The sequence below is a fragment of the Streptomyces sp. NPDC002788 genome, assembly GCF_053592115.1.
Genome location: NZ_JBSFVB010000014.1, coordinates 1 through 57,410 on the forward strand (window position 1 = coordinate 1; position 57,410 = coordinate 57,410).

Here is a 57,410-nt window from a genome sequence, read left to right on the forward strand (position 1 = left end):
CCGTGGCACGCAGGGTGTGCACACCCCAATAGGCCTCGGCGGGGACATCACGGTCGCCGAGCAGATCGTGCTCGATGCGGGTGACGGCGGTCATGGGGCTGGGCCCTCTCTCGGGAGGCATGGTGGGGGCCTTCCGCGCCGCTGCGCGGAAGGCCCCGTGGTGTCACCGGTGTCGTACCTGCTCAGAACAGGCGGTCCTTCGCCTTGTAATAGGCGCCGCCGAACGGCAGAAACCAGGGCGTGCCGTTGTAGAAGGGGACGGGGACCTTGGGGAAGCCGAAGCCGCGCATCGGGTTGGCCTCCGGCTTGCCGTCCATCATCTCGGCGACCGCGCGGCCCATGTAGGTGGCCATCTGGACACCGTGGCCGCAGTAACCCATGGAGTAGTACAGGCCGTTGGCTTCACCCGCGTGCGGAATGCGGTCCCAGGAGAAGCCGACCATGCCGCCCCACACGTAGTCGATGCGCACCCCCGCCAACTGCGGGAAGATCTCGGTCATCTCCCGCTTGAGGATGTCACCGCTCTTGATGTCGGAGGCCGGGTTGGAAGGGGCGAAGCGGGCCCGGCCGCCGAAGGCGAGACGGTTGTCCGGGGTGAGGCGGACGTAGTGGCCGACGTTCTTGTGGGCGACCAGCAGGCGGCCGTTCGGGATGAGTTCCTTGGCGCGCGCCTCCCCCAGGGGCTCGGTGACGATGATGAAGCTGCCGACGTTGATCAGCCGCTTGCGGAACCACGGCATCGACTTGTCGGTGTAGGCGTCCGTCGCCGCCATGACCTGCTTGGCACGGATGGTGCCGTGCATGGTCTCCACCACGAAGCCGCCGCCGGGGAGGCGGGTGAGGCCGGTGGCCGCGTTGCGCTCGTGGATCTCGGCGCCGGCCCGCTCGGCGGCCTCTGCCAGACCGCCGACGAACTTGCCCACGTGCAGGCCCGCGCTGAGCGGGTCGAGCAGGGCACCGTGGTAGTAGTCCGTGCCGAGCTCGGCCCGCAGTTCGCTCTTGCTCAGGACGAGCGTCTCGTGGCCGAAGTTGTCGGCCAGGTCGCGCTGCTTGGCCCGCAGGCCCTCGAAGTGCCCGGGCTTGCAGACCGCTCCGAGGCGCCCGGAGCGGTTGAAGTCACAGTCGATGTTCTCGGTGCGTGTGAGCTCCTCGACGACGTCGACCGCGTCGCGGAAGGCGTCGTACAGCTCGCGGGCGCGCTCCTGACCGTAGCGCTTGCGGGCTTCGGCGGGGCTGATGGTGATGCCCTGGGTGCACATGCTGCCGTTGCGCCCGGAGGCGCCCGAGCCGACCTTGTCCTTCTCGACGAGGACGACCCGGGCACCCTTGCGGGCGGTGTGGTAGGCGGTGGACAGGCCGGTGAGGCCGCCGCCGATGACCACCACGTCCGCCTCGTCGGGCAGGTCCTTGCCGGAACGGTCGGGCAGGGCGGGAGCGGTGTCGAGCCAGTAGGGGATCTGCTTCATGGCGTGCGTCCTCTGTGTTCTCTGTCCTGTGTCGCCGTGTCGCCGTGCTGTCAGCAGCCGAGCAGCTTCGGCAGGCCCGTCATGTCGGGCAGTTCGTCGTAGGGCTGGTAGTCGGCGCTGCCGGGGTGGCCGTAGCGGTTGATCCACACCCGGCGCTTCAGGCCGAGGTCACGGGTGGGGATGTGGTCGTACTCCCAGCCCTGGGCGGTGTGGATGACCTGGGACGGTTCGACGCCTATGGTCTTGAAGGCGTGCTCGAAGGTCTGCCGGTCGGGCTTGTAGGCGCCGGCCTGCTGGGCGGTGATGACGTAGTCGAACTCCACGCCGATGTTCTCGACGTTGCGCGCGATCAGGTTGTCGTCGGTGTTGGAGATGATGGCGATCTCGTACTTGGTCTTGAGGGCGCGCAGGGCGTCCGGGACCTCCGGGAAGGGGCCGAAGGTGGGGACGGCCTCGACGAGGGCGTCGCCGTCGGACTCGCGGTACTCCAGGCCGTGCAGGCGCATGGCGTTGCGCAGGCTGGAGTGCAGGATCTCGTGGTAGGGGCGGTAGGCCTCCAGGACGGCCTGGAAGCGCATGACGCGGAAGTCGTCGAGGAACTCGTCGACGTCCAGGTTGTCCAGGTCCAGCCGGCCGGAGTCGGCAAGGATCTTCAGGGTGGTGGGGCCGAGCTGGAAGTCGACCAGGGTGCCATAGGCGTCGAAGGTGACGATCTCTCGCATGGTGTCCAGCCTCAATTCGCGGTTTGAAAGGGACTCGGGGGCTTGAAAGGGATTCGGGATTCGGCGGCTTCAGACGACGCGTTCGCCAGGGGTGACGATCGCGTCCAGGGCGGCGAGGTCTGCCGCGTCGGGAATCCAGTCGGCCGCCGCCGCGTTGGCGGTGACCTGTGCGGGGGTCATGGCGCCGCAGATGACCGAGCCGACCGCGGGCAGTGCGGCCAGTCCGCCGACGGCGACCTGGAGGAGGGTCAGGCCGCGCTCGGCGGCGTACGCGGTGAGCGCCTCGACCTTGTCGAGGGCCGCGTCGGTGAGCCAGCCCTGCCGCCAGGACAGCCGGCTGCCGGGCGGGGGCTGCTCACCGCGCCGGTACTTGCCGCTGAGCAGGCCGTTGGCCAGCGGGTAGTACGGCAGGAGACCCATGCCGTGGCGCAGGCAGGCCGGGATCAGGTCGTTCTCCACGCTGCGGTCGAGCAGGTGGTAGCGGGCCTGGGTGCTGACGAAGGCGTCGGTGAGCTGCTCGGCTGGGAGGTTGGAGCAGCCGATGTGCCCGATCTTGCCTTCGTCGACCAGCTCACGGAGCGCGGCGACGGTCTCCTCCAGCGGGGTGACGCCGTCCGGCTCGTGGTACTGGTACAGGTCAATCCGGTCGGTGCCGAGCCGGCGCAGCGAAGCCTCGACTGCGTACCGGATGTAGGCGCGGGCGCCGCGTCGGCCGTACAGGTCGGCCTCGGGGCCCATCTCCATGCCGAACTTGGTGGCGAGGACGACATCGTCACGGCGGCCCTTGAGCGCGGCGCCGAGGAGGCGTTCGCCGTCGCCGCGCGCACCGCCGCTCTCGCCGAACCCGCCGTACATGTCGGCGGTGTCGAACAGGGTGATCCCGGCGTCGAGGGCCGCGTGGACGACGGCGTTCGTGCCGTCCTCGTCGAGGCGGGAGCCGAAGTTGTTGCCGCCGACGCCGACGACGGAGACGGTCGGACCGCGTTCGCCCAGGGTGCGGTACCTCATGACCGGCTCCCGAACCCGATGCAGACGTTCTTGGTCTGTGTGTAGCTCGCCAGCGCTTCGAGGCCCTTCTCTCGGCCCCAGCCGCTGTGCTTGTAACCGCCGAAGGGCAGCTCGACCCCGGTGCCGACACCGGTGGCGTTGACGTAGACCTGTCCGGCCCGAATGCCTTCGGCCAGGCGCATCGCCTTGTCGATGTCGCGAGTCCAGACGTAGGAGGACAGGCCGTACGGGCTGTCATTGGCGATCTCGAGGGCGTCGTCGGTGTCGTCGAACTCGATGACGGTGACGACGGGGCCGAAGATCTCCTCGCGCGCGCAGCGGGCCTGGTTGGTCAGCCCGGTGAGGACGGTCGGCTCGATGTAGTAGCCGTCGGCCAGGGCCGGGTCGGACGGTGCGCCTCCCCCGGCCCGCGCCACGGCGCCTTCCTGCCGGGCGAGTTCCAGGTACCCGAGGACCCGGTCGCGCTGCCGGGCGGCGACCAGCGGGCCGATGTCCGGGTCCGTGAGACCCGGCCCGACGCGCAGGCCCGCGATCTTCTCGACGAGCCGGTCCAGGAACTCCTCGGCACCGCGCTGGAGCAGCAGCCGGGTGCCCGCCGAGCACATCTGCCCGGCGTTGCTGAACGACGCCCCCAGGACCGCCTTCAGCGCCAGGTCGAAGTCGGCGTCCGCGAAGACGACGAACGGCGACTTGCCACCGAGCTCGGTCACGGAGGGCACCACGTTGGCGGCGGCCGCCTGGGCGACCTTGATGCCGGTCGGCACCGAGCCGGTGAAGGTGACCTGGTCGATGCCGGGGTGCCCGGCGAGGGCGGCGCCGGTCTCGCCGTCACCGGGCACGACGTTCAGCACGCCCGGCGGCAGCCCGCACTCCAGCGCGATACGGCCGATCTCCAGCGGGGTGAGCGGTGCCTCCGGGGAGGGCTTGAGCACCACCGTGCAACCCGCGGCCAGTGCGGGTGCCGAACCCCGCGCCGTGTTCTGGAGCGGGTAGTTGAACGGGATGATCTGGCCGGAGACCCCGATCGGCTCGCGGACGGTGTAGTCGATCAGGCCCGGGCCGAGGGGGATCGTGGTGCCGCCGAGCTTGTCGGCGATGCCCGCGTAGAACTCGAAGTAGCGGGCGGCGGACTCGACATCGGCCTTCGCCTGGCTGAGCGGCTTGCCGACGTCCTGGCACTCCAGACGCGCCAGCCACTCGCCCTCGCGCCGGATCGCATCCGCGATGCGGTGGAGGAGCCGGCCGCGGTCCGCGGCGCGCATCCGGGACCACTCGGGTGCCGTGAAGGCCGCGCGGGCCGCGGCCACCGCCCGGTCCACGTCGGCCGGGCCGGCGTGGGAGACCTCGGCGAGGGCCGTCCCCTCCGACGGGTCGAAGACCGTGAGTCTCCGGCCGTCGGCGGCGGGAATCTGCTTGCCGTCGATCAGCAGCAGCCCGGTCAGCGGGAGTTCGCCGCTCATGGCTGGATCTCCCCCTGCACCTCACCGAAGATGACCACCTCGTCGCCGGGCCGCACGGTGCGGATGCGGCGCACCCAGAGCACGATGCCGTCCTGCGGGGCGCGGACCTCCTCCAGCGTGTTGCCGTAGTGGTCCACGACGTGGGCGATCAGGTCGCCTTCCTTGCAGTTCTCCCCCGGCTCGGCGTGCGCGACGAAGAAGCCGCCGGCGTCCGAGCGGGCGAAGGTGCCGGAGACGGTCGTGTAGCTGTCGCGCAGCTCCACCTCGCCGTCGATCATGCGGAGTTGCCGCAGGATGTTGCGGATCGACTGGACGTGCACGGCCACGTTCTGCTCGCGGTAGGTGGCGCCGCCGACCTCGATGGTGATCGCGGGCTTGCCGGCCGCGAGGGTGGGGTGGCGGACCGTGCCGCCCCACTTGCCGCCCTTCCAGACGAGCTCGTGCCCGGCCGCGAGGGCGAGGTCCGTGGCCAGGTCCTCGTAGCCGCCCTGGAGGATCACGAGCGGTGCGATCTCGCCGAACGTGCCGCCCGTGTGCAGGTCGACGAGGGCGTCGATGGCGGGGACGACCTGCTCGACGAAGGTGGCGGCCAGGCGCAGCGAGTACGATCCGTCCGCGTCACCCGGGAAGATCCGGTTGAGGTTGAGGTAGTCCAGGCCGCTGGTGCGGGCCGCCGCCTCGAAGGCGGGGGTGTTCATGCAGGGGATGCCGACGATGGTGCCGCGCAGGCCGGCCGGGTCGATCGCGGCGAGGACGCGGCGGATGGCCTCCTGGCCGTCGTACTCGTCGCCGTGGACACCGGCGTCCACGCACAGGACCGGGCCGTCCTCGGTGCCGTTGATGACAATGAGCGGGATGCCGAGCTCCACGCCGTAGGTGCTGGTGCCGACCGGGATCAGACCCTGGGCGCGCTCGCCTGGGGCGACGGTCAGCGGACCGATGGAGTACATGTCGTTCCTTTCAATACGCGAATGCGTGGATCACAGGCGGGCGGAGGCCTCGTCGAGGGTGTCCGCGATGATGTCGGCGATACGGTCCAGGAGGTCGCGGTCGCTGATCAGCGGGGGCGCGATCTGGACCAGTGGGGCGAGGCGGTTGTAGACGCGGGCGAGCAGCCCGGCCTCGCGCAGCCGGCGCGGGATGAGGTCGGCGACGAGCGTGGCGCGGGCGGTGTCGCTGAAGCCGCCGCCGTCGAGGTTGCCGACGAGTTCGAGGGCGTAGAAGAATCCGGCGCCGCGCACGTCACCCACGATCGGCAGCTCGCCCAGGGACGCCATGCGCTGGGCCAGGTGGCCCTGGTGGCCGCGGACGTTCTCCAGGATCCGGTCCCGCTCCATGATGTCCAGGCTGCGCAGGGCGATGGCCGCGCTCAGAGGGTGGCCGCTGAAGGTGTAGCCGTGGTTGAGGACCTCGCCGGGCCGGTTGATCACTTCGGCAACGCCGTGCGAGACCAGGGTCGCGCCCATCGGGGCGTAGCCGGCGGTGATGCCCTTGGCCACGGTGATGACGTCCGGCCGGGCGCCGTAGCACTCGCCGCCGAACCACTCGCCGAGCCGACCGAAGGCGGTGATGACCTCATCGGCGACCAGCAGGAAGCCGTACCGGTCGGCCAGCGCCCGCAGCCCCTGCCAGTAGCCCTCGGGCGGGGTGATGCAGCCGCCTCGGTTCTGCACCGGCTCGGCGATGAGCATGGCGACGCTCTCCGGTCCCGCGGCGAGGACCGTGGCCTCCACGTCGGCGAGCAGGTGCTCGGTGAAGGCCGCCTCGTCGAGGGACTGTTCCAGGGCGGTCCGGTTGGTGTTGGCGACGAAGTGGGTCTCCACGGCGGGCGGCCCGTACGGCTCGGTGAGGCCGGGGTCGTCCGTGAAGGACAGCGCCCCGAGCGTCAGCCCGTGGTAGGCGCCGCGCCGGGAGATGGCCTTGGTCCGGCCCGTTTCGCCGCGCAGGGTGTGGTACCTGCGGGCGATCTTCCAGGCGGTCTCCACCGCCTCGGCGCCGCCGCCGCTGAAGAAGACGTGCTCGATGCCGTCGGGGGCCAGGGCGGCGAGACGCTCCGCGAGAGCCAGGCCGGTGGGATGTGCGGACTCCGACCACAGAGGGCTGTAGCAGAGTTCACGCAGCTGCTTCTGGGCCGCTTCGGCGATCTCGTCGGCGTAGGAGTAGCCGATCTGGCAGCAGTACAGCCCGGAGAGGCCGTCGATGTAGCGGTTGCCGGCCGCGTCGTCGACGTACGGTCCCTCGCCGTGGCGTACGACGAAGAGTTCCTTGCCCGGTTTCGCGAGCGACCCGTTGGCGGTCATGTTCAACAGCAGGTGCCGCTGAGCGGTGGCGGCGGTCAGCTGAGCGGTGTCGGTGGTCATACCGTCTCGCCTCCGGGATTGGCGACCCCTGCCGTGTTCTCGACCGACAGCAGGGAGCCCTGCCGGCCGGAGCCGAGCCAGCGCACCACGGCCACCAGGCCGAGGGCGAGGATCGCGAAGGCGGTGAGGAGCGCGCTGATCGCGGTCACGCTGGGGTCGATGTCGAAGGTCAGGGAGTTGTAGATCTGCACCGGCAGGGTGACGGTGTCGACCGAGGACAGGAACTGGGAGATGTAGAACTCGTCGAAGCTGGTGATGAAGGAGAAGATCGCTGCCGCGATCATTCCGGGGGCGGCCAGGGGGAAGGTGATCCTGCGGGCGATGGTCAGCCGGTTCGCGCCCATGCTGGCTGCGGCGTCCTCGAGGCGTTCGTCGATCCCGCGCAGGGTCGCGATCAGGATCAGGATCGCGATCGGTGAGGCCAGCACGGTGTGCCCCAGGGCGATCGCCAGCGGGCTGCCCAGCATCGAGGCGGGCTCGAAGAGCAGGAACAGGCCGAGGGCGGTGACGATCTGCGGGATGAGCAGCGGTCCGAGGACCAGGGCGTAGACCGCGGAGCGCAGCGGGAGTTCGCTGCGGGTCAGGGCGGTCGCCGCGGTCACAGCGATGATCAGCGAGAACACGGTGCTGAGGCAGGCCACCAGCGCGCTTGTCGACATCGCGGCCGGCCACTTGCTGCCGTCGGCGAACAGCGACGTGTACCAGTTGAGCGTCCAGGCTTCCGGCGGGAACGAGCCGAAGGCGTTGCTGCTGAAGGAGGTGACGAGGATGACGACGATCGGCAGGGCCAGGAACAGCAGGATCACGGTGGCGACGGCGGTCAGGGCGATCCGCCCGGCGAGGGTGCTGCGCAGCTCCATCATGACGTGCTCCTCTTCTTACGGCTGGCGCCGAGGGAGGTGACGAGCTTGACCAGCAGCAGTCCGGCGAAGGTCATCAGCAGCAGGACGACGCCCTCGGCGGCCGCCCCGTTCCACTGGTTCTGCTTCATCACCTGCTGGTTGATGAGGGAGGCGATCATCGTCTGGTCGGGACCGCCCATCAGGGCCGGGGTGATGTAGTAGCCCAGCGAGAGGATGAAGCTGAGCAGTCCGGCGCTGACCAGTCCGGGGGCGACCAGCGGCAGGTAGACCCGGCGGAAGATCGTCACGCGCCCGGCGCCCATGCTGGCCGCTGCGGCCAGGAGCCTTCGGTCCACACCGCGCATCACGCCGTACAGCAGCAGCACGGTGTAGGGCAGCATCACGGAGGTGGTGCCGATGACCACACCCAGCTCGTTGTAGAGCAGCTGGAACGGTGCACCCGGCGCCCACACCAGGCTCTCGTTCACCAGGCCCTTGTCGCCGAGCATGATGATCCACCCGTAGGTGCGGACCAGGGCGCTGATGAAGTGCGGGACGACCACGATCAGCATGGCCACTCCGGCCCACAGGGGCTTGAGCCGGGAGATCGCGTTCGCCAGAACGAACCCGAAGACCAGACTGAACAGCGCCGTCTCCGCCGAGATCCGCACCGTGGTGAACAGCACGGAGAGGTTGACGCCCGTCAGCGCCTCGACGTACCAGTGCAGGGTGAGCGATCCGTCGGTGTTCTTCAGGCTGAGGAAGAGCGTGCTGAAGATCGGGTAGACGAACAGCGCCAGCAGGTACACGACGACGGGCAGCGCGTACAGGATCCCGACCCTGGTCCTGCGGGAGGCCAGGAGCTTGCGCGGGCGGGCGGGGGCGTTGGTGGTGAGGGTGGCGGCCATGGCTCACCCGCCCTGTTCGGTGGGGAAGAGGTTGACGTCGTGGGGATCGATGGCGATCCCGACGCGCTCGCCGGCGACGGGGCCCCGTCCGGCCGGTACCTCCAGGCGCAGCAGCGGGGCGTCGCCGCCGGCGATGCGCACCCCGGCGCGGACCAGGGTGCCGACGTAGGTGGCGGTCTCGACCGTGCCGGTACAGAAACCGTCGTCGGGGGCACAGGCCCGCAGCCGGCCCGGCTGGACGGCGGCCTTGACCGGGGCACCGGTGGCCACATCGTGGCGCCGCGCCGTCAGCAGACTCCCGCACTGGTCGAGGCGGACCAGGGTGTGCTCGTCGGTGTGCTGCTCCACGCGGCCGGGCAGGAAGTTGGCCGCGCCGAGGAAGTCCGCCACGAACGGCGTCCTCGGCCGCTCGAACAGCTCCCGGGGCGTGTCGAACTGCTCGATCAGGCCGTTGCGCATCACCGCGATGCGGTCGGACAGGACCAGTGCTTCTTCCTGATCGTGCGTCACGTAGATGACGGTCAGGCCGAGTTCCTGCTGAATGGTCTTGATCTCGACCTGCAGCTGGTCGCGCAGCTTCTTGTCCAGGGCGCCCAGCGGCTCGTCCATGAGGATGACCGGCGGTCGGTAGACCAGCGCCCGGCACAGCGCGACCCGCTGCTGCTGACCGCCGGACAGCTCACGCGGCTTGCGGCCGCCGAAGCGGGACAGGCCGGCGATCTCCAGCGTCTCCCCGACCCGCCTGCGGATCTCGCTCTTCGGCACGCCGCGCAGGGTGAGCGGGAAGGCGACGTTCTCGTGCACGGTCATGTGCGGGAAGAGCAGGTACTGCTGGAAGACGAAGCCGAGGTTGCGTTTCTGCGGGGCGAGCCGGGTGACGTCACGGCCTCCGACGGTGATGGTGCCGGAGTCCGGCTCGCAGAAACCGGCGATCATCATCAGGGTTGTGGTCTTGCCCGACCCGGAGGCGCCGAGGAAGGTGACGAACTCCCCCGCCGCGATCTCCATGGATGCCTCGTCGACCGCGACGACGTCCCCGTACGTCTTGCGCAGGGCCGCTACCGACAGCGCTTTGCCGGTCGCGGTGACCGGCGTGACGCCGACGACCTCCACAGACGGTACGGCTACCTTGAAATCAACCACGAGCCCACTCCAACCAACGCTTGCTGACGGCCTCTTCGTTCTTCAGCCACCAGTCGATGTCCGCGTCGAAGCCCTTGTCGTAGTACTGCGGCGCACCGGCGAGCGCGTTGCGCTCCTCCTTGGTGAGCTTCTCGTAGGCGACCGGGGACACCGGGTTCGACGGGAAGGCCTTGGCCAGGGCAGCCTGCGACTCCGGACGCAACGAGAAGTCCATGAGCCGGTAGGCGGCGTCGACGTGGGCCGCGCCCTTGGCGATGGCGTAGCCCTGGAACTGACGGCGCATGCCGTTGAGCTGCCTCTCGACCGGGACGCCCTGCTTCTGCAGATCGGCGAGCCGGCCGTCCCAGACGGTGGACATCGTCACTTCCTGGCGGCTGAGCAGCACACCGGGCAGCGGGCCGCTGTCCCAGAACTTCTTGATGTCGGGCCGGAGCCGGGTCAGCGCCTTGAAGGCACGGTCCACATCCAGCGGATACAGCTTGTCCATCGGGACGCCGTCGGCCAGCAGCGCGAACTCCAACTCGGGCAGGTCGCCGTCCGGGTTGCACATCGAGCGGCCGCCCTGGAACGCCTTGGTGTCCCAGAAGTCCGCCCACGACTGAGGCCTCTTGCCGCCGAAGGCATCGGTGCGATACCCCATGCACGCGCCGTAGAAGCTGTTGGCGACGGCATGGTCGGTGATCTGGCTCTGGGGGATCTTCGCGGCCTTCAGGCTCTTGATCCGGTCGAGGTCCAGGGTCTCCAGGGCGTCCTGGGTCACGTACTTGGCGTGGGACATCATCGCGTTGTTGATGAGGTCGGCCTGGGGGCGGCCCTGCTTGATCTGAGCGAGCAGCGGAGCGTCGTCCATGTTGACGACCTGGACCTTGATGCCGGTCTCCTGGGTGAACGGCGTGTAGATCGCCTTCTGGAGGGCCGCGCCGAAGGAACCGCCGCTGTCGCGGACGATCACCGTCTTGCCGCCGCCCTTGCCGCCACCGGCCGAGGCGCGGCTGGTGCCGGTGCCGCAGGCAGAAAGGGAGGGGAGAGCGGCGAGGGCGGCCAGGCCGCCGGCTCCGCGTAGGAGCGCTCTGCGACCGATCATGGGATTACTCATGACAAATCTCCTGATATTGGCGCGTGGGAACCAGCTGAGCAGGGGGTTGGGGGGAGATCGGGGTGGGTGGCGGGCTCGACGGCCCGTCAGCCGTGCGGAGCGGCGATGGCGGAGAGCTCCGTGCCGGGGCGGACGGTGAGCCCGTCCATGTCGTAGATGATCTTTCCGGTGGCGGGGGCGGCGACCTTGTGTTCGGTGCCGTCGACCGGGTCGATGACGCGGCCGATGGTCTGTCCCTCGGTCACCTCGTCTCCGGTGATCGCGTCCGGATACCACAGGCCGGTGGCCGGGGAGACGACGTCGCCCGTCCAGACCCAGTCGCGCGGCTGCGCGATCACCGGGGCGACGTGCTGCGGGGCCTCGATGACACCGAGGTGGTGCAGCAGCCGGTACAGGCCGTCGAGGAGTCTGCGCACGGTGGCGGAGTCCCGGTCGCCGAGTTGCCCGGTCTCGATGAGGATGGCGGGGATACCCTGCCGGTTTGCCGCGGCGTGGCTGTTGCCGCCGTCCGGGCTGGTGCCGAAGATGACCCGCTCGTATCCGACGGCGTGGGCCATTCCCTTGATCTTCGCGTCCAGCTCGGCGTCGGAGGTCAGGCGGTAGCCGACGAAGTCGAGCAGACGCTGGTCGATGCCGCCGCTGTGCAGGTCCGCGTAGGCGTCGGCGCCGTTGATCACGTACTCGAACAGCCAGGCCGCCATCCGGTCGGTGGGACCGCCGTCCTTGTCGCCGGGGAAGACGCGGTTGATGTTGACGCCGTCCAGCGGGGAGATGTTGAGCCTGCCGCCGTAGACGGCCGGGGGGTTGGCCACGGGGCAGATCACCACCTGGCCGGCGATGTCGTCCGGTTCCAGCAGCCCGGCCAGGCGGGTGGCGGCGTCAGTCCCGATGAACTCGCCGCCGTGAACGCCGCCGGTGATCACGACCCTGGGGCCGGGGCGGGAGCCGTTGACGAGGATCAGGGGGACCTCCACCGTCGTGGGGCCGATGTCGGCGGGAATGCTCCCGCGGGTCTTCTGGCCGGGCTCCGCCCGCAGCGGGCCGATGGTCAGTGTCATGCGTCCTACCTCGTTCGGGCTCAGGCCGCCGCGCGGCCGAGCGTGCTGATGAAATCGATCGGCTGGGTGGTGCGGCCCTCCAGGGCGAGGTCCGCGGCGATGTCACCCATGGCGGGCGAGAGTTTGAAGCCCTGGCCGGAGAAGCCGGCCAGCAGGATGATGTCGTCGCATCCAGGCAGGGGACCGACCAGCGGGCGGGTGCTGTCGGTGTAGCCCTCCATGAAGACGGCGAGCCGCACCGGGTCGGGGTTCAGGCCGGGCAGGTGGCGCCGCACCGCCTTGGTGAAGGTCTTCAGCTCCTCCGGTGCGACGGTCCGGTCGAGCCGGTTCGGGTCGTCCACGGGCCGGTGGTGGGCCTGGGACAGGCCGAGCTTGACGGACAGGCCGTCGGGGGACGGGATGCCGTAGAAGGAGATGTCACCCCGGCGGATGAAGCCGGGGCGCTCGGCACCGGCCCGCTGGTCCTCGTCGGGCAGGAACCAGGCACTGATCGCGCGGTAGACGCTCACCTCCCACGGCAGGTCCGGCAGCAGGTCGCCCGCCCAGGGGCCCGGGGTGACCACCGCGGCGTCGAAGCGCTCGACGTCCCCCTCCGTACGGATCTCCACCCCTCCGCCGACAGCGGGAACGACCTCGCGCACCGGGGTGTAGCGGCGGATCCGGGCGCCGAGCTCCTCGGCGCGGCGGGCCGCGGTCTGGACCGTCAGCTCGGGCCGGACGAACCCCGCACGGCGGTCGAGGACCACCAGGTCGCCGTCGTCGACCCGGAACTGCGGGAAACGCTTGGCCATCGCGTCGGCGTCGATCACCTCGTGGTCGACGCCGTGCTCGGCGATGACGTCCATGCCCGTGCGCATCTCGGGGTCGTCGGCCGGCCCCATGAACAGGCATCCCGTCAGCCGGCGCAGCTCCCGGCCGGTCTCCGCCTGCAACTGCTGCCAGAGGGTGTCGGCGTGCCGGACGAGCGGCACGTAGCGGCCGTCGTCGGTCTGCACGCTGCGGAAGACCCGGGTCTCACCGCCGGCGGCACCGCGGTCGTGACCTGGGGCGAAGCGGTCGTAGGCGACGACCTCGGCGCCCCGGGCCGCCAGCCGCCAGGCGGCCTGACTGCCCACCGTGCCCGTACCGACGACCGCGACGCGTCTCCTCGTGGCCATGTGGTTCTCCCTGCGGATGTGCCGGATGGTGGTCGGGTGCGGGTCAGGCCGCGGTGCGGCCCACGGTCGACACGAAGTCGATGGGCTGCGAGGAGGAGCCCTCCAGCGCCAGGTCGGCGGCGATGTCACCGAAGGCCGGGGAGAGCTTGAAGCCGTGGCCGGAGAACCCGGCGAGCAGGACCACGTTCTCGTTGCCGGCCCCGGGCAGCGGACCGACCAGCGGGCGGCTGCTTCCCGTGTAGCCCTCCATGAAGACGGAGAGGCGGGTCGGGTCGGGGTGCAGGTCCGGCAAGTGGCGGCCGATCAGCTCGGTGAAGATCTCCAGCTCCTCCGGCTGGACGCTGCGGTCCAGCGCGTTGGGATCGCCGGCCGGGCGGTGCAGCTCCTTGCTGAGCCCGATCTTGACGGAGACGCCGTCCGGGGAGGGCAGGCCGTAGCAGTGGGTGGGGGAGGTACGAATGAACGCGGGACGCTCCTCGCCGAACCAGGCATCGGTGGTGGGCACGTACCAGGCGCTGATCAGGCGGCGGATCTCTACGTCCCACGGCAGGTCGGGCAGCAGGTCGTTGACCCACGGTCCGACGGTGACGACGACCGCGTCGAAGCGCTCACTGCCGGAGTCGGTGCGGACCTCCACACCGCCGTTCACCGGTGTGATCTCCCGTACCGTCGTGTAGCGGTGGATCCGGGCGCCCAGCTGCTCCGCGCGGCGGGCGGCGGTCTGGACCGTCAGCTCCGGACGGATGAACCCGGCGCGGCGGTCGAGCACGACGGAGTCGCCGTCCTCGAGCCGGTATTGGGGGAAACGCTTCGCCATGGCCTCGGCGTCGAGCACGTCGTGGTCGAGGCCGTACTCGGCGATGGATTCCAGGACCGTGGCCATCTGCCGTTCCTCGGTGGGCCCCATCAGCAGACATCCGGTCAGGCGGCGCAGCTCGCGGCCGGTCTCCTGCTGAAGCTGCTCCCACAGGGCGTCGGCATGCTTGAGGAGCGGGACGTACCGGGAGTCCTCGAAGTGCGCGCTGCGGAAGATGCGGGACTCGCCGCCGGCGGCACTGCGGTCGTGGCCGGGGGCGAAGCGGTCATAGGCGACGACCTCCGCGCCACGGGCCGCCAGCCGCCAGGCGGCCTGACTGCCCATCGTTCCCACGCCTACGACTGCGACCCGCTTCTTGGCAGCTGACACGGGGCTTTCCTTTCGTATCGCAGGGGCGCATGCTGAGCCCCTGCGTGAGGCTGTTCGATTCGAGGTGGTTCGGGCGGAGGGAGCAGCGGGTCCTGCGGGGGACCTCGGCCCATGTACGCCCTGTCTCGGAGTTCCGGCTGCGTCCTCGGGATCTCCCGGCGAGCCGTGCCACATTGTGGAATGCTGTGCTAGTATCTGGCACAGAGAATGACAGCGGCTCCTGAGGGAGTCAAGAGGGTGTCCGCAAGTAATTCTGAGGATTAACAGGGGGAAATCGGATGGAAATGAAGAGCGTCACCAGGTCGCTGCGCATCCTGGAGGCGGTCGCCCAGCATCAGCCGGTCACCGTCGGGGAATTGACGAAGATCTTCGGCCTCCCGAAGTCGACCGTGCAGCGCACCCTGGTCACGCTGGCCGAGGCCGGCTGGCTGCGGGCCAACCGCAAGGACACCACCCGCTGGGAGATCGGCGCCCGCGTGCTGGCCGTGCGACCCGCCGCCCTCCAGGGGTCGAGCCTGTTCGCCGCCGCACGCGAGCCCATGGTCCGCCTGCGAGACACGGTGAACGAGACGATCCACCTGTCGGTACCGGACGCGCTGCAGTGCATGGTCGTCGTGGACCGCGTGGACTGCAGTCACGCCGTACGGACGTTCCACACCGTCGGCGACACCTCACCCCTGCACGCCACCGCGACCGGGCGCGCCGTCCTGGCCCATCTGCCGAAGCAGGACGTCGAGGAGATCATCACGCAGGGACTGGAGCGCTACAGCGACACGACGCCCACCGACCCGGACGAACTGCGCGCCGAGCTGGACCGGATCCGCATCGACGGATACGCGGTCAACCGCAACCAGTACCGGCCGGACGTCTGCGCGATCGCCGCGCCCATCCTCGACGAGGAGGGCACACCACTGGCCACCGTGGCCATCTCCATGCCCGACTCGCGCTACGACACGGACCGGCTGCCCGAGTGGGGCCGTCTGGTCGCCGACACCGCCGCGGAGATCAGCGGGCGCCGCCTGGGCGCCTGAACGAGAGCCCGGCATCGGCAAGGGCCGGTTCGCACGCATCAGCGTGGGGGCCGGCCCCTTTCTCGTGTTCGGACGACAGCCGCCACCCTGCGCCCGGCCGGGGGAGGGCCGGGCGCAGGGGGCTGCCCCGCGGGGGCAGGCGCGGTCAGGGCGCTGCCACCGTCCATCACCGCGGGGCGGATTCCGCACGCGTGCCGTATTGTGGAACGCCGTGCTAGAATCCGGCACGATCATGCCCGTGACTCCAGGAAGGAGTCAAGAGGTGAGACCGGCGAACGAGAAATGACGGGACCCTGATGGAAATGAAGAGCGTGACCAGGTCGCTGCGCATCCTGGAGGCGGTCGCCCATCACCAGCCCGTGACGGTGGGCGAGTTGACGAAGCTCTTCGGCCTGCCCAAGTCGACGGTGCAGCGCACGCTGGTCAGCCTGAACGAGGCGGGATGGCTCCGGGCGAACCGCCAGGACACCACGCGCTGGGAGATCGGCGCGCGGGTGCTCGCCGTACGGCCGGCGGCGCTTCAGGGATCGAGCCTTCGCGGCGGCGAGGGAGCCCATGATCCGGCTGCGGGACGCGCTCAATGAGACGATCCACCTGTCGGTGCCGGACGCGTTGCAGTGCATGGTCGTCGTCGACCGGGTGGACTGCGCTCACGCGGTGCGGACGTACTACGCGATCGGCGACACCTCTCCCCTGCACGCCACCGCCACCGGGCGCGCGATCCTGGCCCATCTGCCGCACACCGACGTGAACGAACTGGTCGCGCACAGGCTGGAGCGCTACAGCGACGCGACGATGGTCGACCCGGCCGAGCTGCGCGCCGAGCTGGAGCGGGTGCGCACGGACGGTTATGCCCTCAACCGCAACCAGTACCGCCCCGATGTCTGCGCGATCGCCGCACCGGTCCTCGACGAGGACGGCACGCCCCTCGCCTCCGTGGCCGTCTCCATGCCTGACTCCCGCTACGACGCGGACCGGCTGCCCGAGTGGGGTCGCATGGTCGCCGACGCCGCCGCGCAGATCACCGACCGCCGGCTGGGCGGATAGCGCGATGCCCCCTGGTGCCGGCCGGCACCAGGGGGCATGACTCGGCGGGAATCGGGCGCGTTGCCGACCGGGCCGCGCGTCGGGCTGGGAGGCCGTCAGCGCACGGGCACCGCGAGGTACTGGTACTCCAGGAACTCGTCGATCCCGACCCGGCCGCCCTCGCGGCCCAGGCCGGACTGCTTGACCCCGCCGAACGGCGCGGCCGGGTTGGAGACGAGGCCGGTGTTCAGGCCCACCATGCCCACCTCCAGTCCCTCGCTGACCCGCAGCCCACGGTCCAGACCCTGGGTGAAGACGTAACCGACCAGACCCCACGGCGTGTCGTTGGCCCGGCGCAGGACCTCGTCCTCGTCGTCGAAGGTGAGGATCGCGGCGACCGGGCCGAAGATCTCCGTGTCCATCAGGCGACTGTCGGGGTCGACGTCGGCGAGCACGGTCGGCGGGTAGAAGCAGCCGGGGCCTTCCGGCGTACGGCCGCCGACGAGCACCCGGGCGCCGCGCTCGACGGCGTCGGCGACGAGCTCCGAGACCTTGGCACGTCCGGCGGCGTCGATCAGCGGGCCGACGTCGACACCGTCCCGGGTGCCGGGGCCCACGACGAGCGCGCCCATCCGCTCGGCGAGCCGCCGGCCGAACTCGTCGGCCACCGACCGGTGCACGAAGAAGCGGTTGGCGGCGGTGCAGGCCTCGCCCATGTTGCGCATCTTGGCGACCATCGCGCCGTCCACGGCGACGTCCAGGTCGGCGTCGTCGAAGACGATGAACGGCGCGTTGCCGCCCAGCTCCATCGAGGTGCGTACGACGGTGTCGGCGCACTGGGCGAGCAGCAGCCGGCCGACGCCCGTGGAGCCGGTGAAGGACAGCTTGCGGATCCGGCCGCCGCGCAGGAGCGGTTCGCAGACCTCTCCTGCGCGGGAGGTGGTGACGACGTTCAGCACGCCGTCCGGCAGACCGGCCTCCCTGAGGATTCCGGCCAGGGCGAGGCTGGACAGCGGGGTCTGCGGGGCGGGCTTGAGGATCATCGTGCAGCCCGCCGCGATGGCCGGGCCGATCTTGCGGGTGCCCATGGCCAGCGGGAAGTTCCACGGGGTGATCAGCAGGCAGGGGCCGACCGGGCGGCGGGAGAGCAGCATGCGGTTGCGGCCGTCGGGCAGCGTGCCACAGCCGCCGTCGATGCGGACGGCTTCCTCGGAGAACCAGCGGAAGAACTCGGCGGCGTACGCCACCTCTCCCCTGGCCTCGGCGAGCGGCTTGCCCATCTCGGACGTCATCAGGTGGGCGAGCTCGTCGGTGCGCTCGAGGATGAGCTCGTAGGCGCGGCGCAGGATCTCGCTGCGGGCCCGGGGTGCGGTGCGCGCCCATTCGGCCTGGGCCTGGACGGCGGCTTCCTCGGCGATCCGGGCGTCCTTGGGGCCCGCGTCGGCGACGTGGCAGAGGATCTCGCCGGTCGCGGGGTCGTCGACGGGCATGGTGGCGCCGTCCGCGGCGTCCACCCAGGCACCGCCGATGAACAACTGGGTCAGTACCTCGGTCATGATGTCTCTCCTGTGGGATCGGCGGCGGGGTCGAGGAGTTCCGCGAGGTGCAGGGCGCGGATGTCCCGGTCACCGGCGAGGTGGTCGATCTGGGTGGCGCAGCTGAAGCCGTCTGCCACGACGGTGCGTCCGTCGAGGTTGTCGATCCGCGGTTTGAGGGCGAGACCGGCGACGGCCATGGAGGTGTCGTAGTGCTCTGCCTCGAAGCCGAAGTTGCCGGCGAGGCCGCAGCAGCCCTCGGCCTCGTCGACGCCGCGCACGCCGAGCCGGCGCAGCAGGTCGGCGGGGCGGCGGCCCTTGAAGGTGGCGTACTCGTGGCAGTGGGTCTGGAGCACCACGTTCTCCGGCAGCGGCCGCGGGTTCCAGTCCTGGTCGGCGAGGTCGGTGAGGGCCCCGGTGAAGGTGTGGACCCGGTCGGCGACGCGCCGGGCGGCCTCGGTGCCGAGGAGTTCGGGGACGTCGCGTTTGAGGGCGGCGGCACAGCTGGGCTCGGCCACGATGATCGGCCGGTCGTCGCCGTTGTCGAGGGTGGCGACCGTGCGGGCCATGATCCTGCGGGCGACGTTCAGCTGGCCGGTGCTGACCCAGGTCAGCCCGCAGCACAGGCCGTCCTGGGGCGTGCAGGGGACGCCGGCATCGGACAGGACGCGGCCGGCGGCTCCGGCGACCTCGGGGCGGAAGGCGCGGGTGAAGCTGTCCACGAACAGCACGGCCTTCGCCGGCTCTGCGGTGCCGGGCGCGCGCAGGGTCCTGCGCAGGGTGCGGCGGGAGGCGAAGGCAGGGATTTTGCGCTTCGTCGTGACGCCGCCGAGTCGGGCGAGCAGCCGCCCCACCGGCCCGCGCAGCAGCGCGTTGATCGGCCGGGCGGCGTATCCGGCGAGGGCTGAGGTCTTGGGCAGCCAGCCGAGTGAGTAGTGGGAACGGGGGCGCGGGCGGCCCTTGTAGTGCTGGTGGAGGAACTCCGCCTTGTAGGTGGCCATGTCGACGCCGACCGGGCAGTCACTGGAACAGGCCTTGCACGACAGACACAGATCGAGGGCGTCCTTGACCTCGGTCGAACGCCAGCCGTCCCGGACGGCCTCGCCGCGCACCATCTCCTGCAGCATCCGGGCCCGCCCGCGGGTGGAGTCGTTCTCCTCGCCCGTGGCCCGGTAGCTCGGGCACATCACCCCGCCCGCGTCACTGCGGCAACGGCCGACACCGACGCAGCGGCGCACGGCGCCGGCGAAACCGTCCTCGTCGTGGGGGAAGCCGAACGTCGTGTCCAGCAGCGGGAGTTCACGCAGCGCGAGGTCGGCGTCCAGCGGGGCCGGATCGACGATCACGCCGGGGTTGAGCAGCCCGTCGGGGTCGAAGGTCTTCTTGAACGCAGCGAACGCGGCGATCATGCGGTGGCTGTACATGACCTGGAGCAGCTCGCTGCGCGCCCGCCCGTCGCCGTGCTCACCCGACAGCGTGCCGCCGTGCTCGACCACCAGCGCGGCCGCCTCGGTCAGGAACCGGCGCATGACCGCCCGGCCGGCCTCGGTGGCCAGGTCGAAGTCGATCCGCACATGCACACATCCCGCGCCGAAGTGCCCGTAGAGCACGCCGGTCAGGCCGTGGGTGGTCAGCAGTTTGCGGAAGTCGCGCAGGTAGGCGGCCAGGTTCTCGGGCGCGACGGCCGCGTCCTCCCAGCCGGGCCAGGATTCCCCGCCGTCCACGAGCCGGGCGGCCAGCCCGGCCCCGTCCTCTCGCACCCGCCACAGCGAACGCCGCTCGGCCGGGCTCTTCACGACCCGGCCGCCGGTCATCCGCCCCCGGGCCTTGAGAGCCTCGAGCAGCTCAGCGGCCCTGGCGTTCACCGCAGCCTGGTCGGCGCCTTCCAGCTCGACGTACAGCCAGGCCCTCCCCTCGGGCAGCCCAGTCACCGAATCCGCACCACGGCGGGCGCGCATGGTGGCGACGATCGCCTCGTCCATGCCCTCCACGGCGCTGGGCGACCAGCGCAGGATCTCCGGCACGTCCTCGGCCGCCTCGACCACATCCTCGTAGCCGAGCGTCAGCAGCGTGGATGCCTGTGCGGTCGCCACCAGGCGGACCGTCGCGGCGGTGACGACCGCACAGGTGCCCTCGGTGCCCACCAGGGCACGAACCAGATCGAACCCGTTCTCCGGCAGCAGGTGATGCAGCTGGAAGCCGGAGACCTGACGCGGGATCCGGCCCAGCTCGGTGCGGATCAGCGCCAGATTGTCCCCGACCAACCGCCTGAGGCCGGATTCGAGCCGGGCGACGCGCCGCACGGCCTCCGCGTCGCCCGGCTCGGCGGCACGCAGCCCGGAGTGGTCGGCGACGGCCCGCACGCCGTCGGCCGTCACGATCTCCAGGGCCTCGACGTGGCCGCTGGTCCGCCCGTCCCGCACCGACCGGTTGCCGCACGCGTCGTTGCCGATCATGCCGCCGAGGGTGCAGCGGCTGTGCGAGGACGGGTCGGGGCCGAAGTCGAGCCCGTGCAGGGCGGTCGCGCCGCGCAGCGCGTCGAGAACGACACCGGCCTCGACGCGCGCGGTCCGTGCCTCCGGGTCGATGTCCAGGATCCGGTTCATGTGCCGGGAGAAGTCCAGGACCACCCCCGGCCCGACCGCGTTCCCGGCCATGCTCGTGCCCCCGCCCCGGGCCGTGACCGGCACGCCCGCCTCCTGGCAGGCCCGCAGCACCGCGACCACGTCGTCGGCGGTGCGAGGGAAAGCCACCGCCCGGGGCAGCAGGCGGTAGTTGGAGGCGTCGTAGGCGTAGGGCCCCGTGGCCCCAGGGCCGGTCTCCACTCGCAGGCCGGGCGCGAGCTCGGCGATGCGGGCCGTCAGACCCGCCAGGTCGCGGGTGGCGGTGGTCATCGTTGCGACGCTCCCGAGGTGCCGGCCTCGACGGCGTTCGCCCAGGCCTGGAGGCCCTCGTCCACGCCCGCCTCGTCGATGACGAGCGCCGGGATCATGCGGACGACCTGGTTCCAGGCGCCGCACAGCAGCAGGAGCAGGCCCTCGTCGACGGCGGCCTTCTGTACGCGGGCGGCGGTCTCGGGGTCGGGGCTGCCGTCCTCGGTGACGAACTCGGTGGCGAGCATGAGGCCGAGGCCGCGGACATCGCCGATGCCCGGGGTCCGGTCGGCCACCGCCTCCAGTCCCTGGCGCAGCCGCTTGCCCATCGCCTCGGCGTTCTCGACGAGCTTCTCGTCGCGTACGACGTCGAGGGTCGCGCAGGCCGCGGCGCAGGCGACGGCGTTGGCACCGTACGTGCCGCCCTGCGATCCGGGCCATGCCTTGGCCATCAGCTCCTCGGAGGCGGCGATGCCGGAGATCGGGAAGCCGCTGGCGAGGCCCTTGGCGGTGATGAGAATGTCGGGCGTGACGCCAAAGTGGTCGTGTCCCCAGAAGCGTCCGGTGCGGCCCACGCCGGTCTGCACCTCGTCGAAGATCAGCAGGATGCCGTGCCGGTCCGCCCGCTCGCGCAGTCCTTCCATGAAGGCGCTGTTCGCGGGGACGTAGCCGCCCTCGCCGAGCACGGGCTCGACGATGACCGCGGCCGTGTCGGCGGGCGACGAGATCGTCTGGAGGGTGTAGTCGAGCTCCCGCAGGGCGAAGCGGGTGGCGGTCTCCTCGTCCCATCCGTAGCGGAAGGCCGTCGGGAACGGGGTGACGACCACGCCGCTCATCAGCGGGGAGAAACCAGACCGGAAGCGGACGCCGGAGGTCGTCATGGAGGCGGCGGCGACCGTGCGGCCGTGGAAACCACCGTGGCAGACGATCACGTTGGGACGGCCGGTGGCCTGACGGGCCAGGCGCAGTGCCGCCTCGACGGCCTCGCTGCCGGAGTTGGTGAAGAACAGGCTGTCCAGGCCGGCCGGCAGCATCTCGCCCAGCTTCTCGACGAGCCGGCGCAGCGGCTGGTGCATGACGGTCGTGTACTGGCCGTGGATCAGCGAGCCCACCTGCTCCTGCGCCGCCGCCACGACCTTGGGGTGGCAGTGCCCGGTGCTGGTGACGCCGATACCGGCGGTGAAGTCGAGGTAGCGGCGGCCGTCCACACCGTAGAGGTGGACGCCCTCGCCCCGGGCCGCGACCACGGGCGTGGCCTGGCGAAGGTGCGGCGACAGTGCGGTCATGTTCGTCTCCCGGCCTCGGTGTTCGTCTCTGCTGCGGCCTCCCGAGCATGTCCGCGGACCAGGGGTGCGCCAATGTGCGATCTGTCCGGCCGGGACACGACATCCGGACGATGTGTCAGCCCTCTCGGGACATGCCGGCCCCTCGCTCACGGACCCCTCTTACGCTGGTCAGCGCCGCTTGGCACTCCCGGGCTGGGCCCGTGCTCGGCAGGGACCCCATGGAAACACTGTGAGCGACAACCACTCCGCCGGCCGTGGGCCTACCCGTGCGCTCACCGTGGCCGATGTCCTGGCCCTTCCGGTCCTGGCCGCGGGAAAACCCAGGTCGTGACCGGCGTGCCCCACCTGGACCGGCCGGTCAGAAGGTCGGCTCGGGCGCCTCCGGGCGCAACGGCAGCATGTGCACCCAGGGCATCACCATCAGCCCCGCCGAAGCCCGCAGGCGCTACGGTCAGGAGCGCGCCCGCGAGCTGTACGACACCTTCCGCGAGGCGGTCGACGTCGTCGAGGAGATCACGCGGACAGAGAAGATCGACTGCGATTTCCACCGCGCCGGACGCCTCGCCGTCGCCGCCAAGCCGCGGCGCTTCGAGGCGATGCGGGCCAAACAGCGCGACCTGGCCGAGAACTTCGGGCACGAGACACAGCTCCTCACCCGCGGCGAGCTGAAGTCGGAGCTCGGCTCGGACTTCTACCACGGCGCCCTGCTCGGCCCGGACAGCGCCGCCCTCCACGTCGGCAAGTTCATCGGCGGTCTGGCAGAAGCCGCCGAGCGCGCCGGCGCCGAGATCCACGAGCGCAACGCGGCGACCAGCCTCACCCGCCTGCCGGGCGGCGGCTTCGTGGTCGAGACCCTCAACGGCACCATCCGTGCCGAGCAGGTCATGGCGGCCACCGACGCCTACACCGACAAGTCGTTGCCCTGGTTCCGCAAGCGGCTGAACAACGTCGGCAGCTTCATCATCGTCACCGAACCGCTCGGCGAGGCGCGCGCCAAGGCGCTGATCCCGAACGCCCGCCTGGTGGTCGACTCCAAGAACATCGGCCACTACATCCGCCTCACCCCCGACCACCGTCTCGCCTTCGGCGGCCGGGCAGCATTCACCCCCTCCAACCCGGCCTCCGACGTCAAGAGCGGAGAGATCCTGAAACGGGACATGACCGCGAGCTTCCCGCAGCTGGCGGGGGTGCGGATCGACTACCTGTGGGGCGGCCGGTTCGGCTTCTGCTGGGACCGCCTCCCGCACGCGGGCGAGGCCAACGGCCTGTACTGCTCCATGGGTTACTGCGGCCACGGTGTCCAGATGGCCACCTACACGGGCCGGGCGGTCGCCGAGACGACGGACGGCAAGCCGGAGGCCAACCCCCTACGCGGCCTGGGCTTCCCCAAGGTCCCGGTCCCCTTCTATGATCACGACGTCACACAGACCCTAGCCTAGGGCCTTGTCGCATCCCGAGGTCACGGAAATCTCCCAGACCCGCTGGACGCAGACCGTCGTGCCGGGACCGCCGGGATCCGGTTCGAAGCGGTTGGCTCTGCAACGACCATCCGGCTGCGCGAAGTACGCCTGGTGCGATGACGTGACCGCCGTCATCTTGAGCGCGCGAGCGCACGGTGTGGGCGGCGGCGGAGGCCCCGAGCCCGCCGCCGGGTGGAAGGCGTTGCAGGGCACCGTGGCGGTCCGCCTCCGCCAGTCAGTTCCGCGCTGCCGTTCCGAAATGGAGGTGTTCGCCGGAGCGAAGGTGTTCCCTCAGCCACTGCTCGGTGTTGCTCACGTGGAGCAGCGCGGCGGCCTGACTGAGGGCGGCGTCACGGGTGGACAGCGCGTTGAAGATCGCCTCGTGCTCGGCGAGGGTGCGGCCCGCGGCCTTGTCGTCTACCAGACCGCGCCAGATGCGGGCGCGCAGGGTCCGGCCGGAGATCCCTTCCAAGAGGGTGAGGAGAGTCTCGTTGCCCGTGGCCGAGACGACGGCGCGGTGGAAGGCGGCGTCGTGGGCGTTGAGCTGTTCGACGTCGTCGTGGGCCTCGCGCATGGCGTCCAGGTGCCGCTTCACTTCGGCCAGTTGGGCATCGGAGATCCGGGTCGCGGCAAGGGCCGTGGCGATCGGTTCGAGGAGCCGCCGTACCTCCATGAGGTCCCGCAGGGCGACCGAGTCGCCCTGCAGCAGTTCCACCGCGCCGCCGAGCCCCTCCAGCAGCAGGCTCGGCTGGAGGCTGGTCACATACGTACCGTCGCCCCGCCGGACCTCCAGGACCCGTGCGACGGCCAGCGCCTTGACCGCTTCGCGGGCGAGGTTGCGGGACAGGCCCAGCTCAGCGGCCAGGTCCGGCTCCGGTGGGAGCTTCGAGCCCGGCGGCAGGGCACCGGTCCGGATCAGCTCACGAATCCGCTCGATGGCCTTGTCCGTCAGAGACACCGCTCGTCCCTCCCCCACCCTGCCCCGTGAGTACGTCCGACCTGATCAGCCCCTGTGTGCGGAGATCGTCCCAGAGGCCGTCCGGGACCTGCCGATCATGGAGTTCCACGTTTCGTCCGACCCGTTCCGGGGTCCGCATGCCGCGGGTGACGTCGATGATACTGGGATGCGTGCGCGGAAAGGCGATCGCGGCGGCGGGCACAGCGGTCCCGTGCCTCGCCCGGACCTCGGCGATCGACCGAGCGCGGGCGAGCATCGCCGACTGGTTCATTTCGACGCCGATCGCACCCGGTCACGCAACACGATGGCCCCCTTCCGCGTCAGGGATGTGTCCATGTCGAGCTCGATCAACAGCCGCCGGTTCGTGGCCTCCACGACCGGCGTGGCCGCGGCGGCCGTTGCCGGAGATGTGAAATCGGCGTGTGGTCGTACGGCGGACGCCGCGTCGCCTGGCGCGTTCCGAGCCCGTGGCCAGCAGGACGCCGGGGGCCCATCGGCAGGCACCCAAATGTGTTACTCCGGAGCCGGCCCCTCTGCGACCGGCTCCGGCGAGGCGTGGGCGCTGAAAGCTGGCCGCGTCGACCTGGACTCTTGCCGTGCTCGCCCCCGGGGCGCAAGGATCGAAGCGCTTCGACACAGCTATCCGTTTCGACGGACCGATATAGCCCAGTCAGAATCTAAGTCTGTCGTTGTAGAGGCCCTTGTTCAGCACAAAAATGGTCAGTTAGCTTTGGGCCTGGGAGTGAAGCGCTTCGACATTCCCAGCAGGAAGGCCGCCACCATGACTCATGGGCTCTGCGCACGAACCACTGACCGTTCACCTCGTCCGTCGTCCTGCTCCGCGTCACCCCCACGACCCCCGGCGCTCCCTGAACCACCCCACGCCCGCATCACGCATCGACGAGAGGACCTATCGGGTGCCCCCTCTGCGCCAGCCGGACGGACGCTTCACCAACCCCGTGCTCTCCGGCTTCCACCCCGACCCCAGCGTCTGCCGCGTCGGCGGCGACTACTACCTGGCCTGCTCCAGCTTCGAGTACTTCCCCGGGGTTCCCCTCTTCCACAGCCGTGACCTGGTGCACTGGACGCAGATCGGCAACGTCCTGGACCGGCCTGAGCAACTGCGTCTGCCCGCCTCCATGCCGTCCTCCGGCGGGATCTACGCCCCCACCCTGCGCCACCACGACGGCCGCTTCTGGCTGATCGTCACCAACTGCAGCGAGGGCGGCGGCAACCTGATCGTCACGGCCACCGATCCCGCCGGACCGTGGTCGGACCCCATCTGGGCGCCGGGTGTCCCCGGCATCGATCCCGACCTGGTCTGGGACGAGGACGGCACCTGCTGGTGCACGGTCGCCGGGGTCTCGCAAGTCCGTCTCGACCCGTCCACCGGGCAGACGTCTGGGACACCGCACAGGCTCTGGTCCGGCGGGCCCGGCGCCAAGGCCCCGGAGGCGCCGCACCTGTACCGGATCGGCGACTACTGGTACCTGCTCATCGCCGAGGGCGGCACCGAGCGCGGCCACGGCGTCTCGATCGCCCGCGGCCGTACGCCCGCCGGCCCGTTCCAACCGTGCCCGGCCAACCCGATCCTCACCCATCGCGGCACCGACCACCCCGTCCAGAACACCGGGCACGCCGACCTGGTCCAAGGCCCGGACGGCTCCTGGTGGATGGTGCTGCTCGGCGTCCGTCCGGGCGGCGGCACGCCGGGCTGGCACGTGCTCGGCCGCGAGACGTTCCTGGCACCCGTGACCTGGGTGGACGACTGGCCGGTCGTCGGCGAGGTCGCCCTGGACCTGCCCGAGCTCCCGTGGCCGCTCTTCCCCAGCCCCGTCGAGGAGCTCCGGGACGACTTCGAGGACGCCGAACTGCGACCGTCCTGGATCTCCCTGCGCGACCGGCCCGCCGAACACTGCACCACCAAGGAGCGCCCCGGATGGCTGACGCTCCGCGCGCGGGGCGGCTCCCTGGACGAGCCCGACGTGGTGTTCACCGGCCGGCGCCAACAGCATCTGTCGTGCCGGGCGCGCACTCTGGTCGATGCCGCGGAGGGAAGCGGCGGCCTCGCCGTGCGGCTCGACGAGCGGCACCACTACGCGATCGAGGTGTCCGGCACGCGGGTGCGGGTGGTCGCGCGCGTCGGCTCCCTGCGCACGGTCGTGGCCGAACAGCCCGTGCCCGCCGGGCCGGTGGTCCTCGCCGTCACGATCACGGAACCGCCGTCTCCGCACGGACCGTGCACCGGACCCGACGTCGTCTCCCTCGGCTTCGAGCAGCCCGACGGCATGTTCACCGAGCTCGCGACCCTCGACGGCCGCTACCTGTCGACCGAGGTCGCCGGCGGCTTCACGGGCCGGGTCATCGGCATGTACGCCGCGGCAGGCACCGTCCACTTCGACTGGTTCGACTACGAGCCCCTCGACGGCTGAACCAGGCCCTCCCTCCGCTGACAGGGACACAGGACGCTCCGCCGTGTGGCGACGCGGGAAAGGCACGATCATCCTCACCACCGCGTTCCTGAAGGCACTGCGTGACGGCGAACCGGCGACGCTCACCCTCCCCTGTCCACAGCGGCGCCGAACTGAAGTACAAGGTCACGAAGTCCGGTGACTCAGTCACCGGTACCGCTGTGAAGGAATCCTGACCGACCGGCCCGCGCCCTGGTTGCCCGCCTCCCCGGCAACCAGGGCGTGGGCGTCTCTGCGCGGCGCCTCCGCCAGGGCCGGCTCGGTGGTGGCTGTGCGATTTAGGCCAGCGGCCGATGAACAGTGGTCAAGCCACCTGGAGACCTGGCCGGCACACCGGCCGGCTCGACTGCTGAGCCGCGCCATGACACGGGATCTGAGCCGCCCCCGACGTCGAGGTCGCCTCGCTGACCACCACGCACTGAGGGCGAGGTCGACCGCGCCTGAGGAAGGGCGGGGACCGGCCTCGGCCCCGTCGTCGAGTCAGCCGCCGCCGAGGGCCAGGTCGTTGGTGTTGAAGTCGAGCCGCCGGACGACGAGGTGATCTCAGAGCCGAACCGGACGTCGCCGATGGTCTCGTTGCCGGGCATCCAGCCCTTGGTTACGCGATCCGGTTGAGGATCGGCTTGACGTCCAAGGTGCCGGAGTTGGAGGCGGACGTCCGAAGGAAAGAGAACACCTGGTTCGACCCATCGGTGCCCCTCGTAGACGTTCCAGTTGTGGCCGCCGAGCGTGACGTTGTCCCGTCAGGTGCCGATCGGCCACGGGCATCGCTCACGCTCGGCAGGCCCACCTGTCACTTCGGTGCACTACCCGTGACGGCACAGTGGGTGCCGTTGAGGGTGTAGGAGCTGGGCGGGGCGGTGTTGCCCGTGTGGCCGGCCTGGAAGCCGATGTCCACGGACGCGCCGGGTGCGATGGTGGCGTTGTGGGAGACGTTCCTTGCCGTCACCCGGCCGGAGGCGGGCGAGTACTCCGCGTTCCAGTGGGAGGTGATGGTCTGCCCGCCGGGCAGGGTGAACGCCAAGGACCAGCCGTCGATCGCGGTGGTGCCGGTGTTGGTGAGGGAGATGTTCGAGGTCAGGCCGCTGTTCCAGGCGCTGACGGTGTGGGGGTGACCCGGCAGCCGGCGGTCCCCGGCGGCGGGTTGGAGGTCTGGAACTGCGTGAAGAACTTCCACACCTCTCCCGGCACCCAGGTGCGGGAGCCGCTGTCACCTGCGGCCCCGTCCTGCGGAGCGGGGATGTGTCCTTCGTCGAACGCGGCCCAGGCGACCGGATACCCGGCCGAGCACCCCGAGTAGGTGGTGACGCGGTGCGTCAGGCTGCCCGGCGCCGGCTCGGGCGGGTTCTGCGGGGTGCAGCCGTTGTTCCTGACGAACCGGTCCCGCATCGCCCGTCCGGCGGAGATGCCGAGCACGCTGTCCCTGAGGCCGTGCACCCCCAGGTAGGCGATGGGCTGGGTGCCGCCGCTGCATCCGCTGAGCTGTCCGCCGCCCAGGACCGCGACGGCGCGGAAGACCGTCGCCCGGGAGCACGCGAGCGAGTAGGACATGGCGCCGCCGTAGCTGAATCCCAGGGCGAAGCGCTGTGCCGTGTCGACGCACAGGTCCGCCTCGATCCGCCTGATCATGTCGTCGACGAAGGTGATGTCCTCCCCGCCGGCGTTGGCCCAACCGTTGTTGAGGCCCTGGGGTGCGACGAAGACGGCGCTGTTGCCGGCCAGTCGCTGGAGCCCGTAGTAGGACCAGGTTCCCGTTTCCACGGTGCGGCCCGTGGCGACATCGATGGAGGTGCCGCCCAGCCAGTGGAACCCGAAGACCAGCCGGTGGCCACGGTTGCGGTCGTAGCCGTCCGGGATGCGCAGGATGAAGCTCCGGTTCTTTCCGCCGCTTTGGATCGTGTGCGTACCGCTCGTCAGAGCGGGGGCCTTGCCGCATCCAGGGGTCACGGCAGCGGTGCCGAAGGTTGCGGCAGCCGTGGCGGAGGCCCTGAGCGGCGTGTTCGCGCGGTGGTCACCGCCCAGCGCCGTGCCGCTCAGGGTCAGGACGAGCAGCACCGCGAACACGGAGGGCCATAAGTGGAATTTCGAGCTCTTCGTCATGCAACTCCCCTTCTTCTGTTGGAGCGTCGCCTTGGCCGACCGGAGCGGGGTGTCACGCGCGGGTCCACCTCTGGTTGGCCTGGCCGTTACAGGTCCACAGGACCAGCGGCGTTCCGTTGGCGGTGCCGGCCCGGTCGACGTCGAGGCACAGCCCGGCGTGGGCGTTGCGGATCGATCCGTCGGAGCCGACGGTCCACTTCTGGTTGTTCAGGCCCTTGCTGTGGATGTAGTCCCCGAGCGCCTTCGTCCCGCTCGGGAACTTGGCCGGATCGGCCCGCAGGTTGCCTGCCGCGTCGCGCTGCGGGTCGAACCAGCAGTCGTCGACCACCACGTACCGGTAGCCGGCGTCCCGCATGCCCGAGGACACCATCGCGTCGGCGGCCTGGCGTACCTGGGCCTCGGTGATCCCGCATCCGAAGCTGTTCCAGCTGTTCCACCCCGACGGCGGGGTGAGCGCCGGGCTGCCGGGCGCGGCCGAGGCGGCGGAGTGAGCGGAGGCCGTCACGGCCGCGGTGACCGTCAGCGCGGCGGCCGCGAGGAGGTGGAGCAGTCGTCTGCCTGATCGCCTGGGCACCGTGGGCTCCTCTCGGCAGGCCGACAAGACAGCGGATGACTGATGCACCACCGGGCAGTCATGCCATGGACATGCCGGGCATGTCTCGTTGGAAATTTCGATCTACTTTCGGATCGCCGACCTCTCGGACATTAGGGAGCCTCCCACACCTGTCAACTCCGCCAGCCGTTCAAAATTTCCATCACACCGCCCGTGCGGGCACACAAGAGAGCGAAACATTTCGGTGCTCCTCACGAATCATGCGAGACGTATTGACGGGAGCTCTCAACCACCTACCATCCAGAATGCTCACCAGTCGATTACGGTTCGCAATCTCGAACACCTGTGGGATCCCCCCTCCGGAGTGCACCACCCACAGAGGGAACGACACATGTATATGTCATGCGCGCGTCAATCCGTGAGCCGCCGCCGGGCGCTGGCCGCCGGCACCGGCCTGGTCACCGCTCAACCACGCCACACAGGCGCTCGGCGGCCCGGTCCGCGTCACGCCGTTCGAACTGCCCACGCCCTGAACGACGGCATGGATCGCACCACCCAACCCCCCAACCCGAGGAGAACCATGAACCCGCTGAAACGGCTCGGCCGTCGCCGAGCCTCCGTCTTAGGCCTGCTGGCCACGGCCGCTCTGGTGATGCCCGGGACGACCGCGACCGGCGCACCCGACGGCGTCCAGGCCAGCACGCTGGGCGCCCAAGCGGCCCAGTCCGGACGGTACTTCGGAACCGCCGTGGCCGCCGGACGGCTCGGCGACGGGACTTACACACGCATCTTGGACCGCGAGTTCAACTCGGTCACAGCCGAGAACGAGATGAAGTGGGACGCGACCGAGCGGTCCCGCGGACAGTTCACCTTCGGCGCCGCCGACCAGATCGTCAACCGCGCGGCGGCCCGAGGGCAGCGTGTGCGGGGCCACACGCTGGTGTGGCACTCCCAACTCCCCGGCTGGGTCAGCTCCATCAGGGACGCGAACACGCTGCGCAGCGTGATGAACAACCACATCACCACCGTGGCGAACCGCTACAAGGGCCGGATCCACTCCTGGGACGTGGTCAACGAGGCCTTCGCCGACGGCGGCAGCGGCCAGCTGCGCAGCTCGGTCTTCCGGGACGTGCTGGGCAACGGCTTCATCGAGCAGGCGTTCCGCACGGCGCGGTCGGCCGACCCGGCGGCCAAGCTCTGCTACAACGACTACAACATCGAGGACTGGAACGCCGCGAAGACCCAGGGTGTCTACCGCATGGTGCGCGACTTCAAGGCGCGCGGCGTGCCCATCGACTGCGTCGGCCTCCAGGCCCACTTCGGCGCCGGCGGCCCGCCCGCCAGCTTCCAGACGACGCTGTCGAGCTTCGCCGCCCTCGGTGTGGACGTCCAGATCACCGAACTCGACATCGCGCAGGCGCCGCCGTCTGCGTACGCCAACACGGTGCGGGCCTGTATGAACGTGGCGCGCTGCACCGGCATCACCGTGTGGGGCATTCGCGACAGCGACTCCTGGCGCAGTGGGGAGAACCCCCTGCTGTTCGACCGCAACGGCAACAAGAAGCCGGCCTACGCGTCAGCGCTCACCGCAATGGGCGGTACCCCCGCAGCGCGGAAGGCCGACACGCGTTCGGCCCGGTCCGCCGCCGCGCTGCCGTCCCGGTTCTCCTGGAACTCCAGCGGCCCGCTGATCTCACCGAAGTCGGACGCCACCCACAACATCGCCGGGATCAAGGATCCGACGGTCGTCCGGTACAACGGCAAGTACCACGTGTTCGCCAGTACCGCGAGCTCCTCCGGATACAACCTGGTGTACCTGAACTTCAGTGACTGGTCGCAGGCCGGCTCGGCCACACACCACTATCTGGACCGCAGCGCCATCGGGAAGGGGTACCGGGCCGCGCCGCAGGTCTTCTACTACGCGCCGCAACGCCTGTGGTACCTCGTGTACCAGACGGGCAACGCGTCCTACTCCACCAATCCCGACATCAGCAATCCGAACGGGTGGAGCGCACCGCGCAACTTCTACTCGTCGATGCCGGACATCATCAGGCAGAACATCGGCAACGGCCACTGGGTCGACATGTGGGTGATCTGCGACAGTGCCAACTGCTATCTGTTCTCCTCCGACGACAACGGGCACCTGTACCGCTCCCGGACGACTGTTGGCCAGTTCCCGAACGGCTTCACCAACACCGTCATCGCGGCCCAGGACTCCAAGTACGCCCTGTTCGAGGCGAGCAACGTGTACAAGGTGCAGGGCTCCAACCAGTACCTGCTCCTGGTCGAGGCCATCGGATCGGACGGCCGGCGCTACTTCCGCTCCTGGACGACGAGCAACCTCGCCGGCTCCTGGACGCAACTGGCCGCATCCGAGAGCAATCCCTTCGCCAGGTCGAACAACGTCACCTTCCCCTCGGGAGCCTGGACCAGGGACATCAGCCACGGTGAGATGATCCGTGCCGGTTACGACCAGACTCTGACCATCCCGGCCTGCCGGCTCCAGTACCTCTACCAAGGCATGAACCCCAGCTCGGGCGGCGACTACAACCTCCTCCCCTGGCGGCTGGGCCTGCTCACCCAGACCAACTCCACCTGCTGACAGCGTGGGCCCCGCCGCTCGTTCGGGGCCCACGCCCACATGCCCCTGCCGGTCAGAGGGGCGTGAACAACCGCGGCCGGCTGCTGCCGGGCGTCAGTACATGCCCTCGCCTGAGGGCGTGACGGAGGAGCGGCAGTCAGCCGTGACGGTCCCTCACCGTCATGGTCGTCAGTTCAGGCCCGTCAGGCGCTTGAGCGGGTGACCAGGCGCGTGGGCAGGATCAACGGGGTGGGGTCGTGTCCGTTGATGAGCGTGACGAGCATGCGCGCCATCTCCCGTCCGAGAGCCGTTATGGGCTGATGGACGGTGGTGAGTGGCGGATCCGCGACCTGGACGACGGTCAGGTCGCCGAAGCCCACCACGGCGACGTCGGCGAGGACCGTCCGGCCGGCCGCGCGCAACGTGCGCAGCACCCCCGCCGCCATGTTGTCGTTGGCAGCGAACACCCCGTTCAAGTCGGGACCGCTTCCAGAGGGAGCGCTCCCAAGATCAGGTCGTAACACCGCTCTCGCTCAGGTGGCACGCTCGGGACCAGAGCGTGCGACGTACCCCTGCCAGGAAATCGAGGTTCAATCATGCGCCGCAGACTCCACGCCTTGGCCACAGCGCTCCTCGCTCTGCCGCTGGCGCTCGCCGCCGCACCGTCCGCCCACGCCGCTGACCCGACCACCATGACCAGTGGGTTCTACGTGGACCCCGACTCCAGCGCGAAAAGGTGGGCCACCGCCAACCCCGGCGACGGCCGAGCCGCCGCCATCAACGCCTCCATCGCCGGCACCCCGATGGCCCGATGGTTCGGCTCCTGGAGCGGCACCATCGGCACCGCCACGGGTGGGTACGTGGGAGCGGCGGACCGCATGGACAAGCTCCCCCTCCTCGTCGCCTACAACATCTACAACCGCGACTACTGCGGCGGGCACTCCGCTGGAGGCGCCGCCTCGCCGTCCGCCTACGCCCACTGGATCGCCCAGTTCGCCGGCGGGATCGCCAACCGTCCTGCCGTCGTCATCCTCGAACCGGACTCCCTCGGGGACTACGGCTGCATGACCCAGGCGCAGATCGACGAACGCGAGGGCATGCTCACCGGCGCCCTCGCCCAGTTCAGCCGTCAGGCCCCCAACACCTGGGTCTACCTGGACGCCGGCAATCCGCGCTGGGCCGACGCGGCGACCATGGCCCGGCGCCTCCACGAAGCCGGCCTCCGACAGGCCCACGGCTTCTCGCTCAACATCTCCAACTACATCACCACCGCCGAGAACACCGCCTACGGCAACGCCCTCAACCGTGAACTGAGCTCCCGCTACGGCTACACCAAGCCGTTCGTCGTGGACACCAGCCGCAATGGCAACGGCTCCAACGGCCAGTGGTGCAACCCCTCAGGCCGCCGCATCGGCACCCCCACCCAGCTGGGCGGAGGCGCCGAGATGCTCTTGTGGATCAAGGTTCCGGGCGAGTCCGACGGCAACTGCGGCGTCGGAGGCGGCTCCTCTGCCGGGCAGTTCCTCCCCGAGGTCGCCTACAAGATGATCTACGGCTACTGATCCGGGACTCCCGTGGCCTGGTACGCCCTGCCCCACGACCGGGCCACGGCACCGCCCGCCACACCCCGGCCGAGTCCGCCGCCCGCCTCTTGCGCACAGGCGGTCGGCAGTCGGCCGGACCGTGGGCATTCCCGCGTCCAGCACCGAGCAGGAGCAGTCATGCGTCACGTATGCATACGGCACCCTGCTACGACCCTCGCGGCCACCGTCACCGCGGCCCTCACCGCGATGCCGGCTCAGGCCGCGCTCGCGCACGACGGCACCATCCCGGCCATGGAGCTGTACGTCGCCCCGCGCAGCGAGGCCGCGAAGCGGGCTCACATGGACTTCGGGAACATCATGAACATGGCCCTGCGCGCCCTGGCCGCAGGCCGAGTGGTTTACCGAAGCACGCCCGACCAGGACCCGAAGGGTACGGCCCCCGGACCCCAACGACGGCCGCATGCTCGACGCGCCCCGGTGCGCCAGACCTGCGTGCCAGGAACGCCCCCAGCGCGATGCGTTAGGCGGCTTCCATCAGGTCACCGTCCCGGCGCTCACCCCACGGCCGCTTCGCCGGCTGGCGGGCTCTCGCAGCCGACCCCGCATCGAACGAACATCGGCGAGGCCGGACACGCCGACACCCCGGGCCGTCATAGGCCGTCGGCCGGGGTGCGGAGCGGCCTCGTCGAGGTCGGACGATCAGTGGCCGGCGACGACGCCGGACAGTTCGTTCGTGCTCTTCGGCAGGGTCACGGACGTGATCTTCTTGCCCGATTCGATGTCGATGGCGTGCAGTTGGCGCTTGCCCGGTTCGGAGACGTACGCGGTGTGGTCGCGGACGAAGAGGGTGGGCCGGGGCTGCTGCCAGTCCAGCGGCTCCTGCCACTTGTCCACGACGGGGATCTTCTTGTCCACCTTGCCCGTTTCCGGGTCGATGACGTGGAGGGTGCCGTTGGTGCCCAGGAGGAGTGCTTCGCCGTTGGGTCCGCGGCCGAGTGAGCGGAAGGAGTAGCTGGTGCCCAGGTCGACGAGGCGCAGTTTCCCGGTCTCGGTGTTGATGAGGGAGATGCGGGTCGGCCGCTCCAGTTCGGCCTCCGGGTCGGTCTTGTAGTCGCCCAGGAGGATGGGTGACGCGTCGCTGCCACTCTGGTTGCCGATGCGGCCGTAGTCGTCGGGGGCATCGACCTTGGTGAACTTGCCATCCTTGTAGATCAGGATGCCGTCCTCGCAGCCGATGCCGATGGCCTCGCCCTTGGCCGCGGCCTCGCCGTGGACGCCGGGGCACTTCTCGTTGCGCTTGATCTCCTTGTTGTTCTTGTCCAGGACGAGGGCGCCGGTGCGCTTCTCCTCGGTGCCGAGGGTGCTGAGGAGTTCGCCGTTGCTCAGTTCGATGGCGACGCCGTGGTGCGGCTCGGCGGAGGTGTAGGTGCGGCCTTGCGGCTTCTTGCCGCCGTCGAGGTCGTCGGGGTCGAAGACGTTGACCTCGCCGGTGCCGTCGGTGAACAGGACCGTCTTGTCGGCGTGCCGTACGACGTGTCCGGGCTTGGCGCCCTTGTACTCGATGCCGGTGAAGGTCTGTTCGGTGGCGTTCAGGACGCGGAAACCGGCATCGGTGGAGACGATGACGTGGGAGTCGTCGCCGGCGGGGTTGAGGCGGTTGAAGCCGGGCAGCTCGATCGTGTCGGCCAGCTTCAGGCTCTCGCCGTCCAGGACGTACAGTCCTCCGTCGAACGTGGCGACCAGCGGGTCCTTGACCGCTACGGCCTTGGTGCTCGGTGCGCTCTTGGCCTCCGTGTCGGACGAGGACGTGTCCTCCCCTCCGCAGGCCGTCAGGACCGCGGAGGCCGCCAGGGCAAGGGCCGTGCCCGTGATGGCTCTGGTGCGTATCGGCTTGTTCACCGGTGTGTTCCTTTCTGTGCCGCGCGGGCGCGGGCAGTGAGTGCGGGTGTGCTTGAGCGGCCGGTCGGCCTGTGTCGTCAGGGGTGTTGGTCAGGCGCCGGTCAGGCCGTCGGTCATGGCGGTGGTGTTGGCGCGCATCATCTGCAGGTAGGTGCCGGCGCCCTTGTCCTTCTCGGTCAGCGATTCGGAGTAGAGCTCGACGACGCGCACGTGTCCGCCCATCTCCGTACGCAGCACCTCGGCCAGCCGCTTGGGCTGGGAGGAGTCCGCGAACACGGTCTGTACGCCCGCCTTCCGCATCGCCTGGGTGAGTGAGCGCAGGTCGGAGGAGCTGGGCGAGGCCAGCGTCGTACCGCTCGGGATGACCGCGCCCACCACCCGGAAGTCGAAGCGCTCGGCGAGGTAGCCGAAGACGTGGTGGTTGGTCACCAACGCGCGCCGCTTCTCCGGTATGCGGTCGAAGGACCTCTCCATCCAGGTGGCGAGGCCGGCGAGTTGGTCGTCGTAGCGGTCGGCGTTGTCGCGGACCGTCTTCTCGTCCACGCCGTCCACGTGCTCGACCACCTGGTCGGCGATCAGGCCGGCGGCCTTGCGGACGCGGTCGGGGTCGGTCCAGAAGTGCGGATCGGGCTGCCCGGCGTCCTCCTCGGGTCCGCCGTCGTCGTGGGCCTGGAAAGTGAGCGGGTCCACCGCCTTGCCGGCCTCGAAGGTGGTCACCCCTGCCTCGCGGGCAGCCTCCACGTGCCGCAATACGTTCTCCTCCAGCCCCAACCCGTTGAAGATCACCAGGTCGGCCCGCTCCAACTCAGCGGCCTGCACGGCCGACAGACCGAAGGAATGCGGGTCGGCGCTCGGCTTCATCAGCACCGTCACTTCGGCCTCGTCGCCGACGATCTCCTGGGTGATGTCGCCCAGGATGTTGGTCGTCACGATCACCCGGGGCTGGTCGCCGCCGGTCGTACAGGCGGCGCCGGCACCGGCTGGGGCGAGGATGAGCAGGACCGGCAGGAAGGTTCGAAGCGGGCGCGACCCCCGCGTCTGTCTCGTCATCGTCCGGTCTCCACCATCAGGACCGGCTTGATGTCCAGGTCGAAGGTGCGCGCGATGCGCAGGTTGTCGTTGTAGTCGATCTCGTACACGCGTTTGCCTTGGGGGTCGTTGAGGTAGGCGCGGCTGCGGTCGACCTCGATGACCGGTCCCGCGCTCTGGTCGGTGGCGGCCTCCGGCGCGCCCGTCACCAGCGGCTTTGTCTTCGAAAGCTGCTCGCCGGTGGAGATGTCGTAGCCGTGCAGCGATCCGTCGGACTGGAGCACGATCAAGGGAGAGCCCTCGCCCGCCGTGTTGGCCGCGATGACGGGACCGGTCTTCACCCGTGTCCACGTGCGCTCGGTGACGTCCAGAACCCACACGGCCCGCTCCCCGGCCGAAGCCGTGAGCGTGTCGCTGCCGGGCCGGTACCGGAAGGCCGTAGCGCGATCCTTGTCGGGTACGTCGTCGCCGTAGGGGATTTTCCGGGCTGTGAACGCGCCGTCGATCTCACGGACGAGCAGGGCACCGTCGGCGCAGCCCAGGACGACTCCGCGCCGGGTGACGGCATCGCCCCGCGGGTCCTCGCACGCCGCGTCCGGCGACGCGACGCGCTTGCCCTCGCGGTCGTACACCGCCAGCTGCGCGGCGTCCTGCCCCTTGTCGGTGAGGCTGAGCAGGTGCTCCGCGTACGGCACGACAACGCCCGCCTGTGTGCCGGGAAGCGTGCGGGGCGAGCCGACCTTGCCCATCTCCAGTTCGGCCCGACGGTAGATCCTGGCGCGGCCGTCCTCGTCGGTCACCGTGGTCACGGCGGCGTCGCTGCGGACGCGAGCGCCGGGCCCTCCGGGCAGCCGGCCCACGTCACGTATGGCCGCGCGGTAGTAGTGGACGTGGTCGCCGTGATCCACCATCCAGGCGCCGCCGTCGAGGACGCGCGTGCCGCCTGGGGTGTGGAAGTAGCCGAACCGACCGTCCGTGGTGAGTCCGCTGGTGCCCGTCCTCCGGGACACCTCCTGCGCCTTGCCGGTGATCAGGTCGAGTACCCGGGTGTCTCCGGTGGCCGGGTCGTTGAGCAGCAGCCGCGATTGCTGCTCCGCCTTCTCCTGTGCCCCCTCGACGTACCCGTGCGGAGCGGAGGCCGAGGCGCTGGACTTCGGAGCGGACGCGGCGTCGTTCTGACCGGCGCAGCCCGTGGTGAACAGGGACACGGCCAGGAGCGCGGCAAGCACCCAAAGAGTGACGTTACTTCGGACGAGCAAGGGAATCGCCTCAGGTTGTTTTCAGTCGGTTGCCGCGGCGTGCACGCCGACGAAGCGCGCACGGCGGTGGTCGCGGAGACCGGATGCCAGGTGGGAGAGGAAGAACTGGGCCACCGCGAGGGCCGAGACGGTCGCGCCGGCCGCGGTGCTCAGATGCCAGGACAACAGCAGACCGCAGAAGGTGGCGGTGATGCCGAGCAGCGCCGCGAGGGCCATGACGCCCCGCACGCTGCGCGCCCAGGGCAACGCGGCCGCCGGCGGAGCGATGAGCAGGCCCAGCACCAGCAGCGTCCCCACGATGTGGAAGGAGGCGACGATGGCCAGCGCCAGCAGGCCGAGCAACACGGCGTGAGCGAGGCGGGGGCGCAGGCCGAGCGTTCGAGCCTTACGCGGGTCGAAGGCCAAGGCGAGGAAGGCCCGGTGGCCGAGGACCGAGACGACCAGTGCCAGCAGCAGCGCCACGCCCAGCAACACCAGGTCCTGCTCACGGACGGCGAGGACGTCACCGAAGAGGAACCCGGTCAGGTCGACCGCGAAGGACTGCGAGCGCGACACGATGATGACGCCGAGGGACAGCATCCCCACGAAGAGCAGGCCGATACCGGTGTCCTGGGACAGCCTCGGAGTGCGGCCGAGGGCGGTGACACCGGCGGTCATGACGACCGCGCTCAGCACCGCCCCGACCAGCAGGTTGCCACCGAGCAGCGCGGCGAGCGCGACTCCGGGCAGCAGCCCGTGGGACATGGCGTCACCCAGGAAGGCCATCCCCCTGAGCACTACCCAGGTACCGGCCAGTGCGCAGATCACCGACACCAGCATCCCGCCCCACAAGGCCCGCTGCACAAAGGTCACCTCGAAGGGACCCGTCAACCACTCCATGGGATGGACATTACAATGAAAATCATGTTCAAGAAATCCCTCTCTTTCACCCAAGCCGAGGGCGAAACGTCCCGCGTCCGCTTCACCGAGCTCTCCGCCGGTTACCCGGGCCGACCCGTCCTCCATCAACTGGACGCGGAGATACCAGCGTTGGCCACCACCGCGCTCGTCGGCCCGAACGGAAGCGGGAAGTCGACCCTGCTCGGAGTCCTGGCCGGTGTGATCCAACCCACCTCAGGCGAACTCCACCACCACGGCGACCGGCCACCGGCGTTCGTCCCGCAGCGCGGCGCCGTCGGGGACGCACTGCCGCTGACGGTCAGGCAGACGGTGGAGATGGGGCGCTGGGGCGAACGCGGGCCGTGGCGCAGACTGACCCGACGGGACCGCATGACCGTGGGCATGGCCATGGAGAGGCTCGGTATCAGCGACCTCGCCACCCGCCAACTCGGAGAGCTGTCCGGCGGACAGAGGCAACGCGCCCTGATCGCCCAAGGACTCGCCCAGGAATCGGACCTGCTCCTCCTTGACGAACCGACCACGGGACTCGACCCCGAGGCGAGGCAGCGGATCAGCGCGCTGCTGACCGAGCTGGTCGCTGACGGAGTGACCGTCGTCCACGCCACCCACGACCTCGAAGCCGCACGCTCCGCGGACGCCTGCCTCCTCCTCCATAACGGCCGCCTGGCAGGACAGGGGCGCCCCGAACAACTCCTCACCGCATCAACGCTCGCCCGCATCTGGCAACCGGCGTGAGGCGACCGCCCAGTCCTGTCTCGTGGAGACGGCACTCGTGTACCGCCGCCGCAGGCTTGGCCCGGCTCGGGGGCTCTCGCACGTCGATGGGTCCAGGCTGACGGGAGAGCCGACGCAAACTTCCAGCGCTGTCCCGCAGTCCCGCATGGAGTCGGTCCCGAAGTACGGGGAACCGGTGGTCCCCGGCAGGCACTAACGGGCCGCTTGAAACGTACGCCGGTAAGTCTGGGGTGAAACCCCGATCGCCGCGTGCAGATGCTGGCGCAGGGAGGCGCCCGTGGCGAAGCCCACCGGCCCGCGATCTGGTCGAGCGACAGGTCGCTGGACTCCAACAGGTCCCGGGCCCGGGCGACGCGCTGCCGGATCAGTCAGCGGCCGGGGCTGAGGTCAACCTCATCGTTGAAGCGTCGGACGAAGGTGCGCCGACTCATCCGGGCACGGGCGGCGGGGTCGGCCGACGTCAGCGGTTCATCGAGGCGTTCGAGGGCCCAGGCGCGGGTGGCGGCCGTGCTGGCGGCCCCGCTCTGCGGGACCGGCTGTTCGATGTCCTGCGCCTGACCGCCGTTGCGGAACGGCGGCACCACGCAGCGGCCGGCGACCGTATTGGCGAGTCGGCTGCCGTGATCCTTGCGCACGATATGCAGGCATACATCGACGCCGGAGGCGGCTCCGGCCGAGGTCAGGACGGGGGTCGTCGTCGACGAAGAGCACATCCGGGTCCAGGGCGACGTGCGGGAACATGGGCTTTTGGTCAGCACCAAACCAGCACGGGAGTCAGCACCCCACCTCCAAATCATGCCCGAACGGTGCAACTCGGACAGCGCTCTCGCGGGCTCGATCGGGGCTCTCGTAGGGGCGTCGGCGACGCGGTCATGGTGGTCACACGCACCTCCGTACGCAGAACTATGGTGCCCCACCACATACGCCTCTGACCTGCACGTTCCTACGGTATGGCGACACGAACACGTCCCCGCCAACCGCCAGGAAGTGGTGCCGATGCCCTCCCCCGCAACCGCTCCCCCACCCCCCGCCAGCCTCAAGCGCATCGTCGCCGCCAGCCTCATCGGCACCACCATCGAGTGGTACGACTTCTTCCTCTACGGCTCCGCCGCCGCGCTGGTGTTCAACCGGCTGTTCTTCCCGGACTCCGACCCGCTCGTGGGCACGCTGCTGTCCTTCCTCACGTACGCCGTCGGATTCGCCGCCCGGCCGCTGGGCGCGCTGGTGTTCGGGCACTACGGTGACCGGCTCGGGCGGAAGAAGCTGCTGGTGCTGAGCCTGCTGCTGATGGGCGGGGCGACCTTCGCGATCGGACTGCTGCCGACGCACGCCACCATGGGAACGGCCGCGCCGGTCCTGCTCACCGTGCTCCGCCTGGTACAGGGTTTCGCGCTGGGCGGCGAATGGGGCGGAGCCGTCCTGCTCGTGTCGGAGCACGGCGACGCGCGGCGGCGCGGTTTCTGGGCCTCGTGGCCGCAGACCGGGGCCCCGGCGGGGCAGTTGCTCGCCACCGGCGTGCTGTCGCTGCTGACCGCCGTGCTGTCGGACGCCGCCTTCGGCAGCTGGGGCTGGCGGATCCCGTTCCTGCTCTCCGGTGTGCTGGTGATCGTCGGTTTGTGGATTCGTCTGTCTGTCGATGAATCGCCCGTGTTCAAGCAGGCGTTGGCGCAGGCGGAGGCCCGCAAGGCGGTGCGGAGCGCGGAGGCGGAGAAGCTGCCGCTCGTCGCCGTGCTGCGGTACCACTGGCGTGACGTGCTGGTCGCGATGGGGGCGCGCATGGCGGAGAACATCAGCTACTACGTGATCACCGCGTTCATCCTCGTCTACGCCACCACCTCGGCCGGCGTCTCCAAGCAGACCGCCCTCAACGCGGTGCTGATCGCCTCGGCCGTGCACTTCGCGGTCATCCCGGCGTGGGGAGCGCTCTCGGACCGGATCGGCCGACGGCCGGTGTATCTGGTGGGCGCGGTCGGAGTAGGGCTGTGGATGTTCCCGTTCTTCTCACTGATCGACACCGGCGGTTTCGGCAGCCTGCTCCTCGCCGTCACGGTGGGTCTGGTGCTGCACGGAGCGATGTACGCGCCCCAGGCCGCGTTCTTCTCCGAGATGTTCGCGACGCGGATGCGTTACTCCGGCGCGTCCATCGGCGCCCAGTTCGCCTCGGTCGCGGCGGGGGCGCCCGCGCCCCTGATCGCCACCGCGCTGCTGTCGGAGTACGGCAGCTCCACGCCGATCTCCCTGTACGTCATCGCCGCCGCCGTCCTCACCGTCGTCGCGGTGGCGGCGGCGAAGGAGACCCGCCACCGGGACCTGGCCGATGTCGCCCCTCCCTCCGATGCCTCCGCCGCCCGGACTGCGGCCGAGGCGGAGGACGCCCGGACCGTCTGAGGCGCCCTGAACCGGCCCCCGTACGTCCGTGCGTTCGGGGGTCACTGCCGTTCCGGTTCCGCCAACCGGTGCAGGCGCAGGGCGAGCTGGATCTCCAGGACGCGGGCCGGGCTCTGCCAGTCGTCGCCGAGGAGGCGGCCGACGCGCTCCAGGCGCTGGGCGACGGTGTTCACATGGACGTGCAGGTCGTCCTTGGTGCGGGCGGGGCTCATGCCGCAGGCGAAGTACGCGTCGAGGGTGCGCAGCAGTTCGGTGCCGCGCCGGCGGTCGTACGCGACGACCTGGCCGATGGTGCGGTCGACGAAGCCCGGAATGTCCCGGTCGCCGGCCAGGAGCAGCCCGAGGAAGCCGAAGTCCTCGGCGGCGGCCCCGCCCCCGGAGCGGCCGAGGAGCCTCAGGGCGTCGAGGCAGCGTCGGGCCTCCGCGTAGGCGGTGGCCACGGCGTCGGGGTGGGTGGCGAGGTCCTCGGCGGGCGCGGAGGCGCCGACGGTGACCGGTGCGTGGACCGCCGAGCCCAGCTGGCGGGCGGCGCGGCGGGCAAGACCGGTGGCGGTGTCGCCGGGGTCGAGGGGCAGCAGCAGGACCGTGCCGCCGTCCCGTGCGGCGGCGAGGCCGTGCCGGGTCGCGGCGAGGTGGGAGGCCGCGGCGGCCAGTCGTCTGCGGGCGTCCGCCTCCTGGTCGGCGCCTGCCGCGGCGTCCTCAAGGCGCGCTGCCAGCACCACGTGCGCGGCGTCGAGGTCGGCGTGGAGCCGGGCGGCGCGCTCCCGGAGCAGACGCGGGCCGCGGTCACGGGCGTCCAGCAGGTCGTCCAGTAGTTCGCCGCGCACGCGCTGCTCGGCATCGGCGGCGGATCTGCGGGCCAGGAGCAGCAAGGAGGTGACCATGGCGGCACGCTCCAGGGTTCGCTGGTCGACGGGGTCGAGCCCCGGGTGGCCGCGCAGCACGAGCGCGCCGAGCAGTTCGCCGCCGGCGGCGACGGCGGCGATCCAGTCCTCCTCGTCCCGCACCGCGTGGCCCTCCGCGCGGGACGCCTCCAGGGCCTTGGCCGGCGCCGCGGCGGCCTCGGCGAACTCGACCGTGCCCTCGAGGATCTCGGAGACGGCGGCGGCCACGTCGTCCACTCCGCCGCCGCGCAGCACGAGTTCGGCGAGCCGGTCGTGCACGTCGGAGGCTCGTTCGATGACGCCGCTGCGGTCGCGGATGATCTCGTTGGCCCGCTCCAGGCCGGCGAGGGCGGACCGCGTCTCGGCGAGCAGGTTGGCGGTGTCGATGGCGGCCGCGGCCAGGGCGGCGAAGGAGCCGAGCAGGGCGATCTGTTCCCGCTCGAAGACCCGGGCGCGCCGGTCCGCGGCGAACAGCACGCCGATGACGTGGTGCCCGAGCGTCAGCGGCACGCCGAGGATGGCCACGAGCCCCTCGTCCCGCACGCCCGCGTCGATGGTGAGGGTGTGCTGGAAGCGGTCGTCCTTGAGGTAGTCGTCGGTGACGTAGGGGCGCGCGGTCTGTGCGACCAGCCCGCCGAGGCCTTCGCCCATGCCGAGCCGCAGCTGCTGGAACCGGGCCGCGACCGAGCCCTCGGTGACCCGCATGTAGGTGTCGCCCCGCTCCGGGTCGTTCAGGCTGAGGTAGGCGACGTCCGTGCCCAGCAGCGACCGGGCGCGCTGCACGATCGCCTGGAGTACGGCGTCCAGGTCGCGCAGCCCGGCGAGGTCGTGGGCGGTCTCGAACAGTGCGGACAGCTCGGCCTCGCGCCGGCGTCGTCCCTCCAGCTCCGCGCGCACGCGCAGGGCGAGCGGCTTGGCGTGCCCCAGCGCGGCGATCCACTCCGCGGGGCGGCCCTCCGCGCGCGCGAGCAGCTCGGGCTGCTCGTAGGCGTCGGCGGAGGCGCCCCGGGCCAGGAGTTCGAGGAACGGCGTCTCGGCCCGCTCCCCAGGTGCCTCGGCACGGGCCGGCGGCACTGCGGCGGTGCCGGCGGGGCTCTGGGCCGGCTGCACGTGATCGCTGGACATGCCCACAGGATTCACCATGACCAGGCCGTCCCGTCAGCCCTGTGGACAACTTCCGGGCGACGGGTTTTGGCCCTCAGTGGGCGGTCCAGCCGCCGTCGAGCACGAGCGAGGTACCCGTCACGAAGGACGTCTGCGGACCGCACAGATACGCCACGGCCTCGGCGACCTCCTCCGGCTCGATCAGCCGCTTGACGGCACTGTCCTGCAGCAGCACCTCGGACAGCACGCGCTCCTCGGGTATTCCGTGCGCCCGCGCCTGGTCGGCGAGCTGCTGCTCGACCAGTGGGGTGCGCACATAGGCGGGGTTCACACAGTTCGAGGTGACACCGTGGGGGGCGCCTTCGAGAGCGGTGGTCTTGGACAGCCCCTCCAGCCCGTGTTTGGCGGCCACATAGGCCGACTTGTAGGCCGAGGCGCGCAATCCGTGGACGGACGACACGTTCACGATGCGGCCCCACCCCTGCCCGTACATGTGGGGCAGGGCACCGCGGATGAGCCGGAACGGTGCCTCCAGCATCACGGTGAGCACCGTGTGGAAGACGTCGGGCGGGAAGTCCTCGATGGGGCGCACGAGTTGGAGCCCGGCGTTGTTGACGAGGACATCGGTGCCCGCGGCGGCGAGTTCGGCGGCGTCCAGGTCGGTGAGGTCGAGGACGTGCGGTTCGACGGTGCCCGCGAGGTCGCGGCCCTGCTCGGCGAGCTCCCCCAGGCCCGCGGCGTCCCGGTCGACGGCTCTCACCTTGGCCCCGGCGGCCGCGAGCCGCAGCGCGCAGGCACGGCCGATGCCGCCGGCGGCGCCGGTGACGAGCGCGGTGCGTCCGCCCATGTCGGGCGGGGAGGCGTGGGGAACCGGAAGGGCACGGGGCACGGTCATGCCTCGACCCTAGGCAGCGCCCGCGCCCCACCCCATGTGGTCACGCCCCATACTTCACCCCGTGACCGTGGGGTCGAACCATGTGGGGCCGTCCGACAGGGCCTGCTTGATCCGGAGCAGGCCGAACTCGTTCAGCTCGGGCAGGGCGTCGATGTCGAACCAGGCCACGTCGAGGGACTCGTCGTCGTTGACCCGGGCGTCGCCGCCGACGGCACGGCATCGGAAGGTGATGTCCATGTACTGGCACGTGTCGCCGTTCTCGTACGTGACGGGTGCCAAAGCCTGGACGAGGACGACCCGTTCGGCGACACAGCGCACGGCCGTCTCCTCGTAGACCTCCCGCACGGCGCAGGCAGCGGGCTGTTCCCCCGGGTCCGGGATGCCGCCGAGCACGGACCATGTGCGGGTGTCGGCCCGGCGGTTGAGCAGCACCCTGCCCTCGTCGTCGAAGACGAGGGCGGTGACGCCGGGCAGCCAGAGCAACTGGTGACCAGCCGAGGCGCGGATGGCGCGGATGAAGTCGGGAGTAGCCATGCCCTTGACCCTAAGGGGTCCTTGCACTATGCCCGCCCGGGTCGCGCGGCCTGGCACCGCGCGACCTGATCGGACGCTCGTAGTGCAAGGACCCCTAAGTGGCCGGTCACGCCACCCCGGCCGGTTTCAGGCTGCGTGCTGCCGGCGTACGGCTACACGTCACCGGAGCGTCGCCGGCGCGGACCAGCGCCGACCGCCCAGCCGAGTCCGCCGGCCGCGACCAGCACGAGGGCGATCTCCGGCAGCACGCCGAGCCGCGTGGCGGGCGTCAGCGAGGACCGCAGCGGCACCTTCTGCACCAGCGAGTCGGGCACGAACATGCCGGTCTTCTGCGTGATCCTCCCGTCCGGCATGATGAAGGCGCTGACGCCGCTGGTCACCGGCACCGCCACGGTCCGGCTGTGCTCGACCGCGCGGACGCGGGACATGGCGAGCTGCTGGTAGGTCATCTCGCTGCGGTCGAAGGTGGCGTTGTTGCTCGGCACGGAGATCATCTGGGCGCCGTCGGTGACCTCGGAGCGCACGGTCCAGTCGAAGGCGGCCTCGTAGCAGGTGACGAGGCCGACCTTGGCGCCGTCCATGGTGAACACGCCCGGCTTGGTGCCCCGGCTGAAGTCCTGGCGGACCATCGCCGTCCAGTTCTCGTTGATCGCCCCGATGAGCGAGCGCAGCGGGAGGTACTCGCCGAACGGCTGGATCTGGCGCTTGTCGTAGGTGTCGACGGGGCCCTTCGCCGGATCCCACAGGATCTGCTCGTTGTAGAGCTTGCCGTCCCGTTCGACGACGCCGCCGACCGAGATGGGCACGCCGATGGCCTTGGCCGCCGTGTCGATCACGGCGCGGGCGTCGGGGTTGGCGAAGGGGTCGATGTCGGAGGAGTTCTCCGGCCACAGCACGAAGTCGGGCCTCGCGACCTTGCCGGCCTTGACCTCCGCGGCCAGGCGTTCGGTCTCGCGCGCGTGGTAGTCCAGGACAGCCCGCCGCTGGGAGTTGAAGTCGAGGCCCGCCCGCGGCACATTGCCCTGGACCACGCCGACGGTGACGCTGCCGTCCTCGGCCGTGTCGCTGACCAGCGGCCGGGCGGCGACGGCTGCCACGACCGGGACGGCCAGGCTCAGCAGACCCACTGCCGCCGCGGTCCTGCGCACCGTGCCGGTGCGCCGCCACACCACGGCCAGGCGGACGGCTTCGTACAGCCCGAAGCCGCACAGCACGACCGCGAAGCCGAGCACCGGGGTGCCGCCCACCGCGGCGAGCGGCAGGAACACACCGTCCGCCTGCCCGAACGCGATCTTCCCCCAGGGGAAGCCCTCGAACGGCACGCGCGCGCGTGCCGCCTCGCCGGCGATCCACACAGCGGCCGCCCACACCGGCCACCCGGGCAGCTTCGAAACGGCGGCGACACCCGCGCCGACCAGCGCGACGAAGATCGCTTCGATCGCGACCAGGGCGAGCCAGGGACCGGGACCGACCTCCACCCCGGTCCATACCAGCAGCGGCAGCAGGAAGCCGAGCCCGAAGAGGTAGCCGAGGCCCAGCCCCGCCTTCCATCCGCGGCCGCGCAGCACCCAGCCGAAGATCGCGAAGGCCGGCAGGGCCAGCCACCACAGGGTGCGGGGCGGGAAGCTGACGTAGAGGAGCAGGCCGGAGAGCGCGGCTGCGGCGGCCGGGAGGAGGCGCACGAGCCGCCGGGCCCCGGTCCGCGCCTCGGGCGCGATCCGCGGCTCCAGCTGGTCCGACTCGCCGACGGAGGTTGCGGTGACGGTCACTCCCGGAGTGTACGGCGCGTGACCTTGAGGCCGACAGCACCGGCCCACGGGACGGCCGCGGCATCGCCCTGCTGAGCCCGTCGGCGCGGTCCGAGGGGGCCGCCCTGCCGACACGCCCTCCGGAGGCCGACGGCACAGTCCGGAGGTCGGCCCACGATCACATACCAGCCCGCCGTAGGGAGGCCGACGGTGACCACGGTCGGCAGCACCCACCACACGACGGCCCGGCAGCACACCGCCCGGCCGAACCGACGGCACCTCCCGCCCCACCGCTGCGCAGCCCGCGCCGTCGCCCTTGTTCATTTCGTCACGGCACATCCCCAAACCGCCCACCAGCCGTTACGGTGTGCCGAAGCCTCAGTCGTACGGCCCGCAGTGGCCTGTGCGATCGAGGTCTTCACAGGTCGGGGGCTATGGGACGCCGGGGGGCGTGGCGGGGTGGGTTCCAGTGGGATGACGTCCGTGTCCGGTCCGGACACGGACGGTGAGAGACGGATCGCGGCGGACGCGGCGGGCGTGGTGGTGCTGGGCGCCTGCGCCGGCTGGTCCCTGGTCACGGCGGCCGCGCACGACGGCCGGCCCGAGGGCGTGCTCCTGGCGGTGCTGGCCGTGGCGGCCGGGTACGCAGCCGGGCGGATCAGCGGGGCGCTGCTGCCGGTCGGCGCGCCCTGTGCCGGGGCTCTGGCGGGAATCGCGCTGACCCTGGCCGTGCCGCACCTCGCTCCGGGCCCGCAGATCGGCGCGCCCCTGGGGCATGCCGGGGGCACCGCCGCCGTCCTGTCCCTGTCGACCGGGGCCGCGTGCTGCGCGGCCTGGGCATCTTCCCGTCAGGCCGTGCGGTTCGCCCTGCGGCTGCTGGCGGCAGGGACCGCGGTGCTGGCGGCCGCGCTCGGTTCGACCACCGGCTGCGTGACCTGTGTCGCGGTGCTGCTGTGCTCGCTGGCCGTCGGCCGTACCTCCCGCCGCGGCGCCGGCCTGGCCGTGCTGGCCTCGGTCGCCGTCCTGGTGACCGGTCTGACGTGGGCGGTCGCCGCACGGGCCGTACCGACCTGGTCGAGCACAATCCTCGAGGAGCGGCTCACGCCGCACCGTGTGGAGCTGTGGCAGGACGCGTGGCAGCTGCTGGGCGATGATCCCGCCCTGGGTGCCGGTCCCGGCCGCTTCGGGGAGCTGAGCGTGACGTCCGCCCAGTCCCTGCTGTCCGACGGCAGGCCCCACTCGGCGCCTCTGCAGCAGGCGGCCGAGCAGGGCATCGTGGGCGTGGCCCTGCTGGCGGCGGCGTTCGGCTGGGTCCTCTTCGCGCTGTGGCGCGGTCCGCGTCCGACACCGGTGGCGCTCACCGCGGGCGCGGCCCTGACGGCACTGGCCACGATCGCCGCGCTCGGGAACGCGCTGAGCTTCACCGCTGTGTCCGCGGGGGCGGGCCTGCTGGCGGGCACGGCCTCGGCACGCCCGCTCCCCGACGAACCGGCGCACCAGGCTCAGGACCCGCACGCGCGGGGCGCGGGGCGCACGCCTGCCAGGTAGCTCTCCGGCCCCGCCGCTCTCCAGCCCGCAACCTCGCCTGCCCGGTAGCCGGCTCAGTGCGCGGCAGCACCAGGCTTGGTGGGCCGCAGCCGCGCCTCGATCACCCGTACGGCCGCCTCGGCGTCGTCCACGGTGATCGTGAACGTGTGACCGTCCCACAGCTCCAGGACGACGCCCTCACCCTGGCGTACGACCACCGCCGTGCCCTTCTCGGGCCGCCACCGGTACCCCCAGCCGCCCCAGTGGCGCGGCGTGACGTGCGAGGTGTACTTGGCGCCCGCCACATGGGAGAGCGGGATACGGCGGCGCGGCAGGCCCATGTGGCCGCAGCGCACCTCGAGGTGCTCCTCGTCGACCCGCAGGGCGACGTGCACGAAGGCGAGCGTCCCGAAGAGGACCAGCAGCCCCGCGGCGATGCACCCGACGACGGCCATGACGAGCGGGGCGATCCCGGACTTCCACGCGGAGTCCACGGCCAGCGCGATGCCCAGCGCCATGCAGGCGGCACCGGCGAGCGCCAGCAGCCACTGGACCCGGTTGGTCGCACGACCGGTCCAGACGTCGGGGTGCTGAAGGGGGGCGTTCTCGCCGGAGCGGTGGTCCCTCATGTCTACGAGGTTACTCAGGTTTCGTTGCGCTGGTACCTCGTGGCGGAGCGTGACTGGGCCGGCCGGGCGTCAGGGGCTGATCCACCGCACGGGCGACGGCCGGTGCCCGGTGGGGGGCGGTCAGCGGGCGGGCGTGACCGCCTGCAGCAGGCGCCCTTCGTCGTACGCCAGGGCGGGCGCGGGCAGCGTGCCCTCGCGTCCGCTCAGCAGCACGGTGAGGGTGCCGTGGGGCGTGGCCCCCGGCGCGGGCTGCTCGCCGAGCCGGCGCAGGGCCTGGGCGGCCACGGCGCCCGCGGAGCCGTGCAGCACCAGGGGCGGGCGGCCGGGGCGCTGGACGGCGGTCCGGATGCGCTCGGCGACCAGTTCGTAGTGGGTGCAGCCCAGGACGACGGTGGTGACGCCGTCGGGGGTGAGGGCGGCGGCCGCGGCCACGGCGGCGTCGATCGCGGCCTCGTCCGCGTGTTCCACGGCCTCGGCGAGACCACGGCAGGGCACCTCGGTGACGGGCACCCCGTCGGCGAAGTCCCTGATCAGGTTCCGCTGGTACGGGCTGCCGGTGGTGGCCGGGGTGGCCCAGATGGCGAGGTGGCCGCCGCCGGCCGCGGCCGGCTTGATCGCCGGGACGGTGCCGATGACCGGAAGCTCCGGTTCGAGGCGGGCGCGCAGGGCGGTGAGGGCGTGCACGGTCGCGGTGTTGCAGCCGACGATCAGGGCGTCCGGGCGGCGCGCGGCGGCAGCCTCGGCCACGGCCAGGGCACGCCGGGTCAGGTCTTCCGGGGTCCGCGGGCCCCACGGCATGCCCTCGGGGTCCAGGGACAGCACGAGATCGGCGTCGGGGCGCAGCCGCCGCACCGCGGCGGTGGCCGCCAGCAGACCGATTCCGGAGTCCATGAGCGCGATCTTCACCCGATCACGATAGACGATGAGCCGCCTCGGGCCGTTCCTGTGGGGCAGACTGCGCGCGTGAGCGCCATTGTGTGGACTGCCGCCGGATCACTGCTCGCCTGGCTGTGGCTGCTGCTCTGCCAGGGCTTCTTCTGGCGCACCGATGTGCGGCTGCCACCGCGGCGGGAGCCGGACGCCTGGCCGTCCGTGTGCGTCGTGGTCCCGGCCCGCGACGAGGCGGCCGTGCTGCCCGACGCGCTGCCGTCGCTGCTTCTGCAGGACTATCCGGGACGGGCGGAGATCTTCCTCGTCGACGACGGCAGCACGGACGGCACCGGTGAGCTGGCGCGTGAACTGGCGCAACGGCACGGCGGGCGGCCACTGACCGTCTGCTCCCCGGGCGAGCCGCCCGCGGGCTGGACCGGCAAGCTGTGGGCGGTGCGCCACGGCATCGGGCTGGCACGCGCGCGTGACCCCGAGTACCTGCTGCTCACCGATGCCGACATCGCGCACGCGCCGGACAGTCTGCGCGAGCTCGTGGCGGCGGCCCGTTCCGGCGGGTTCGACGTGGTGTCGCAGATGGCCCGGCTGCGGGTGGAGAGCACGTGGGAACGGCTCGTCGTACCGGCCTTCGTCTACTTCTTCGCACAGCTCTACCCCTTCCGCCGGATCGGCGGGGAGGGAACCCGGACGGCTGCGGCGGCCGGTGGCTGCGTCCTGCTGCGGGCGGACACCGCCGAGCGGGCGCGGATCCCGGACGCCATCCGGCACGCCGTGATCGACGACGTGGCCCTCGCACGTGCCGTCAAGGGGGCGGGCGGCCGCGTCTGGCTGGGGCTCGCCGACCGGGTGGACAGCGTGCGCCCGTACCCGCGGCTGCACGACCTGTGGCGGATGGTGTCACGCAGCGCGTACGCCCAACTGCGGCACCACCCCTTGCTGCTCGCGGGGACGGTCGCCGGACTGGCGCTGGTGTATCTGGTGCCGCCCGTGGCCGTCGTGGCGGGCCTCGCCGCGGGCAGTGCGGTGGCAGCGGTCACCGGCGGTCTCGCGTGGCTCGTCATGGCGGGGACTTACGTGCCGATGCTCCGCTACCACCGGCAGCCGCTGGGGCTTGCTCCCCTGCTGCCGTTCACCGCGTTCCTCTATCTCCTCATGACGGTCGATTCGGCGGTGCAGCACTACCGGGGACGTGGTGCGGCCTGGAAGGGCCGCACCTACGCGCGCCCGGACGCCGTACCCGACGAGGGCTGACTGCAGGGGCGGGGGTCACTTCCTGCCGGGGGTCCAGTTCATGCCCCACCCGTAGGCGTGGTCGACGGTCCGCTGCGGGCTCACTCCGCGCTCGGGCACCAGGTAGCGCGCCTCCCGCTGGACGACCAGGTCTCCGCCCGTGTTGGTGATCAACGCCAGCGCGCACACGAGCGAGGGGACCGTGCACTCGTCGAGGGAGAACTCGATCGGCGCCCCGTGCTGCGGCCGGAGCGTGACCGTCGCGTTCAGGTCGGCGAAGGAGCGGGCGCCCTCGTAGACGGTGACGAAGACGAGGACGCGCCGGAAGAGATGCCTGTGGTCGAGATTGACGGTGAGGTTCTCACCGGCCGCCACCGCGCCGGTGCGGTCGTCGCCGTCGAGGTGGATGTACGGGGGCCGGTGCAGCGCTCCGAAGCTGTTGCCGAGGGCCTGTACGACGCCCTTGCTGCCGTCGGTGAGTTCGTACAGCGCGCACAGGTCGAGGTCGAGGTCGGCGTGCGCCGCGCTCGGGCGACCGAACTTACTGCTCCACCCCGAGAACTGCTTGCGCACCTCCCAGTTGAGGTTCACATGCAGCGCGCCGGAGGTGCCGCCCTGCTTGGTGAGCGAGACGGACGGGGACGCCTTGGTGAGCGTGACCTTGGTGAGGCGGACGGGCGCGGGTGGCGCGGCAGGCGGGGGCGTGGCCGCCGGCTGTGTCGTCACCGAGGGCGCCGGAGCGGCGGCGGGCGGGGTCGGCTGCTGCGGCTCGTCCACCGTGATGCCGTAGTCGGTGGCCAGGCCTTCGAGTCCGCTGCTGTAGCCCTGCCCCACGGCGCGGAACTTCCAGGCGCCCTGCCGGCGGTAGAACTCCCCGAGCACGAAAGCGGTTTCCGTGGTGGCGCCCGGGTTGTCGAAGCGGGCCACGGGGGTTCCCTGGGCGGCTTCCCGGACCTCGATGTACAGGTCCGGGAGCTGTCCGAACGCGCCGCCGTCGGAGGAAGCCACGAGGACGACCGTCTCGATGACGGGTTCCACACGCGTGAGGTCGACGAGGAGCGTCTCGGTCACCCGCCCGCCGGTGGTGCGCTTGCCCTCGTGCCGGACCGCGCCGGAGGAGTGGGCGGGCTGGTTGTAGAAGACGAAGTCCGCGTCGGAACGGACCTTTCCGCTTACCAGCAGCAAAGCGGAGGCGTCGGTGTCGGGCGCACCCGCTGCGGAACGCCGGCCCAATTCCACCCGCAGCACCGCGGTGGGCACCGGAGTATTTGAACCTTTCAGCATTTGCATGCCCACCCCCATATACCTGTCACCGCACCGGGCACATCCCGGCCGCCCGTGGAGTTCCCTCCGTACAACCTATGCCTCCGCGCGGCGAACTCCCCTGCAGAACCAGCGGAAGGCCGACGGCCGACCGCCGGTAACCCTCCCAGAACCCGGCCTTTACACGATCAGGACCCTGCCCGGCGCCCCTTTTCAGCCAACTTCGCTCGCATTGGGGATCCCGGGTCACTGCGGACACGGAAAACAACCCTCTTATCGGTCTCCCCAACCAGCACATTGTGGGCTTAACTTAGGTGTCATGACCTCCCCCCGCTCCACCTATGGCGGCGGCTACTACTCCGCCTCCTTCCCGGACACCCCGATCTACGACAAGCTCGTCGCCGAGCGGGGCACCCCGCAGATCGCCCCGATCCGGGTCCCCGCTCAGTACGACATGCCGGGCGGCAACCTGCCCGCCCTCCCCTCGGCGCTGCCCGCGCTACCGGCAGCTCCGTCCCAGCCCGCTTACGGCTATCCACAGGCGCAGCAGCCGGCTCCGCTCCAGCAGGCGCCCGCGGCGTACATCCCGCAGCAGGCCACCGCACCGCGCGGCTACCCCGGCCCCCAGCCTCAGCAGCCTCGGCCGGCGGCACCCGCGGGCTACGAGGCGATGCGCCCCGCGGCTCCCAGGCCCGCCCCGGCTCCCTATCAGGACCCGTACAACAACCAGCAGTACCGCGGGTACTGAGCCGGCCTCCGGGGCTGTCGGTGCCGACTGGCACGATGGCCCCATGGGGAACGCTCACCTGCACTCGATCCACATTCACCCGGTCAAGGCGGTCCGGGGCCTCGCGCCCCGGGAGGCCGTCGTAGAGCCCTGGGGGCTGGCCGGGGACCGGCGCTGGGTACTGATCGACGACGAGGGAAGAGTCCTCACGCAGCGTCAGCAGCCGCGCCTCGCCCTCGCCTCCGCCGCGCTCCTGCCCGGTGGTGGCGTCCGGCTGGCCGCGCCCGGTATGGAGCCGCTGACGGTGCCCGTTCCCCGGCCGCGCGGCACGGTGCCGGTGGACATCTTCCACGACAAGGTCGAGGCGGTCCCGGCCGAAGACCCTGCCGCACACGCGTGGTGGACCTCCGCTCTCGGCATCGGTGCGCGCCTCGCGTACATGGACGATCCGGCCACGCGCCGACCGGTCGCCCCGGAGTACGCGCGGCCCGGTGAGACCGTCTCCTTCGCCGACGGCTTCCCGCTGCTGCTCACCACCACGGCCTCGCTCGACGCCCTCAACTCCCTGATCGCCCAAGGCGACCACGCGGACGAGGGCCCGCTGCCCATGAACCGCTTCCGGCCCAACGTGGTCGTGGCGGGCACGGCGGCCTGGGCCGAGGACGACTGGTCGCGGGTCGCCATCGGTGACGTCACCTTCCGCGTCGCCAAGACCTGCGGCCGGTGCGTGGTGACCACCACGGACCAGGGCACGGGCGAGCGCGGCCGCGAGCCCCTGTACAGCCTGGGGCTGCATCGGCGGCTCAGCGGCAAGCTGGTCTTCGGGCAGAACCTGGTGCCGCTGTCCCCGGGCACGATCCGCGTCGGGGACCCCGTGGAGATCCTCGAGTAGAGACTGCGGGAGCTCTCCTGCCGGGGCGGGAACCGCGTCACGGGACCGGGCGTTGGCCTTGTGTGAGAAGTTCATGAGAGGCCCCGGGAGAGGTGATGTGGCTCTCTCTTCGGCGGACCCGGGCCCGGACGGCGCCGCTGGGGGTTATCACGGAGCGGGGAGGGGATGCAGGCGGTGCGAGCGATCAGCGGACTCTGGCGCTGGCGGCGCAATCCACTCTGCCGCGCGACCGATCTGGCCGAAGCCTGGGTGGCGCTGGCGGCCCTGGTCCTGATCCTCCTGGCCGCACCGGTGGCGGGAACCCTCGTCGGCGGCACCGCCCAGGACGCCCTGCAGCGCTCCGTCCGGGCGCAGCACGAGGCCCGGCATCTCGTGACAGCCACGGTGGTCCGCAAGCTCGACCGCTCCCCGCTGGACGCCGATCCGGAGACCTCCTCGGGCGAGGATCTGCGCACCCGTGTCCTCGCCGACTGGACCGCATCCGACGGCACGGCGCGCCAGGGCCCGGTCCTGGCGGACCTCAAGGACCCTCATCGGGGCGACGAGTTCCGGATATGGACCGACCGGCACGGCCGGATGGTGGCCCGCCCCCTCGACTCCGCGACGGCGTCGACGCACGCGGTCCTCGCCGGCTTCGGCGCGGCCCTGGCGACGGGCGGTCTCATAGAGGGCGGCAGGCGGCTGATCGTCTGGCGCATGGTCCGCCGCCGGTACGCCCGTTGGGACCAGGCTTGGGACAAGGCGGGCCCGGACTGGGGCAGGACGGGCACCGGCAGCTGACGGCCTTCCGGCTCTGGTCAACCCACCACCCGCGCGCACGCTACGGTGGTCCGGCCGAACCCGTTCGGCACAACCCGCGCGCGAGCGAGCAGGAGGGGCGCGCCGGTGTCGATGCCGCGTGCGCGCCCAGGCCCCCGGGGCCGGGTCCGGTCGCGGTGGCGACACCGGCCGGAGCGTCCCGAGGGCGAACGAGCCATCAGTACGACCGAGGTGGGGGCACAGCTACACCATGGCACAGGGCACGGTCCAGGTGACGCACACCGGCACGTCGCGGTGGCGGCGCCGCACGGGTGAGTACGCATCGCTCGCCGCCGCCCTGGAGGCCGCGGCCGACGGCGACGTCCTCACCGTCGCCCCGGGCACCTACCGGGAGAACCTCGTCCTGCAGCGCGCGGTGACCCTGCGCGGCCCGGAGAACGCCCCCGGCTCGGTGCGGATCGCGCCCGTGGACGGGGTGCCGCTGACCGTGCGCGCCTCGGCGGTGGTCCAGGACCTGCACGTGGAGGGCCAGGACGCGGCCGCCCCGGCCGTGCTGGTGGAGGAGGGCACCCCGGAGCTGCGGGACGTGCGGGTCGTCACGCGGTCGGCGGCCGGGATCGAGGTGCGGGGCAGCGCCCGGCCGACGGTGCGGCGCTGCGCCGTCGACAATCCGGCGGGCATCGGCATCGCCGTACTCGACGGCGCGGGCGGGGTGTTCGAGGAGTGCGAGGTCGTCGCGGCCGGCCAGGCCGGTGTGGTGGTGCGCGGCGGCGCCCACCCCCGCCTGGAGCGCTGCCGCGTGCACCACACCTCCGGCTCGGGGCTGTCGGCGACCGGGGAGAACTCCGCGCTGGAGGCGGTGGGCTGCGAGATCTACGAGGTCCGGGGCAGCGGGGTGCAGATCACCGGCCGGGCCACCGCGCACCTCACCGACTGCGATGTGCACCGCACGACGGCCGACGGAGTCACGCTCGACACGGACGCGGTGCTGACGCTCGCCGACTGCCGGATCCACGACATCCCGGAGAACGCGGTCGACCTGCGCTCCCGGTCCGTTCTCACGCTGACTCGCACCACGGTGCGGCAGTTCGGGCGCAACGGCCTGTCGGTGTGGGACCCGGGCACGCGCGTGGACGCCAACCAGTGCGAGATCTTCGACAGCACGGGCGACTACCCCGCGGTGTGGGTCAGCGACGGCGCCACCGCCGTCCTGGACTCCTGCCGGGTGCACGACGTGCCGGACGCCCTGTTCGTGCTCGACCGGGGCTCGCGTGCGGACGTCGTGGACAGCGACCTGTCGCAGGTGCGCAACACAGCCGTGTCGGTGAGCGACGGCGCGACCGCGCAGCTCGACGACTGCCGGATCCGGGACGCGGCGACAGGCGCCTGGTTCCGCGACCACGGCAGCGGCGGCACACTGAACAACTGCACGCTGACCGGCACCCAGACGGGCGTGATCGTCACCAAGGGCGCCGACCCGACGGTCGAGCGCTGCACGGTCGACTCCCCGGCGGAGGCGGGCGTCTACGTCTCGGCGGGTGGCCGGGGGACCTTCCTGAACTGCCGGGTGACGGGCAGCGGCGGCTACGGCTTCCATGTGATCGACGGCAGCCGTACGACGCTCAGGAAGTGCCGCACGGAGCGGTGCGCGCGGGGCGGTTTCGAGTTCGCGGACGGCGGCGCGGACGCGGCGTCCGGAGCGGGTCCGGTCATCGAGGACTGCACCAGCGACGAGAGCGCCGGACTGCGGGCGCCGGCGGCGCGGGAGCCGGCCGTGCAGACGGTGAGCCACGCCCCCGGCCTGCTGGGCGCGGTTCCGGGTCAGCGCACCGAACCGGAGCCCCCGGCCGCCGCCCCGGTCGTGGAGCCCGGCCCGCCGGTCCGCAGCTCCAAGGACGTCCTCGGTGAACTGGACGCGCTGGTGGGCCTGGAGAGCGTCAAGCGCGAGGTGCGCGCCCTCACGGACATGATCGAGGTGGGCCGGCGCCGGCAGCAGGCGGGTCTGAAGGCGGCGTCGGTCAAGCGGCACCTGGTCTTCACCGGCTCCCCCGGCACCGGCAAGACGACGGTCGCCCGGTTGTACGGCGAGATTCTCGCCTCCCTCGGTGTGCTGGAGAAGGGCCATCTGGTCGAGGTGTCCCGGGTCGACCTGGTCGGCGAGCACATCGGCTCGACGGCGATCCGCACGCAGGAGGCCTTCGAGAAGGCGCGCGGCGGCGTGCTGTTCATCGACGAGGCGTACGCGCTGTCCCCGGAGGACGCGGGCCGCGACTTCGGCAAGGAGGCCATCGACACG

The 57,410-nt window shown here is 71.1% G+C and carries 44 protein-coding genes and 4 pseudogenes (1 of these 48 running past the window's edge); 15 read left to right on the forward strand and 33 right to left on the reverse strand.

Going from position 1 to position 57,410, the window contains the following annotated elements:
• Positions 1 to 182 precede the first annotated feature (182 nt).
• The 13 genes from ACWD1U_RS24890 to solA (ACWD1U_RS24950) all read right to left on the reverse strand — a co-directional run bounded on the left by ACWD1U_RS24890 (position 183) and on the right by solA (ACWD1U_RS24950) (position 14,406).
• Positions 183 to 1,466 (reverse strand): NAD(P)/FAD-dependent oxidoreductase, encoded by a 1,284-nt coding sequence (locus ACWD1U_RS24890; protein ID WP_451110640.1) that lies wholly within the window; start codon positions 1,464 to 1,466, stop codon positions 183 to 185.
• 50 nt (positions 1,467 to 1,516) lie between these two features.
• The gene (locus ACWD1U_RS24895) at positions 1,517 to 2,188 is read right to left on the reverse strand and encodes a haloacid dehalogenase type II (RefSeq protein WP_451110641.1); all 672 of its coding nucleotides are present in this window, start codon (positions 2,186 to 2,188) and stop codon (positions 1,517 to 1,519) included.
• A gap of 69 nt (positions 2,189 to 2,257) precedes the next feature.
• The gene (locus ACWD1U_RS24900; RefSeq protein ID WP_451110643.1) at positions 2,258 to 3,196 is read right to left on the reverse strand and encodes an aldo/keto reductase; all 939 of its coding nucleotides are present in this window, start codon (positions 3,194 to 3,196) and stop codon (positions 2,258 to 2,260) included.
• The gene (locus ACWD1U_RS24905) at positions 3,193 to 4,656 is read right to left on the reverse strand and encodes an aldehyde dehydrogenase family protein (protein ID WP_451110645.1); all 1,464 of its coding nucleotides are present in this window, start codon (positions 4,654 to 4,656) and stop codon (positions 3,193 to 3,195) included. The genes ACWD1U_RS24900 and ACWD1U_RS24905 overlap by 4 nt, the downstream gene beginning before the upstream one ends.
• Complete coding sequence (locus ACWD1U_RS24910; protein WP_451110647.1) at positions 4,653 to 5,606, reverse strand: succinylglutamate desuccinylase/aspartoacylase family protein; 954 nt, start codon at positions 5,604 to 5,606, stop codon at positions 4,653 to 4,655. The genes ACWD1U_RS24905 and ACWD1U_RS24910 overlap by 4 nt, the downstream gene beginning before the upstream one ends.
• Positions 5,607 to 5,636: 30 nt before the next feature.
• Positions 5,637 to 7,016 (reverse strand): aminotransferase class III-fold pyridoxal phosphate-dependent enzyme, encoded by a 1,380-nt coding sequence (locus ACWD1U_RS24915; protein WP_451110649.1) that lies wholly within the window; start codon positions 7,014 to 7,016, stop codon positions 5,637 to 5,639.
• Positions 7,013 to 7,879, reverse strand: coding sequence for an ABC transporter permease (locus ACWD1U_RS24920; protein WP_451110650.1), 867 nt, complete (start codon positions 7,877 to 7,879; stop codon positions 7,013 to 7,015). The genes ACWD1U_RS24915 and ACWD1U_RS24920 overlap by 4 nt, the downstream gene beginning before the upstream one ends.
• Positions 7,876 to 8,766, reverse strand: coding sequence for an ABC transporter permease (locus tag ACWD1U_RS24925; RefSeq protein WP_451110652.1), 891 nt, complete (start codon positions 8,764 to 8,766; stop codon positions 7,876 to 7,878). The genes ACWD1U_RS24920 and ACWD1U_RS24925 overlap by 4 nt, the downstream gene beginning before the upstream one ends.
• Positions 8,767 to 8,769: 3 nt before the next feature.
• Entirely contained in the window at positions 8,770 to 9,909 is a 1,140-nt protein-coding gene (locus tag ACWD1U_RS24930; RefSeq protein ID WP_451110654.1) for an ABC transporter ATP-binding protein, read from the reverse strand.
• Positions 9,902 to 11,005 (reverse strand): ABC transporter substrate-binding protein, encoded by a 1,104-nt coding sequence (locus ACWD1U_RS24935; RefSeq protein WP_451110656.1) that lies wholly within the window; start codon positions 11,003 to 11,005, stop codon positions 9,902 to 9,904. Before ACWD1U_RS24935 ends, ACWD1U_RS24930 begins: the two co-directional genes overlap by 8 nt.
• A gap of 86 nt (positions 11,006 to 11,091) precedes the next feature.
• Entirely contained in the window at positions 11,092 to 12,063 is a 972-nt protein-coding gene (locus ACWD1U_RS24940; protein ID WP_451110658.1) for a succinylglutamate desuccinylase/aspartoacylase family protein, read from the reverse strand.
• A gap of 20 nt (positions 12,064 to 12,083) precedes the next feature.
• Positions 12,084 to 13,220, reverse strand: coding sequence for an N-methyl-L-tryptophan oxidase (gene solA / locus ACWD1U_RS24945; RefSeq protein WP_451110660.1), 1,137 nt, complete (start codon positions 13,218 to 13,220; stop codon positions 12,084 to 12,086).
• A 43-nt stretch (positions 13,221 to 13,263) separates the two neighbouring features.
• Complete coding sequence (gene solA, locus ACWD1U_RS24950) at positions 13,264 to 14,406, reverse strand: N-methyl-L-tryptophan oxidase (RefSeq protein ID WP_451110662.1); 1,143 nt, start codon at positions 14,404 to 14,406, stop codon at positions 13,264 to 13,266.
• A gap of 284 nt (positions 14,407 to 14,690) precedes the next feature.
• Here solA (ACWD1U_RS24950) and ACWD1U_RS24955 point away from each other — a divergent pair, with 284 nt between their 5' ends.
• The 3 genes from ACWD1U_RS24955 to ACWD1U_RS24965 all read left to right on the forward strand — a co-directional run bounded on the left by ACWD1U_RS24955 (position 14,691) and on the right by ACWD1U_RS24965 (position 16,484).
• Positions 14,691 to 15,437: an IclR family transcriptional regulator gene (locus ACWD1U_RS24955; RefSeq protein WP_451110974.1), complete on the forward strand. Its 747-nt coding sequence runs from the start codon at positions 14,691 to 14,693 to the stop codon at positions 15,435 to 15,437.
• Between the two features lie 302 nt (positions 15,438 to 15,739).
• Entirely contained in the window at positions 15,740 to 16,021 is a 282-nt protein-coding gene (locus ACWD1U_RS24960; RefSeq protein WP_451110663.1) for a helix-turn-helix domain-containing protein, read from the forward strand.
• Positions 15,993 to 16,484, forward strand: a complete 492-nt coding sequence (locus tag ACWD1U_RS24965; RefSeq protein ID WP_451110664.1) for an IclR family transcriptional regulator — start codon at positions 15,993 to 15,995, stop codon at positions 16,482 to 16,484. The genes ACWD1U_RS24960 and ACWD1U_RS24965 overlap by 29 nt, the downstream gene beginning before the upstream one ends.
• Positions 16,485 to 16,579: 95 nt before the next feature.
• Here ACWD1U_RS24965 and ACWD1U_RS24970 read toward each other — a convergent pair whose 3' ends face one another.
• Genes ACWD1U_RS24970 through ACWD1U_RS24980 form a run of 3 tightly spaced genes read right to left on the reverse strand, consistent with a single transcriptional unit; the run spans position 16,580 to position 22,157 of the window.
• Positions 16,580 to 18,019, reverse strand: coding sequence for an NAD-dependent succinate-semialdehyde dehydrogenase (locus ACWD1U_RS24970; protein WP_451110666.1), 1,440 nt, complete (start codon positions 18,017 to 18,019; stop codon positions 16,580 to 16,582).
• Entirely contained in the window at positions 18,016 to 20,892 is a 2,877-nt protein-coding gene (locus ACWD1U_RS24975) for an FAD-binding and (Fe-S)-binding domain-containing protein (protein ID WP_451110668.1), read from the reverse strand. Before ACWD1U_RS24975 ends, ACWD1U_RS24970 begins: the two co-directional genes overlap by 4 nt.
• On the reverse strand, positions 20,889 to 22,157 hold the full coding sequence (locus ACWD1U_RS24980) for an aspartate aminotransferase family protein (RefSeq protein WP_451110669.1): 1,269 nt from the start codon (positions 22,155 to 22,157) through the stop codon (positions 20,889 to 20,891). The genes ACWD1U_RS24975 and ACWD1U_RS24980 overlap by 4 nt, the downstream gene beginning before the upstream one ends.
• 398 nt (positions 22,158 to 22,555) lie before the next feature.
• Here ACWD1U_RS24980 and ACWD1U_RS24985 point away from each other — a divergent pair, with 398 nt between their 5' ends.
• The gene (locus ACWD1U_RS24985) at positions 22,556 to 23,596 is read left to right on the forward strand and encodes an NAD(P)/FAD-dependent oxidoreductase (RefSeq protein WP_451110670.1); all 1,041 of its coding nucleotides are present in this window, start codon (positions 22,556 to 22,558) and stop codon (positions 23,594 to 23,596) included.
• A gap of 256 nt (positions 23,597 to 23,852) precedes the next feature.
• On the opposite strand, the gene ACWD1U_RS24990 is transcribed toward ACWD1U_RS24985, so the two are convergent.
• On the reverse strand, positions 23,853 to 24,575 hold the full coding sequence (locus tag ACWD1U_RS24990; protein ID WP_451110672.1) for a FadR/GntR family transcriptional regulator: 723 nt from the start codon (positions 24,573 to 24,575) through the stop codon (positions 23,853 to 23,855).
• A gap of 917 nt (positions 24,576 to 25,492) precedes the next feature.
• Here ACWD1U_RS24990 and ACWD1U_RS24995 point away from each other — a divergent pair.
• Positions 25,493 to 27,007, forward strand: a complete 1,515-nt coding sequence (locus ACWD1U_RS24995; RefSeq protein WP_451110674.1) for a glycoside hydrolase family 43 protein — start codon at positions 25,493 to 25,495, stop codon at positions 27,005 to 27,007.
• A gap of 519 nt (positions 27,008 to 27,526) precedes the next feature.
• Here the strand turns inward: ACWD1U_RS24995 and ACWD1U_RS25000 are convergent.
• The 3 genes and pseudogenes from ACWD1U_RS25000 to ACWD1U_RS25010 form a co-directional block, all read right to left on the reverse strand.
• Positions 27,527 to 27,783, reverse strand: a pseudogene (locus ACWD1U_RS25000) (GH12 family glycosyl hydrolase domain-containing protein); the annotation flags it as partial.
• Positions 27,784 to 27,839: 56 nt separating this feature from the next.
• Positions 27,840 to 29,146, reverse strand: a pseudogene (locus ACWD1U_RS25005) (cellulose binding domain-containing protein).
• Between the two features lie 52 nt (positions 29,147 to 29,198).
• Entirely contained in the window at positions 29,199 to 29,720 is a 522-nt protein-coding gene (locus ACWD1U_RS25010) for an RICIN domain-containing protein (RefSeq protein WP_451110675.1), read from the reverse strand.
• 559 nt (positions 29,721 to 30,279) lie between these two features.
• Here ACWD1U_RS25010 and ACWD1U_RS25015 point away from each other — a divergent pair.
• The gene (locus ACWD1U_RS25015) at positions 30,280 to 32,301 is read left to right on the forward strand and encodes a non-reducing end alpha-L-arabinofuranosidase family hydrolase (RefSeq protein ID WP_451110676.1); all 2,022 of its coding nucleotides are present in this window, start codon (positions 30,280 to 30,282) and stop codon (positions 32,299 to 32,301) included.
• A gap of 182 nt (positions 32,302 to 32,483) precedes the next feature.
• Here ACWD1U_RS25015 and ACWD1U_RS25020 read toward each other — a convergent pair.
• Positions 32,484 to 32,762, reverse strand: a pseudogene (locus tag ACWD1U_RS25020) (substrate-binding domain-containing protein); the annotation flags it as partial.
• 114 nt (positions 32,763 to 32,876) lie between these two features.
• On the opposite strand from ACWD1U_RS25020, the gene ACWD1U_RS25025 reads away from it, so the two are divergent.
• Positions 32,877 to 33,842, forward strand: a complete 966-nt coding sequence (locus ACWD1U_RS25025; protein WP_451110678.1) for a glycoside hydrolase family 6 protein — start codon at positions 32,877 to 32,879, stop codon at positions 33,840 to 33,842.
• A 681-nt stretch (positions 33,843 to 34,523) separates the two neighbouring features.
• Here ACWD1U_RS25025 and aztD read toward each other — a convergent pair.
• The 4 genes from aztD to aztB form a co-directional block, all read right to left on the reverse strand.
• Positions 34,524 to 35,723 (reverse strand): zinc metallochaperone AztD, encoded by a 1,200-nt coding sequence (gene aztD, locus ACWD1U_RS25030; RefSeq protein ID WP_451110680.1) that lies wholly within the window; start codon positions 35,721 to 35,723, stop codon positions 34,524 to 34,526.
• A 90-nt stretch (positions 35,724 to 35,813) separates the two neighbouring features.
• Positions 35,814 to 36,773: a zinc ABC transporter substrate-binding protein AztC gene (gene aztC, locus ACWD1U_RS25035; protein ID WP_451110682.1), complete on the reverse strand. Its 960-nt coding sequence runs from the start codon at positions 36,771 to 36,773 to the stop codon at positions 35,814 to 35,816.
• The gene (locus ACWD1U_RS25040; protein ID WP_451110684.1) at positions 36,770 to 38,011 is read right to left on the reverse strand and encodes a hypothetical protein; all 1,242 of its coding nucleotides are present in this window, start codon (positions 38,009 to 38,011) and stop codon (positions 36,770 to 36,772) included. The genes aztC and ACWD1U_RS25040 overlap by 4 nt, the downstream gene beginning before the upstream one ends.
• A gap of 21 nt (positions 38,012 to 38,032) precedes the next feature.
• A complete protein-coding gene (gene aztB / locus ACWD1U_RS25045) occupies positions 38,033 to 38,890 on the reverse strand; it encodes a zinc ABC transporter permease AztB (RefSeq protein WP_451110686.1) in 858 nt (285 codons plus the stop codon).
• Positions 38,891 to 38,905: 15 nt separating this feature from the next.
• Between aztB and aztA the strand changes: the two genes are divergently transcribed.
• On the forward strand, positions 38,906 to 39,646 hold the full coding sequence (gene aztA / locus ACWD1U_RS25050; RefSeq protein WP_451110688.1) for a zinc ABC transporter ATP-binding protein AztA: 741 nt from the start codon (positions 38,906 to 38,908) through the stop codon (positions 39,644 to 39,646).
• A 192-nt stretch (positions 39,647 to 39,838) separates the two neighbouring features.
• On the opposite strand, the pseudogene ACWD1U_RS25055 reads toward aztA, so the two are convergent.
• Positions 39,839 to 40,387, reverse strand: a pseudogene (locus ACWD1U_RS25055) (helix-turn-helix domain-containing protein); the annotation flags it as partial.
• A gap of 255 nt (positions 40,388 to 40,642) precedes the next feature.
• On the opposite strand from ACWD1U_RS25055, the gene ACWD1U_RS25060 reads away from it, so the two are divergent.
• Positions 40,643 to 42,034, forward strand: coding sequence for an MFS transporter (locus ACWD1U_RS25060; RefSeq protein ID WP_451110690.1), 1,392 nt, complete (start codon positions 40,643 to 40,645; stop codon positions 42,032 to 42,034).
• 41 nt (positions 42,035 to 42,075) lie between these two features.
• Here the strand turns inward: ACWD1U_RS25060 and ACWD1U_RS25065 are convergent, their stop codons facing one another.
• From ACWD1U_RS25065 to lnt, 4 genes are all read right to left on the reverse strand, one after another.
• On the reverse strand, positions 42,076 to 44,043 hold the full coding sequence (locus tag ACWD1U_RS25065) for a helix-turn-helix domain-containing protein (RefSeq protein ID WP_451110691.1): 1,968 nt from the start codon (positions 44,041 to 44,043) through the stop codon (positions 42,076 to 42,078).
• Positions 44,044 to 44,116: 73 nt separating this feature from the next.
• Positions 44,117 to 44,917: a 3-hydroxybutyrate dehydrogenase gene (locus ACWD1U_RS25070; RefSeq protein ID WP_451110693.1), complete on the reverse strand. Its 801-nt coding sequence runs from the start codon at positions 44,915 to 44,917 to the stop codon at positions 44,117 to 44,119.
• 54 nt (positions 44,918 to 44,971) lie between these two features.
• Complete coding sequence (locus ACWD1U_RS25075) at positions 44,972 to 45,451, reverse strand: NUDIX hydrolase (RefSeq protein ID WP_451110695.1); 480 nt, start codon at positions 45,449 to 45,451, stop codon at positions 44,972 to 44,974.
• Positions 45,452 to 45,603: 152 nt separating this feature from the next.
• Entirely contained in the window at positions 45,604 to 47,220 is a 1,617-nt protein-coding gene (lnt, locus tag ACWD1U_RS25080; RefSeq protein ID WP_451110697.1) for an apolipoprotein N-acyltransferase, read from the reverse strand.
• Between the two features lie 453 nt (positions 47,221 to 47,673).
• Between lnt and ACWD1U_RS25085 the strand changes: the two genes are divergently transcribed.
• Entirely contained in the window at positions 47,674 to 48,747 is a 1,074-nt protein-coding gene (locus tag ACWD1U_RS25085) for an O-antigen ligase family protein (RefSeq protein ID WP_451110699.1), read from the forward strand.
• Between the two features lie 53 nt (positions 48,748 to 48,800).
• Here ACWD1U_RS25085 and ACWD1U_RS25090 read toward each other — a convergent pair whose 3' ends face one another.
• Together ACWD1U_RS25090 and ACWD1U_RS25095 are read right to left on the reverse strand one after the other, a co-directional pair.
• On the reverse strand, positions 48,801 to 49,355 hold the full coding sequence (locus ACWD1U_RS25090) for a hypothetical protein (RefSeq protein WP_451110701.1): 555 nt from the start codon (positions 49,353 to 49,355) through the stop codon (positions 48,801 to 48,803).
• A gap of 120 nt (positions 49,356 to 49,475) precedes the next feature.
• Positions 49,476 to 50,261 (reverse strand): glutamate racemase, encoded by a 786-nt coding sequence (locus tag ACWD1U_RS25095; protein WP_451110702.1) that lies wholly within the window; start codon positions 50,259 to 50,261, stop codon positions 49,476 to 49,478.
• 39 nt (positions 50,262 to 50,300) lie between these two features.
• Here ACWD1U_RS25095 and ACWD1U_RS25100 point away from each other — a divergent pair, with 39 nt between their 5' ends.
• Positions 50,301 to 51,494 carry a glycosyltransferase gene (locus ACWD1U_RS25100; RefSeq protein WP_451110704.1) on the forward strand — a complete coding sequence of 398 codons (1,194 nt, stop codon included), beginning with the start codon at positions 50,301 to 50,303 and terminating at the stop codon, positions 51,492 to 51,494.
• A 15-nt stretch (positions 51,495 to 51,509) separates the two neighbouring features.
• Here the strand turns inward: ACWD1U_RS25100 and ACWD1U_RS25105 are convergent, their stop codons facing one another.
• On the reverse strand, positions 51,510 to 52,757 hold the full coding sequence (locus tag ACWD1U_RS25105; RefSeq protein ID WP_451110706.1) for a TerD family protein: 1,248 nt from the start codon (positions 52,755 to 52,757) through the stop codon (positions 51,510 to 51,512).
• Between the two features lie 298 nt (positions 52,758 to 53,055).
• Between ACWD1U_RS25105 and ACWD1U_RS25110 the strand changes: the two genes are divergently transcribed.
• The 4 genes from ACWD1U_RS25110 to ACWD1U_RS25125 all read left to right on the forward strand — a co-directional run.
• Complete coding sequence (locus ACWD1U_RS25110) at positions 53,056 to 53,484, forward strand: DUF6643 family protein (RefSeq protein ID WP_451110708.1); 429 nt, start codon at positions 53,056 to 53,058, stop codon at positions 53,482 to 53,484.
• A gap of 43 nt (positions 53,485 to 53,527) precedes the next feature.
• Positions 53,528 to 54,355 carry an MOSC domain-containing protein gene (locus ACWD1U_RS25115; RefSeq protein WP_451110710.1) on the forward strand — a complete coding sequence of 276 codons (828 nt, stop codon included), beginning with the start codon at positions 53,528 to 53,530 and terminating at the stop codon, positions 54,353 to 54,355.
• Between the two features lie 174 nt (positions 54,356 to 54,529).
• The gene (locus ACWD1U_RS25120) at positions 54,530 to 55,135 is read left to right on the forward strand and encodes an Rv1733c family protein (protein ID WP_451110976.1); all 606 of its coding nucleotides are present in this window, start codon (positions 54,530 to 54,532) and stop codon (positions 55,133 to 55,135) included.
• 229 nt (positions 55,136 to 55,364) lie between these two features.
• Positions 55,365 to 57,410, forward strand: partial view of a right-handed parallel beta-helix repeat-containing protein gene (locus ACWD1U_RS25125; protein ID WP_451110712.1) — the 5' portion only. It continues 396 nt past the right edge of the window; the window shows 2,046 of its 2,442 coding nt (coding positions 1-2,046); it begins with the start codon at positions 55,365 to 55,367; its stop codon lies off the right edge, out of view.

Coding starts and splice junctions, on each gene's coding strand:
- ACWD1U_RS24920 (WP_451110650.1), bottom strand. CDS start 7,879: ATGATGGAGCTGCGCAGCACCCTCGCCGGGCGGATCGCCCTGACCGCC.
- ACWD1U_RS24965 (WP_451110664.1), top strand. CDS start 15,993: ATGATCCGGCTGCGGGACGCGCTCAATGAGACGATCCACCTGTCGGTG.
- ACWD1U_RS25070 (WP_451110693.1), bottom strand. CDS start 44,917: ATGACCGTGCCCCGTGCCCTTCCGGTTCCCCACGCCTCCCCGCCCGAC.
- ACWD1U_RS25065 (WP_451110691.1), bottom strand. CDS start 44,043: ATGTCCAGCGATCACGTGCAGCCGGCCCAGAGCCCCGCCGGCACCGCC.
- ACWD1U_RS24970 (WP_451110666.1), bottom strand. CDS start 18,019: ATGACCGAGGTACTGACCCAGTTGTTCATCGGCGGTGCCTGGGTGGAC.
- ACWD1U_RS25060 (WP_451110690.1), top strand. CDS start 40,643: ATGCCCTCCCCCGCAACCGCTCCCCCACCCCCCGCCAGCCTCAAGCGC.
- ACWD1U_RS24890 (WP_451110640.1), bottom strand. CDS start 1,466: ATGAAGCAGATCCCCTACTGGCTCGACACCGCTCCCGCCCTGCCCGAC.
- ACWD1U_RS24935 (WP_451110656.1), bottom strand. CDS start 11,005: ATGAGTAATCCCATGATCGGTCGCAGAGCGCTCCTACGCGGAGCCGGC.
- ACWD1U_RS25090 (WP_451110701.1), bottom strand. CDS start 49,355: ATGAGGGACCACCGCTCCGGCGAGAACGCCCCCCTTCAGCACCCCGAC.
- aztC (WP_451110682.1), bottom strand. CDS start 36,773: ATGACGAGACAGACGCGGGGGTCGCGCCCGCTTCGAACCTTCCTGCCG.
- ACWD1U_RS24925 (WP_451110652.1), bottom strand. CDS start 8,766: ATGGCCGCCACCCTCACCACCAACGCCCCCGCCCGCCCGCGCAAGCTC.
- aztB (WP_451110686.1), bottom strand. CDS start 38,890: ATGGAGTGGTTGACGGGTCCCTTCGAGGTGACCTTTGTGCAGCGGGCC.
- ACWD1U_RS25025 (WP_451110678.1), top strand. CDS start 32,877: ATGCGCCGCAGACTCCACGCCTTGGCCACAGCGCTCCTCGCTCTGCCG.
- ACWD1U_RS25110 (WP_451110708.1), top strand. CDS start 53,056: ATGACCTCCCCCCGCTCCACCTATGGCGGCGGCTACTACTCCGCCTCC.
- ACWD1U_RS25075 (WP_451110695.1), bottom strand. CDS start 45,451: ATGGCTACTCCCGACTTCATCCGCGCCATCCGCGCCTCGGCTGGTCAC.
- solA (WP_451110660.1), bottom strand. CDS start 13,220: ATGGCCACGAGGAGACGCGTCGCGGTCGTCGGTACGGGCACGGTGGGC.
- ACWD1U_RS24900 (WP_451110643.1), bottom strand. CDS start 3,196: ATGAGGTACCGCACCCTGGGCGAACGCGGTCCGACCGTCTCCGTCGTC.
- ACWD1U_RS25105 (WP_451110706.1), bottom strand. CDS start 52,757: ATGCTGAAAGGTTCAAATACTCCGGTGCCCACCGCGGTGCTGCGGGTG.
- ACWD1U_RS24975 (WP_451110668.1), bottom strand. CDS start 20,892: ATGACCACCGCCACCCGCGACCTGGCGGGTCTGACGGCCCGCATCGCC.
- ACWD1U_RS24955 (WP_451110974.1), top strand. CDS start 14,691: ATGAAGAGCGTCACCAGGTCGCTGCGCATCCTGGAGGCGGTCGCCCAG.
- ACWD1U_RS24915 (WP_451110649.1), bottom strand. CDS start 7,016: ATGACCACCGACACCGCTCAGCTGACCGCCGCCACCGCTCAGCGGCAC.
- ACWD1U_RS24905 (WP_451110645.1), bottom strand. CDS start 4,656: ATGAGCGGCGAACTCCCGCTGACCGGGCTGCTGCTGATCGACGGCAAG.
- ACWD1U_RS24980 (WP_451110669.1), bottom strand. CDS start 22,157: ATGACCGCACTGTCGCCGCACCTTCGCCAGGCCACGCCCGTGGTCGCG.
- aztA (WP_451110688.1), top strand. CDS start 38,906: ATGAAAATCATGTTCAAGAAATCCCTCTCTTTCACCCAAGCCGAGGGC.
- ACWD1U_RS24895 (WP_451110641.1), bottom strand. CDS start 2,188: ATGCGAGAGATCGTCACCTTCGACGCCTATGGCACCCTGGTCGACTTC.
- ACWD1U_RS25085 (WP_451110699.1), top strand. CDS start 47,674: ATGACGTCCGTGTCCGGTCCGGACACGGACGGTGAGAGACGGATCGCG.
- ACWD1U_RS24940 (WP_451110658.1), bottom strand. CDS start 12,063: ATGACACTGACCATCGGCCCGCTGCGGGCGGAGCCCGGCCAGAAGACC.
- ACWD1U_RS24960 (WP_451110663.1), top strand. CDS start 15,740: ATGAAGAGCGTGACCAGGTCGCTGCGCATCCTGGAGGCGGTCGCCCAT.
- ACWD1U_RS24910 (WP_451110647.1), bottom strand. CDS start 5,606: ATGTACTCCATCGGTCCGCTGACCGTCGCCCCAGGCGAGCGCGCCCAG.
- ACWD1U_RS25115 (WP_451110710.1), top strand. CDS start 53,528: ATGGGGAACGCTCACCTGCACTCGATCCACATTCACCCGGTCAAGGCG.
- ACWD1U_RS24985 (WP_451110670.1), top strand. CDS start 22,556: ATGTGCACCCAGGGCATCACCATCAGCCCCGCCGAAGCCCGCAGGCGC.
- ACWD1U_RS25015 (WP_451110676.1), top strand. CDS start 30,280: ATGAACCCGCTGAAACGGCTCGGCCGTCGCCGAGCCTCCGTCTTAGGC.